The sequence below is a fragment of the Arthrobacter sp. lap29 genome, from assembly GCF_032458965.1.
GTDB lineage: Bacteria > Actinomycetota > Actinomycetes > Actinomycetales > Micrococcaceae > Specibacter > Specibacter psychrochitiniphilus.
This window is the reverse complement of the sequence record NZ_JAUCEK010000009.1, coordinates 1-55,702: the sequence shown is the minus strand read 5'-3', so window position 1 is coordinate 55,702 and position 55,702 is coordinate 1. Positions and strand designations below refer to the sequence as shown.

Below are 55,702 nucleotides of genomic sequence, written 5' to 3'. Positions count from 1 at the left end.
GGCATTGTCGGTGGGGTTAATGGTGACATCACCCCCACCGCTGGGCGTGGTGGCCATGCCTTGGCCGGCCAGCCACGAGCGCAGCGCAACGTCCTGAGTGCCGCCTAGTTGCGGGGTGGCTAGGACCTTCCCGCGCAACTGCGCCGCCGAGGTGATGGCGGGTTTGACCACAAGTTGGGCACCACCGCTCGTGGCGCCGGCGATGATGCGGATGGACTCGCCGCCGCTTGTGACGAAGGAGTTGATGGCCGGGTTGGGGCCCAGGTAGGCGGCGTCGATGGCCCCGGCGTTCAGGGCTTCGATCGCTGAAGGGCCAGCATTGAAGACCTGGGTTTCCAACGTTGTGGCCCCGAGGTGTCTTGCGAGAATGCCGTTGTTGACCCCGATCAGGGCTGGAGCGTGGGTGACGTTTGCGAAGTACCCGAGCCGGAGGCTGGCGGCGGGACCAGCTACGGCGTGCCCATCGTTGGCGTAGTTGGTGGCGGTGTTGGTGCCCGCGCTCCCTGCCGCGATGGCCGCACCAGCGCTGATCAAGGCAATCAGTGCGGCAAGGACCACGATTTCCACCTTGCGCAACTTGTGGCGAGTTTTTTGACCGGCCACGATGCGGATGGTTTTCAGCTCTGGAGCGGCTGTGGACTCCGGTGGAGTGGCGGGGATTCTCGTCATGGATCAAGGCTAGGGAAGGCGCCAGTCACCCACAATGATGCTGACGTGCTGCGTCACGCACAGTCATTCCACGTCACAAATTGGTGCACCCTCGGCTACGCGATTCCCCAGCATGACGAAACGTTCAGTCACTCCCGGGGCGAAGCTTACGCAGCCGCGAGCGCAGTTTCCTTTCCCTGTTGATATCACTACCAACCTCTTTAGTGGCATCAACGTAGGATTCTCCCAACGTTTCCAGAAGGAGGTCATCAGCCACACGGACTTGTCCCGGTGAGAACCTGTATTCCATGATTCTGGCAACCCGGTCCGGATCCATTGAGCTGAACCATTCCTCCGCAGCGTTGACGGTGTCGATCCCGTTGACGCCAAGAACACGGACCATCCAGTCGTACTGATTTTCTTTGCTGGTGCGGTATTGGGGGAATGCGCGGGCCAACACGCTTTGGAGGGATCCGGCGTCAAGCAGCTTGGTTTCTTGGGCAGCATCAGTGGCACTTTCGACCTGCAACCGTTTCAGGATGTCGCTAATGTTCACAAATTGTTGGTCCGCCAGCTCAATGAGTGTGGAGGCCATGGTGAAGGCTCGGCTGATTTCGGCGTTGTCACCGCTTGATCCCTTGAAACGGATATCGTGTTCAAACTCCGCCCAGGCATGTTGGAGTACCGTGCGGATCTGCACCTCAAAACGCTGACCGGTGTACTCTTGGCAACCGTTGGGTGGGTTGTGGGCCGGCACTTCAAGTGTCAGGTGGCGTCCTGCGTAGCCAATGCCGCCGTTCTTGCGCATCATGGCGGTTTTGTCTTCATCGTCATGGCAGATGAACTGGCTAGAGAGTGCGATCGCCACAGCGTCAATGTCCGATTCCACGAAGAGGATGACACGGACACCGATCAAGTCATCGAGCTTTGCCAGGCCGCCAGGGTATTTCAACAAGCCGTCATGGTCGCGACGGGTCATCTTCTCGGCTGCAGACTCGGCTGACTTCACTCTGAACTGCACGTCGTGGTGGTTGAGCCCATCGTCATGGAGCCTGCCCACAATCGTGTTGCGAATGGCCTGCGCGGCGTCTTCCAACGCGGTTTTTTGTGCAGATCTTTCTACAAATACCTGGTCCAAGTGAACGATTGCCTGCCCCATAATTGCAACTCATTTCTTCCAGCGCCCTGTAGCTACAACTCTACGCACGGCCCGGGCCAATGTCTCCCCTGCGACCATCACAATACGGCTGGCGGTGCGGTTTATGTCACGGCTCGCCTTGGTGGCGCATCGAGTCTAGAGCCGGTTCACGGGATCCAGAACCCGACTGTGCACAGTAGCCGGGTCTCATCATCGGCACCGTCCGGTGGATCAATCGCTGGCGGAAATACCCCGAAGCTACGCCATTGTTCCGCGTTGGGCACAACGTGTTCATTCATCCCCGCAATCAGCTCGGGGGACAAATGGAACGGGATTGAAAGGTGTTTGGCAATAAGCCACGCTTGAAAACCCCGATACATTGCCAGGTGTGCGAAGCCCTCCTTTGCAGGGTAGTCGCCGTACTGAAAACGGAAGATTGCTTCCCCATCGACGCCCGCTTGAACAGCGGCCGTTGCGGCGTCGTTCAGCGTGTCATAAGCAGCGATCGGGTCATCCCCAAGGAGATCGCGGTCGCGCAGCTCATCCCCGTCCGCAACCGAAGCACCGGCAATCACTGCGGGAACCCAGGCCTCGTCGTAGGCGTGAGCCCTGAGGATGTCCAGGATGGTGGGATTGGCACTTTGCGTCCATCCGGCGGGAACCGGCTTATCAAAATCCTCTGGGGCGATGCGGTCAATGACGCTTCGAAGTGCGGCGTCAGTGGCGAGGAATAGCTGATCGGTTTCCATGTGGGGAGCCTACTCTGCGGCAGCAACATTTGCCACGAAAATGCCACTGCTCCTCCGGCTGAACGCAACCCGACGAGGACGCCATCCGCCTCGAGACCGGCACCTTTAGCTCGGGAGTTCTCTACCTCACCAGCAGTTGCCCCAGCTCTTGGGTGCAACGAGTCAGCGCCACATAGAGTCCGTTCCACCCGCGCGGCGCAGCGGCAATGCTTGGCGCGTCAATGAGCAACGTGGCATCCCATTCCAGCCCCTTGGCATCAGTCGCGGAGAGCACTGGGGTGCCGGGCAGGGCCTCCCGCAAAGCTGGCAAGCGTTCCAGGGGCGCAATCACACCGACCATCCCGCCCTCCCAGCGTGCTGAAAGTTGCTCGACGGCGCGTACTGCTTCAGCGGCCAGCTCATCTTCGCTGACGGAGCGTTCCCACGGCTCAATGCCAGCAGCGCGAACGGCGCGAGGAGGCTCATTTTGGCTGCCGGCGTTGCGAAGTACTGCGCCGGTGAGAGCCATGACCTCCAGAGGCGTGCGGTAACAGATGGTCAACTGCGCCTCGGTCCACCTTTCACCGAAGGCAGCACTGACCGCTTCTTGCCAGGTGGCGTGTCGGTGGGGCGCCTCGGCTTGGTCGATGTCGCCAACAGCGGTGATCGATCGGGAAGGGCAGCGGCGCATGACCATTTGCCACTGCATCTCCGAAAGCTCTTGGGCCTCGTCAATGACAATGTGGCCGTAGACCCAGTCCCTTTGTGCGCCAGCACGATCGCTCATAAATTCGCCCTGCCCATTGTTGGGGATGACATCGCCCAACAAATCAGCCAACGCATCATACAAGGGCAGATCACTGCTGGCCCACGTCTGTGGCTCGCCGACGATCAATCCCCGTTCGGCATCGGTAAGCTCCGGCACCCACTGCTCCAGCAGTGCCTCATCGCCTAAGAGCCGGCGCAGTTCGGCCGTCGTATCGAGTGTTGGCCACCACCGCTGAAGCGTTGCGTTCACGCCGTCATCATCCGCGATCCTCTCACGGAGGAGGTCAATGTCTTCCTCGGTGAGCATCCCGTCGACGTCAGTGCCTGTTGCCCCGGAGCGCACAGCGCGATTATCGGTGTGGGTGAAGACGGCATCGAAGTCGCTGAGCAGGTCCTCAAGCCCGTCTTCAACCTGTGCCATCGTCGCTTCGCTGCGTGCCACGACGGCATCGGTGAGTTGGTCCTGGACCTGCTGGATGAACACTGCGCGCGCACCATGGTAAGAGCGTCCCGAGGTTGCCGAGGCAACGGTCCGGACGATCTGCGCTTCATCAATCGTGTACCGTTCCCCTTCCCACAGCAGTTCGACGCCGGCTGGTTGCGGCAGGCGCGATGCGCAATACCGGGCGAGCCCCTGCTGCCATAGCGCCCTGCCCTTGATCTCTGCAACCTCACGCTGTTCCGAACGCTCCACACTGATGCCAGGAACCAGGGTGTCGCAGGTCGCCGAGACTATTGCAGTCTCCCCCAGCGCCGGCAGTACCTGGGCAATGTAGTCCAGAAAACGAGGTGACGGTCCCATCACCAAGACGCCCTGCGCGGCGAGCTTGGGATACGTGAAAAGTAGGTACGCCACCCGGTGCAAGGCCACCACGGTTTTTCCGGTGCCCGGTCCGCCCTGGACAACCAGCGGGCCGCGGGAATCCGCGCGAACCACATCGTCTTGCTCACGCTGCAACGTTGCCGCTGCTGTACTCATCTGGCCCGTGCGCCGCTCACCGAGGGCGGCGAGCAGGGCCCCCTCACCCACCAGTTCACTGGCCCTGGAACCATCCAGCGGCTCGTCATCAAAGCTGATGACCTTGCGCCCTTGGGTGCGTATATGGCGACGGCGGGCCTGGCCTTGCGGGTCCACCGGCGTGGCCGTGTAGAAGGCTCGTGCGGCCGGTGCACGCCAGTCGATGACGAGAGGATCGCCGTCGTCGCTGGGGCTGGGAATACCCACGCGCCCCAGATGGCGCACTGTCTCATCGAGTGCATCGATCCGGCCGAAGATCAAACCTTGCTCCGCGTGCTGGAGTTCCGCACGGCGGCGGATCAGCATGCGCATCCGGGCCTGCTCAACGGCGTCCTGCGCCGGGGTGGCGAGCTCCGCCTCAAGGCGCTCAAGTATCCCGTCGCGGCGGGCGAAGGCCTCGTCGAGGATGAGCTGTTCCTCCGCTGCGGTTCCTATGTGCGCTGCGGCGTCATCTGTAACAAGTGTGGTCACGTTATTAAAGGGCACTTACACTCTTTCACTACGTAGAACTGTTCTCGCTTACGAGGCAACACCAATACCTACGAAAATATTCCAACTAGCTCAACTCGCCGGCGTGTACCTTCGGCGGTGCGTCATCTGAGCTGCCCGGACGCGACCTTTTGAGTCCGGGCACAAAGTGGACCACTGTTAGCAGCAGCCACGTGACCACCACAAAAGGCCAAGTATAAAGGGCGGGCACACCCTGAGTGAGCATCGAAAGCCCAGCAGCCAGCAGCGCCCCCACCGCGGCCAATGCCCATGGCTGCCAGGAACCTGCCACGAACAACGCAGCCATGGCAATGGCCACCAGAACACTGGAGTAGCCCAACATGCCGTGCCCTAACAGCAGGGGGTCCGCTCCGGTGGCCACAGCTATCACGCTTGAGAGGACACTGCCCACCAAAGCTGCCAACCCCACTTTCCACTGTGCAAGAAATAGGGCGGCAAGGATCAGCCCGCCGGCAATCACGGAGTCAATCAGCACCACCTGGGACACATTGGCCAAAATGGAGCGCAGGAAAAGGGCAACAGGCGATCCGTCCATCGTGATGTAGGCCGGTGCCACGCGACGGTCTGCCGTGGCGAAGAACAAAATACCGGCAACAAGGCAGAACGGTGCCGTGATGGAGGGTAACTTGAGGGGCCCGAGCAGTGCGGTTCGGAAGAATCTTTGAAAACCCCACGTCACGGGTGCGCACGCCGCACCGCCCAGAAGCGCAGCGATGGCTCCCGGCAGACCGCCACCAATAGCCGCGAACGCCGCGGCTCCCACGAGTGCTCCGCAAAATCCGTGGTCGCCGGCGCGCACCATCGCCGCCGGTGCCCGCATCAGCAATCCGGTCACCGTGGAGGCTGCGCAGCCCAGTAGTGCCAGAAGCGCCATCTGCCAACTGGCCACCGCAAAAGCGGCCAAGATCAGCAGCCCGGGGAGCATTTGATCCTGAAAGAATATCTGCGAGAAGCCAAGCAGCAGCGTACGGCCAGCTCTGCGCAGCAGCGGTTCCCTCGATGGCCGGGCGGCCGGTTGAATATGGTTCACATCGAGACTTTACTCTCGGTTCGGGGCCGCTAATGACACGGCGCGCAGGTGGGTGGATCCGCTGCCGAATTTGTGCTGGTCGCGGCTCCTTGCAGGCGGGTGGCCGGATCAACGATGGGTTTGTCCGTGAACGTGGGAAAAGCCGTGGGCCTGAGCATCATGAGGTAGATGTTCTCCTCCACCACACAACCCGGGCGGCCAGCAAGCTTAGATGTTATAGCGCTCATCCTCGTGATCGCCGGGATGATCACGCACCAGACCGGCAGCCAGCGTGTTGCCGTCCTGCGGATCGATGACAAGGAACGCGCCCGTACGGCGATGTAGCGCATACGTCTCAACGGGCAGCGGCGAGGCGAGGCGGATCTGCGCCGTGCCGATGTCATTCAATTCCAGTCCCGACGCGGCCGCATAGCCGAACGATTCCAAATCCAGCTTCCCCGTCACGGCACGGATCAGGCCCTGGACGGTCTTGCTGCCATGTTTGATCAATACCTTTGAACCCTCGCGCAGCGGCTTCGTTGAAAGCCAGCACAGTTCTGCGTAAACATCCTGGCTCACCTCCCCAAAAGTACCTGTGGCGGCAATGACATCACCGCGGGCAATGTCGATCTCCTCGCTCAGCCGCAATGACACCGACTGCGGCGCCACCGCAGTTTCCAGAGAGCGGCCAGCAAAGTCGATGCCCACCACGGAGGCCTTCCGCCCCGAGGGCAGAACCGTGATCTCATCTCCCACCGTCACGCCGCCCGAGGCGACCTGACCGGCATAGGCGCGGTAATCACGGAAGGAGGCTCCGGCGTCGTCCGCGTTTGCAAGGTCAGGGGCCAGCGCACCCTGGGGCCGGATCACCAGTTGAACAGGGAAGCGGAACGGCTCCAGCCCGCGCTCCAGCTCATCAGTGGTGGGCAGCGTTTCCAGGATGTCCAGCAACGTGGCGCCCGTGTACCAGGGGGTGTGGGCGGAGCGGTCCACCACGTTATCGCCCTCCAGCGCGGAGACGGGAACCACCAGTACACCGGACAGGCCAATATCCGCAGCAACGTCCTGCACGTCGGCCTCAATGGTGCGGAAAATCTCCTCGCTGAAGTCCACCAGGTCAATCTTGTTCACCGCCACCAGCACGTTGGGCACACGCAGCAGCCGCAGCACGGACAGGTGCCGGCGGGTCTGCTCCAGCACCCCCTTGCGGGCGTCAATAAGGACGACGACGGCATCCGCAGTGGACGCGCCCGTCACCGTGTTCTTGGTGTACTGGATGTGCCCGGGGCAGTCGGCCAGGATGAAACTGCGGCGGTCGGTGGCGAAGTAGCGGTAGGCCACATCGATGGTGATGCCCTGCTCGCGCTCGGCGCGCAGTCCGTCGGTGAGCAGAGCTAGGTCGATCTTCTGCGTGCTGCCATTCTCCCCGCCAAAGCCGCGGTCCGCGGAGGTGCGGGTGACGGCGGCCAGTGTGTCAGCCAGAATCGCCTTGGAATCGTGGAGCAGCCGGCCCACCAGGGTGGACTTGCCGTCATCAACGGAGCCGGCCGTGGCGAAACGAAACAGGGTTCCGACCTGGACCTCTGCTGGCTCGATCAGTGAAGTTGTTGTGCTCATTAGAAGTAGCCGTCCTTTTTGCGGTCTTCCATGGCGGCCTCGGAGATGCGGTCATCGGCCCGAGTAGCGCCACGTTCGGTCAGGGTTGAGGCGGCCACTTCGCGCACCACATCGTGGACGGTGGTGGCATCTGAAGCTACGGCGCCGGTGCAGGACATGTCCCCCACCGTGCGGTAGCGGACCTGCTTGATGATCACGTCCTCATCGGGGCGCGGCGCCGAGACCTCGCCCACCGCACGCCACATGCCGTCGCGTTCAAAGACTTCGCGTTCATGGGCGTAGTACAGGTGCGGCAGTTCAATGTTTTCGCGGGCAATGTAGCGCCACACATCCAGCTCGGTCCAGTTGCTGATGGGGAAGGCACGCACATGCTGGCCCACGGTGTGGCGGCCGTTGTACAGATTCCACAGTTCGGGGCGCTGGTTGCGCGGATCCCACTGGCCAAACTCGTCACGCAGGGACAGTATCCGCTCCTTGGCGCGGGCCTTGTCCTCGTCACGGCGGCCTCCGCCAAAAACGGCGTCGAACTTGTTCTTGGCTATGGCGTCCAGCAACGGCACTGTCTGCAGCGGGTTGCGGGTGCCGTCGGCCCGCTCAGCCAGCTCGCCACTGTCTATGAACTCCTGCACGGAACCCACCTCCAAGCGCAGACCCAGACGCTCCACGGTGCGGTCGCGGAACTCGATGACCTCCGGGAAGTTGTGCCCGGTGTCCACGTGCAGCACGGGGAAAGGAACCTTCCCCGGCCAGAACGCCTTCGTGGCCAAATGCAGCATCAGCACCGAGTCCTTGCCGCCGGAGAACAGCAGCGCAGGGCGCTCAAACTCGGCCACCACTTCACGAATGATGTGGATAGCCTCGGATTCCAGCAGGTCCAGGGAATCCAGTTCGGCGGGCTCAAAGGCCTCGAGAGTCTCAACCGCCGAAGGGGTTTCAGTAATTTGGGTGCTCATGTGTGTAGTCCGCATTCTGTCTTGGAGGTTCCGGCCCAGCGCCCGCTCCTTGGGTCGGCGCCGGGGGCCACTTTCTTGGTGCAGGGGGCGCAGCCGATGGACGGGTAGCCCTGGCTGAGCAGGGGGTTCACGGGTAGCAGGTTCTCATCGGAGTAACTGATCAACTCTTCATAGCTCCATGTGGCGACGGGGTTGACCTTGACCAACCCATTCTTTTCGTCCCACACCACCAGGGGCGTGTTGGTGCGGGTGGGCCCCTCATCGCGACGCACCCCGGTGAACCACAGCTCGTAGCCTTGCAGGGAACGGTGCAGTGGTTCCACCTTCCGCAGCGCACAGCATCCGGCAGGATCCCGGGCAAACAGGTCCATGCCGTGGCGCGCATCCTGCTCGGCCACGGTGTTGACCGGGAGCACGTCAACCACGTTGACCCGCAGATTTTCTGCCACCTCATTACGTGTGGCGTAGGTTTCGGGGAAGTGGTAGCCGGTGTCCAGGAACAACACGTCCACCCCGGGCAGCTGCTCGGCTACCAGTGCCGGCAACACGGCGTCTGCCATGGAACAGGCGACGGCGGATGCTTGCGTTGCGAAGTTCCGCGCCACCCAGGCGATGACTTCCTGTGCGGACGCGTCCCAGGCCAATTCCGCTGCGCCGGATTCGGCAATCGTTTGGAGCTCGGCATGCGAGCGGAGCGTTGTCACAGTCATTTCAGCAGCTCCTCATCAACCCGGTGGGCGAACTCGGCAAAAGTTTCATTACTGAGGCGAACGTCCGCATATTTACGCACCACACGCTCCACATAATCGGGCAACTGCGCTGCCGTGACTTTCAGGCCGCGAATGGTGCGGCCCAAGCCTGCCTCAACCCGGTTGTCGGTAGCCAGCCCACCACCTAGGTGAACCTGAAAACCGGGGGCGGTGCCGCCGTCGTCCGTGGGAAGCATCATGCCCTTGAGCCCAATGTCTGCCGTCTGAATCCGGGCACAGGAGTTGGGGCAGCCGTTGATGTTCAGGGCAATGGGCTGGGTCAGGACTCCGGTGTCCACCAAATCCGCGAGTCTAGTTTCGAGCTCGCTAATGGCGGTGGCGGCGGTGTCTTTGGTGTTGACAATGGCCAGCTTGCAGTACTCGATACCGGTGCAGGCGATTGTGGAGCGGCGGAACAGCGAGGGCCGTGCGGACAAACCCAGACCATCAAGGACGGTGATGAGTGGCTCCACCTGCTCCTTGGACACATCGAGAATGACGAGCTTTTGGTGCGGCGTGGTGCGCAAACGGAAGGAGCCATGTGCCTCAAGGGCGTCAGCGAGAGCCGTTAGTTTGGTACCGGAGACGCGGCCCACGGTGGGGGTGACCCCAATGAAGAACTTGCCATCTTTTTGCTCGTGCACGCCAATGTGATCGCCGGGGGATGTTGGCTTCGGGGCCGGTTCCCCGTCAGGCAACTTGTGGCCCAGGTAGTCATCCTGAAGAATTTGGCGGAACTTGGCGGTGCCCCAATCGGCCAGCAGGAACTTCAGCCGAGCCTTGGTGCGCATGCGCCGGTAGCCGTAGTCGCGGAAGATACTGGTGACGCCAAGCCAGACCTCTGCGGCAACCTCGGGCGAAACAAACACGCCGAGACGTTCAGCCAGACGCGGCGCTGTGGACAGGCCTCCACCCACCCAGAGATCGTAACCCGGGCCAAGCTCTGGATGAATCACACCAACCAAGGCGAAATCGTTGATCTCATGAACCACATCCTGTGATGGGTGGCCTGTGATGGCTGTTTTGAACTTGCGGGGCAAGTTGGCAAGTTCAGGGTCCCCAATGAAACGTGCGCTGACTTCCTTGATCAGTGAAGTGGGGTCAATGATCTCGTCCTTGGCGATGCCGGCTACGGGGGAACCCAGAATGACGCGCGGCACGTCACCGCAGGCCTCAGTGGTGGACAATCCCGCCGCCTCAAGACGGTTCCAGATCTCCGGAACGTCCTCTACACGAACCCAATGCAGCTGAACGTTCTGCCGGTCGGTTAAATCTGCGGTGTCGCGGCCAAACTCAGTGGAAATCTGGCCGATCACGCGCAACTGATCCGTGGTGAGGGATCCGCCATCAATGCGGACTCGGAGCATGAAGTACTTATCTTCTAGTTCGTGCGGCTCCAGACTTGCTGTTTTACCGCCATCGATCCCCTGTTTGCGCTGTGTATACAGGCCCCACCAGCGGAAACGCCCGTGCAGGTCTGTTTTATCAATGCTGTCAAAGCCACCCTTGGCGTAGATGGTTTCGATGCGATCGCGGACGCTGAGCCCGCCATCTTCCTGCTTCCAGACCTCATTCGCGTTCAGCGGTTCCTTGCCGTCCACCTTCCACTGCCCATGCGGCTTGGCCGCTGGGCGGGGGCGGGAGGTACGAACCGGCTTCGCGGGAGCCTCGGCGGTCAGTGCGGCCGGAGCATTGTCACTGCCAGAGGTCTCTGCTCCGGCTAGAGCTGTCTGTGTCATAAAACGAGCGTAAGGTGCCCCCGGGCCGGCACCAATCACGATTGCAACGCACGTTCACCTTGGGCAATATTTCGTCACACCCGCCATTCGCCGCCAGGGTGTGCTTCTAGTCAGTACGGGACTAGCGCCCGGGCTGTTACTTTTTGGCTGCCAGTGCCTTGGCGGTGAAATCTGACAGGGGGCCTTGGCTCCACTGCTGCCCCTCCACAAAGACGGTAGGCGTTCCAGCGACACCATAATTCTGGGCGAGAATCGAAGAATCTCCCACAAAACCTGCGAAATCCCTGTTGGCCAGGCAGCTGGAAATGTCACCGGCACCAGCTTCTTGTGCCAGCCCAACCAGCACCGCGTTGTCTAGGCCCGCCGACATCTCCGCCGGTTGGTTCTTGAACAGGGAGTCAAAGAAACGCTCGTAACTGGTGGGGGCATTGTTGGCCACGCACGCTGCAGCCTCCGCGGACCTGGTGGAGTACTTAGTGCCATTTGATAGCTGGTCCAGGAATCCAAGAGGGCGGTATTCGAGCGTGATCTTCCCCTGATCGCGGAGCGTTTTCAGTGCGGGACCATTTGTCGTTTCAAACTCGGCACAGAAGGGGCACAGGAAATCCGGGTAAACCACCACCTGCACTGCCTCACCGCTGGCGGAGGGTGCAATGCCAATTTCATCTAACGCAGCAGGGTCCATGGACAGCTGTGACAGGTCCACCTCTCCGGGGAGCTCCGCTGCCGGAAACACGCCGCCTCCGGGACCAAAAGTGATGCCACCAAAAGCATTCAACGTTCCGCTCATCTCCTGCGCGCCGTAACTCGGCTGGGGAGCCAGAGGTTCATGGCTGGAGGTGCTTGGCGTGCTGGCGAGGATGCCAATGATCAGCAAGGTGCCCAGGATGATCGTGGAAGCCAAAGAAACATAGCCCACAACGAGGCCCCCGATCGCCAGGCCACGCCCCTTTTCCCCAGTCCGCTTGATTTGGGCCAAGGCAATGTGACCCGTGATGATCCCCACCACGTTCACCACGAAGGCGGACACGAGTGAGACAACTGCCAAAACGTTAGTTGTTTCCACCTTTGAACCCAGAGGCATCATTCCGGGATACAAAGGCGGTTGACCGTACGGTGGCTGCTGGCCGTAAGGTTGTTGGCCGTACGGTGGCTGATCTGTTGGATCATTGCGTGGACTGTCTGGGCCTTGGACCGGGTTCTCCCCCACAGCATGCATTTCTTCGTGGAACATGTTTCCCACCATCATCCCAGCAATTGGTGTCCCCATGGCCTTGGCGCGGGCCTGTTCAACTATTTCTGTGACTGCAAAACCTGGGGCAACCCTCGGCGCTGCCCTCCATCACAGCGAGATATGGAGGTGTTCAGCTCTCACCGCCCGGACAGTGCCGAATCGAAGTGTTCCAACGCCAATTCCGCCAGTAAAGAAGATGGCAGCAGGGGCGCTGTCACTAGATCGGCACCTGCCAGCGAAAGCTGGTCATGAAAATATCCCGGCGCCAGCAAGTAGGAGGCAATAGCAACCCCGCGTGCGCCCGAAGCCCGCAATGCCGCAACTCCATCTGGTACGGACGGGAGCGCACTGGCACCATAGGCGGCCATCACCTGCTCGGGCCGCCGCACGGCAAGATCCGCAGCAAGCACTTCAATATGCTCAGCCGATTCCGGCCTGGAAGATCCTGCCGCGGCCAGAACAATGCCCCACCCATGAGGCAGCTCCCCCAGACGCTCATCCAGCAGCTTCGCCAGCCTCGGATCGGGCCCCAACGGCAGAGCCCCCAGGGTGTTCGGCCGGGACGCTACAGCCTCTGCAATATCCACCTGAACGTGGAATCCCACCGTCAGCAACAACGGAACCACCACGGCACGCACTCCCGGCGCCAGCCCGGCCACCACATCCGGCAGCGCAGGTTCCTGCACATCAACATAAGCCTCCAGCACGGAAAGCCCAGGCCGCAGTGCAGCAATCTCGGCCCGGAGCGCGTTGATGCGTTTTTGGCCTTCTGCATTGTTGGTGCCGTGCGCGCACGCAATCAGCACCGTCTCCGAGCCCGGCTCGGTCACTTCAGTTCTTCTCATACTCATGGGCAGGCTCCTTCTCGCCGGCGTGCAAAGGCACTGGCTGATCTTGGTGCCAATGTACGTTATTTAGGAACCTGCCTGCAGCCAGTTGAGAACACACTGCACTGACCGCTATGGTGCTGCCGTTGTCCTTGCTGTAGTGGTTTCACCGGACTCGTGTCTGGCGTCCGGTGCATGTTTAGAGCACAATCCGCATCGGATCCTCCAGGATCTGCTTCAGATCCTGCAGGAACGCGGCTGCCGTGGCGCCATCGAGCACCCGGTGGTCCACCGTCAGCGTGAGTTTGAGGACCTTCCGTGTGGTGAGTTCACCGTTGCGCACCACCGGCTCCTCCGACGTTGCACCCACGGCGAGGATCGCGGCCTCGGGCGGGTTGATGATGGCCGTGAAGTTGTCGATCCCGAACATGCCCAAGTTGCTGAGAGTAAATGTGCCACCGCTAAACTGCTGCAGCGTCAAGGTCCCTTCCCTGGCCTTGCTCGCCAAATCCCGCGTTTCCGTGGCGATCTCCGCCAGGCCCTTCCTGTCCGCATCCCGCACCACAGGCACAATTAGGCCGTCCGGCACCGCAACGGCTAGGCCCACGTTGATGTGCCGATGCTGATAGATCTTCTCACCCGCCCACGACGAGTTGACCTCAGGGTGGACCCGCAGCGCCACCGCACAGGCACGCACCAGCAGGTCGGTGACGCTCGCCTTGAGACCCACATCCGCAAACCTCACATTGATTCCGCTGCGGAACTCCAGCAGCGCATCCATCTGGACCACGGCGGTCAGGAAGAAGTGCGGCACCGCAGCGCTCTCTGTCAGCCGTTTGACCACGACCTTGCGCATCTGCGTCAAGGGGATCTCTACCGAGTCCTCCTGTACAGCAGGTGCAGTTGCAGTTGCAGGAGTGGATACAGATGTGGACGAGGGAGCCTTCCCATCCCGGCTGGCAGCAGCGCCGTGGTCAGCAGAGCCGTGGTCACCGGCGGCACGGCCGGAAGAGGCATGGTCACCGGCGGCCAGAACATCCGCCCTCACCACTCGGCCTCCGGGACCGGTGCCCTTGATGTCCGCAGGATCAAGGCCCCGTTCCACCGCCATCTTGCGCGCCAATGGAGATGCGAACACCCTGCCATCGGCATGTCCGTGGGTGTCAGTACCCGAGTGGGTATCCCTCTTCGGGGCTTCGTTTGCGCTTCCGGGCGTGGCAGCCTCTGCCGAACCGCCGCCGGAGCTAGAGCTAGAGCCAGCACCGGATCCTATGCCGCTGCCGTCGCCAATGAACGCCACAGGATCTCCGATAGCCACGGTGGCACCCTCGGCCACCAGCAGGCGTTCCAGCACACCGTCGTCGAAGGCCTCCAAGTCCATCGTGGCCTTGTCGGTTTCAATCTCACCGATGACGTCCCCGGCCTTGACCTGATCGCCAACGTGTTTGAGCCAACGGCCCAGGATCCCTTCCTCCATGGTGTCGGATAGGCGGGGCATGATTACCTCGGGCATGGGGACCTCCTAGCTTCTGAAACTTGTGTCATCGAGTAGTTCAAGGATCACGCGGCGCAGGTCCACGGCATCGGGTAGTGCGCGGCGCTCCAGTGGTTTCGCATACGGCAGCGGAACCTCGGCTGCCGCCACCCTGCGCACCGGTGCATCCAAGTAGTCAAAGGCGCCCTCCATCAATGTGGCCGAGATTTCTGCACCGATACCGTAGCTGAGCCAATCGTCCTCGAGGACCACGGCGCGTCCGGTCTTGCGCACAGAGGCGCAGATGGTGGGCCGGTCAAGGGGTCGCAGGCTGCGCAGGTCCACCACCTCCACGGAGATGCCCTCCTGCGCCATTTGGCGGGCCACCTCCACGGCGATGGTTGTGGCACGCGAGTATGTGATCACGCTCAGGTCTGTGCCTTCCTTGACGACGGCGGCCCTACCGATTTCGCCCGGCGTATCCCCTGGCCGGACTTCGCCCTTTGTGTTGTACAGGGCCAGGTTCTCCAGAAAGATGACGGGATCATCGTCCCGGATGGCTGCCAATAGCAGCGCCTTGGCGTCAGCCGGTGTGGAGGGTGCCACCACCTTGAGACCGGGTACGTGCGCATACCAGACTTCCAGGTTCTGTGAGTGTGTGGCTGCCAACTGCTGCCCTCCGCCGCCGGGCATCCTGATCACTAGGGGTACGCTTTGCTGGCCGCCAAACATGCCGTAGATCTTGGCCGCGTGATTCACAATCTGGTCGATGGCGATCAGGCTGAAGTTCAGTGTCATGATCTCCACCACCGGGCGCATACCCAGCATGGCGGCTCCGATGGCCGCCCCCACAAAGCCTTCCTCGGCGATGGGCGTGTCCCTGACCCGTTCCGGGCCGAACTCACTCAACAGCCCTGCCGTGATCTTGTAGGAACCCTCAAAAATGCCAATTTCCTCACCCAGCAGGATCACCTTTTCGTCCCGGCTCATTTCGCTGCGGAGGGTGTCATTCAACGCCTGCCGGTAGGTCACCAGTTTTGTCTTGTCGGCTTCTGCGCTCATGGCAGCACCACCATCCTTTCCCCGGGAAGTGCCGTGGGCGCATTGGGCACCGGCGTTGCATACGCATAGTCAAAGAGCTGATCGGGGGTGGGGTCCGGCCCCGCATCCGCAAACGCGACCGCAGCCGCCACCTGCTCCTCCATCTCTGTTTCAATGGCGTCCGCCTGTTTTTCGGTGAGAGTGCCATCGGCAATTAGTTGGGCACGCAGTGCCGGCACGGGGTCAGCCTCTTGGGCGGTTTCAACGTCCGCTGCGGAACGGTAACGGGCCGGGTCAACCACCGAGTGGCCGCGCAGCCGGTAACTCATCAGCTCCAGCAGGGCTGGCCGGCGTTGCGTCCGCGCCTGATCCAACGCGTCGGTGACTGCCTGGCGCACTGCCAGAACGTCGTCGCCGTCGGCCCTGACCCCGGGTATCCGGTAGGACGCGCCGCGCTTGTACAGCTCAGGCTCCCCCGCTGCTTTTTCCACAGTGGTGCCCATGCCCAGCCTGTTGTTGATGACAACGTAGACAATGGGCAGCGACCACACCGCGGCTAAGTTCAACGACTCGTGAAACGCACCGATGTTGGTGGTTCCATCCCCCATCTGGCACATGACCGCTTCGGCGTCCGGGCCGGGTGCGCCGCGGTACGTCAGCGCCAGAGCCGCACCCGTCGCCGGTGGGATCTGCCCGCCCACAATTCCGTAGCCGCCCAGCATCCGCGTGCTCGTGTCAAACATGTGCATGGAGCCTCCCCGCCCCTTGGAGACGCCGGTGGTCTTGCCAAACAGTTCTGCCATGACCTTGCCGGTATCCATGCCACGCATCAGGGCGTAGCCGTGGTCCCGGTAGTTGGTGAACAGGTAATCGGTGGGCCGCAAGGCATCCATCAGCCCCACCACTGACGCCTCTTCGCCCAAGTTCAAGTGGCAGTACCCGCCAATCTTGGCCCGCTTGTACATTTGGTCCGCGGTTAATTCGAACTTGCGGATGAGCACCATCCGCCGGTAAAACTCCACCAGGGCCCCGGCGTCCGCTGTCCTCGACTCGTTCATTGTCCATCTCCTTCAAGTCTGTGTGTGCGTTGAAGTGGCCGGTGCCGCCTAGCTGGCCGGCTCTCTGGGGTGGCGGCTCAGGTTCCGGGCGGTTGTTCATGGAGCTCAAACCAGCTGCCATCACCTTGGCATCGGGGGCATTTGTCCGGCGGCGTGGGTCCGCGGACAGGTTCCCCGCACACCCCGCACACCCATTCGGTGGCAAGCAAGGAGACGATGTCACCCCGGCTGACTATCCCTACCACTCGGCCCTCCTGAAGTACCGGGAGCCGGCGGACTCGTTTTTCAATCAGCAGATGCCTCAGGTCTGCAATGCGAGTGTCTTCGCTGACGGAGATCACCGCGGTGGTCATCAGGGATGCGGCTGTTTTGCCTTCCTTGGCGAGCAGGTCAAATTCGCTAACCAGCCCCAAGACGTGGCCGGAATGGTCTACCACTGGCACACCGCTGATCCGGTGGGAACGCAACAGTTCCGCGATCTGAGCCACCGCCGTATCCGCAGGGATGGTTATTACGGGGCTGCTCATGATGTCTGCCGCCGTGGCCGGGATTTTTGCGTTCATGGTTTCTCCTAAGATGCGTGTAACAGTTTGTGCCAGCCGGACCTGGACCTGCTCGATCCACGTTTGGCGGCGTATCATCCGGTGCGCGCCTGCCCGAAGCCACTCTGACCGGAGCCGGCCGCAACAGCTCCGGGGGCCGCCTTGTCCTGGCAGCAAGCAGCTGCCTCGTCCGGCACAAACCCGCCGGTGTCCTTGTTGCTGATGCCTACGGCGGAGATGACCCCTCCCACCAGCAGCAAGATTGCAACCACCACCATGATCCGCCGGAACGAGTCAACATCTAGAGCTGTTCCTAGGATGATCCCGGCCAAAGCGATGGCAACGAGGCCAGCCACTCGGGAGACCGCGTTGTTTACCGCCGATCCGATGCCGCTTTGCAATGGAGGGACGGCACCGAGAATGGCAGACGTCAGTGGCGCCACGGTCACGGATAGGCCAATTCCGTACAAGATAAGGCCCGGCAGCATCTGGAACCAGAAGTTAAATGGTTCGGTTGCCGTCATCATCCATAAAAAGCCGCACCCGGCCACCGCTGGACCCACTGCCATGAACAAGCGCGGGCCATAGCGCCCTGCCATCCCTCCGAAGACACCGGCCAAGAAGATGGTAAGCACCGCTACCGGCAGCGTTGCCAGGCCTGCCTGCGCAGCCGTGAACCCTGCCACTTCCTGTAAGAAGATCACCACCATCAGCGGCCCCAACGAAACCCCTGCGTAGACGAAGGCTGTGGCTAGATTGCCCACGGCAAAATTGCGGGCTTTGAACAACCCCAGAGGCATCATGGGGTGCCGGCTCCGGGCCTCCCAGAGAAGGAAAGCAGCCAGCAGCACCATCCCGGCCACGAACGGGACCGAGACCGCAGGGTTCTTCCAGCCCAAGCGCTGCTGCTCAATCAATGCAAACACCGTGCCAGCCAAGCCCACCGCCGCCAAGACTGCACCGGCGACGTCAACGCTCGGGCGAACTCTTGCTGCGCCCGGATCGTTGCCAGAGCTCGCCCCGGCCAGCTGGGGTGTTGCGCTGTTGTTCCGTCCCAACCCGGCCAGGAGCACCAATGTCCCCGCGATGGGAAGAACGTTGATAGCGAAGATGAGCCTCCAGCTGACGTATTCCACCAGCACCCCTCCCAGCAGCGGACCTGCGACGAAGGCTGTCCCGGTCCAGGCAGTCCATGAGCCAATGGCTTTTGCCCTCCCCGGGCCGGTGAAGGCCGAGGTGATCAGTGCCAGCGAGCTGGGCACCAGCAGTGCGGCCCCGGCACCTTGGACGGCACGGGCGGCGATCAGCAAGGCACCTGTGGGTGCCACCGCACAGGCCATAGAAGCGATGCCGAAGATGCCAAGCCCCACGCCAAGAATACGAATCCGGCCAAAGGTATCCGAAAGTGAACCGGCCAGCAGGATCAAAGCACCCAGCGTCAGCAGATAGGCATCAACTACCCATTGCTGAGTGGCTAAGCCGCCTCCCAAATCGTCTTTGATGGCTGGGAGCGCCACATTGACGATGGCACCGTCAAGAAACGCCACGAAGGAGGCAAGAATAGCCACCCACAGGACCCCTCGCTGCAAGGACGTCATGGGCTCTTGGGCCGTGGAGCCAGAAACCGGCAAGCCGGAACCTGCGCGGGGCAAGCCGGAACCTGCGCGGGGCAATCTGCCCTTGCGCCGCCAAGGCAACTCTCTGACACCCTTATTCCGTGTCCCCATGTGGCCATTAGAGGCCCTCAGAGGCCAACCAGTCAAGGCTTGCTTGCACCACGGCCAAGTCACCTCGAGTTATTGACGTCCGGGCCCAATGGGACGATCGTGGAAGGGACGGCAACAGAATTGTTCCTTTAAAGATTCCACCCTCTAGGAGGGGCCATGACCCCCACACAAGTCCCTCATATCCTTATTCTTGGCGGTGGGTACGTAGGCCTCTACACCGCATGGGGGTTGCGCCGGGCGCTACCGCGAGGCAGGGCACACATCACGGTGGTTGAGCCTAATCCGTACATGACCTACCAGCCACTGCTACCGGAGGTGGCCGGGGGCGAGCTCGATGCCCGGAGCGTTGCTGTTGACCTTTCCCGTGCATTGAAGGGCTTGGATTTGTTTCGCGGCCGGCTCCTCTCCTTGGACCTGGCCGGACGCACCGCGGCCCTTAAAACGCTCACCGGTACACCCTCCACTATGTCCTTTGATCACGTAGTCCTTGCCATGGGCGCCGTCAGCCGGACCTTTCCCACGCCAGGGCTGGCCGAGCACGGGATCGGCTTCAAGACCTTGGCAGAGGCCGTCCATGTGCGGAACCAAGTACTGGGAAACATTGCCATCGCGGCGGCAGCCACTGATCCACAGGAGCGCGCCAAAGCCTTGACCTTCGTCTTCGTCGGGGGCGGCTATACAGGGGTGGAGGCGCTGTGCGAGCTGAGCGACCTGTCCAAACTTGCAGTGGATGAATACCCTTCACTGAGCCGCAGCGACCTCAGGTGGGTCCTTGTGGAAGCGTTGGACCGGGTGGCTCCGGAAGTGGGCCCCACACTCTCCAAATTCACCTTGATGCAGTTGCGTGAGCGCGGCATCGACGTTCGTCTGGAGACCACCATGACATCGTGTGTTGATTCTCAGGTGGTGCTCAGCGACGGCAGCACCTTCGCCGCCAATACTCTTGTCTGGACAGCAGGGGTCAAACCCAATCCCGTGTTGGATGACACCGATGTTCCCCGCGGGCCCAAGGGACACGTCAATGCCAATGCCAAGTTGCAGGTCATCACTGACGACGGCGTACCGGTCCCCGGCGCGTGGGCTGCTGGCGACAACGCCCAGGTCCCCGATGCTAACGCAGAAAAGCAGCCTGCTTTTTACGCCCCGAACGCCCAAAACGCCATGCGTCAAGCGAAGGTACTGGCCCGGAACATCGCCGCCGATCTGGACGGCAAGCCCCTTGTGGAATTCAGGCACAAGTCCCTGGGCACCCTGGCGAGCTACGGGGTGGGCCGGGGTGCCGCCGTCGTACTGGGTATTGAACTAAAGAACCGGCCCGCCTGGTTTGCGGACCGGCTCTACCACGGCCTGGCAGTGCCCACCTTTAACCGCAAGTGGCATGTGTTTACGGCGTGGATTGCCGGCTCCTTCGCCAAGCGCGACCTCACCGCGCTGCCAGGGATCGAACACCCACGCCAGGCCTTCCTAGAGACGTTCAAGAAGAAGTAGTTGCGGCATTCACCAGGGCCGGGCCTCAGCCTTTCCGCGCAAACGCTGTACGCAGGGAAAGCTTGCGGGAATATTCAATGGAGCCGTAGCGGAACAAGTGCACGGCAATGCGCAGGGCCAGGGCACCGAAGATGAACAATTCGGCAATGACGATGCCCGCCTGCCAGCCCGGGAGGGAGCCGAAGGCGTTGCGCAGCATGGCCGTGATGGGTGCTGTGAATGGGAAGAACGTGAATATTTCCACGATCAGTGAGCCCGGGTCACTAACCACCAAAGTGACAATGTAGAACGGGATGAACATCATGATCATGACCGGGGCGAACACGGTGCTGGCATCCTTTGCTGTGGGCATGACAGCCCCGATCCCCACCAGCACGCCGGTGAACAGGATGAACCCTCCAATGAACATCAGCGCCCCAGTCAGCATGGGCAGGAATTGGAACTGCAGCGTGGATAAATCAAAGTTGGGCATGTTCAGTTGCTCGCGGAAGAATAGGTAGCCCAGCACCATGGGCGTGGCAAACACCAACGCCTGCACGGCCCCCACCAGAAATAGCGAAATCACCTTGCCCACTACCAGCGTGGTGGGGTTCAGCGTGGTCAGGATCATCTCCGTGACACGGTTTTCCTTCTCCTCCAACGTGGACGCCAGCATCTGGTTCGCCAGCAGGATGATCACCACATAAAACAGCACCAGAAACAGCAGCGGCGGCACCACTGTTGCGAGCCCGCCCGAAGGTTCGCCGTCCTTGAACGTCTGAGATTCTGTCCTGAAATTCCCTTGCACCGCCGCCGTCAGCTCCGCCGAGCCCACCTTTTCCTGCGCAGAGCGAACCACCAGTTCCTTGGCTACAGCCTCATACGTGCCGTTTTTGAAGATTCCCTGATCCGCCCCATAGACCAGCACCGGCTCCTTGGTGATGTCCGCAGGGAAGCTGAACCAGGCATTTAGTTCACCCCCGTTAACACGTTGCGCTGCGGTGCCCGGGTTCTGCTCCGGGACCCCGCCCATGGCGGTGGCCACCTTGGGGTCGATGATCCCGGAGGTGTCCGTATAGGTGAACGCAAGTGTCTGGTTCTTTTGCTCGTCGGAGCGAGTTGCCGTGGCGGAATTGCTGATAAAAACCAGAGCAAAAACTATTCCCAGCAGCACGGGGATGGCCAAGGTGGCAATCCAAAAACGCCGCTTCTTGATGGTGCGGGTGAACTCAAACTTCACCACTGTGCCCAAGTTACGCCGCGCCATCGTAGCGCCCCTTCCTTCGAAGTCCCCGGGCTGCTGGTGTGGCTGTGCCGTCCTGCGCACCGCCCGCCTCCCCGTACACCTGTATGAAAATGTCTTCCAGGCTGCGCTTGGCTGCCACAAACCCGCGCACCACCACCCCGGCCAGCACCAGTTCCTTCAACACCTCGGCTTCATCTGCGGAATCCTCCAGCGAAAGCTCTGCGTAGTTGGTTTCTTGCAAGACCACTGCGTAGTGCGGTGAGCGGGGCAACACACCCGAATATTTCAGCCGAATGGTCCGCCCGCCAAACTGGTTTTGGACTTCCGCAATGGTGCCGTACGCCTCCGCCCGCCCATTCTTGAGCAGAATGATCCGGTCGCAGAGCCGCTCCACTTCCTCCATTTGGTGGGTGACCATCATGACCGTGGCCCCAGCTTCTTTGCGTTCCTCGATGATGTCCATGAGCAGACGCCGGTTCACGGGGTCGAACCCCTTGGTGGGCTCATCCAAGATCAACAGCTCCGGCTCATTCATAATGGTCACACCCAGCTGCACTTTTTGTTGTTCACCACCAGAGAGCTTGTCCACGCGTACATCTGCCTTGTCGGAAAGATCCACGCGCTCCAAAAACTGCCGGGAGTACTCCACCGCGTCCTGTTTGGATAACCCCTTGAGCCGGCCAAAGTAACTCATCACATCCAGTACCGACTCTTTTTTATACAGCCCACGCTCCTCGGGCAGGTAGCCGAGCCGGGCACCGTAATCATCACTGAACACCTTGCCATTGATCTCAAGAGTTCCCGCCGTGGGCCGGTAGATGCCCAGTAAAGCCCTGATGGTGGTTGTTTTACCGCTGCCGTTGCTGCCCAGAAATCCAAACGTCTCCCCGCGCGCCACGTCAAAGGAAAGTCCCTCAATGACTTTTTTGGCCCCGAATTGCATGTGGAAGTCATGAACGTAAATCAGCGGCTGAGCGGCATCCATTTTTCCAGCGTAGTCACAAATGGCTCCCGTGTGATAGGAAATTGGGCATTGTCTGCCAGCACCCATTAAGCTTGGCGCTGCCTGCCCCTTGCAGCTGATACCGGCTGCCGATCCACGAATGCTCCCATGAACTTTGATCTGCTCCTCATCCTTGACCTACTCGGCGTCTTTTTCTTCGCAGTTTCGGGCTGCCTGCTCGCGACCCGCAAGGGTTTTGATCTTGTCGGTTCGCTCCTGCTGGGCTCCATGGTGGGCCTGGGCGGCGGTGTCATCCGCGACATCGTCTTGAATGCCGGACCTCCTGCCGCCTTCACAAATCAGATCTATTTGTTGCCCCCTGCAGCAGCTGCCGCCTTGGTCTATTTCACGGTGAAAAACGTCCAGCGCAGTGGCCGCCTGCTGTTCATGTTCGACGCCGGAGGGTTGGCATTGTTTTGCGTCACAGGTACGCTCAAGGCCCTCGAAGCGGGAATGAACCCCGTGGCATCCATCCTCCTGGGAGTCACCACCGCCGTGGGCGGAGGGATCCTGCGCGATGTCACCGCCAATGACGTCCCCAAGGTTTTTGACCCCAAGGACCTTTACGCGATTCCGGCCTTTATTGGTGCCGGTTTAGCCACTGGATTATGGCATCTGGGCTGGCTGACCTTTACCACGGGGGCTATGGCCACTGTAGTGGTTTTCGCCTTGCGCATGCTGAGTCTGCGCTACGGCTGGCATGCTCCCCTGGCTGCCCGTAGCTGGACACCGCGACGGGGCCAGCGCGGCTAAGATTGCTCTAGAGCGCATTGCTACCTGTTGCTAGTTTCTGGAGATTTTAATGTCTGACATGTTCGTAGAGAAGTTCCGCGGTCTGGTCCCCTTGTACTTGGAGGAGCCCTGGCAGGAGGCCGACGGCATCACCGTGGCGGACCTGGACGCAGTCTTCTCCGAATTGCAGATCACAGTACCCCTGGCCTTGCGCGAATTCCTGCACGCCTTGGGCAACTGCGAGGAACTCATGGAGGCCTACTACTACTTCTGGGATCCCGAAGAACTGGAACTCGAAGACGGCTACCTACTCTTCCTCGAGGACAAAGACGAGAACTACACGTGGGGAATGCTGGCAGATCAGGCGGACGTTCCCGATCCCATTGTCTGGCGCCGCAACAACGCCACGGGTGAATGGATCAACGAAGAAGGCACCTTTAGCGAGTTTGTGTTCGACATGCTTGATTGGGTCTTCAAGGAAGTACTCACCGACCAGGACTAACCCACAGCAAGTACGCAGCGAATGGCTGTGGGAATATTCATCCGGGAGCGGTAGCGTGGCGTTATGAACGCACAGGAAGCTTCGAACACATTGGATCCGGAACCGGCTGCAATTGTTGGCCTGGTTGAAAAGTTGGTTGAGGGGATGTGGCCCCGCTCAGACTTCGACCGCAAGGCGTGGTTTGAACGCCATGGATTGGTCTCTGGGGCCGCTTGGGATGAGGCCAGCGCCGCCCCCGCTGTAGCGCATTACTCGCTGCGTACTCCCATGGCTGGCGGGGAGATCGCCTCCTCATGGACTTCCTACAACGGGAGATTTCTGGGCATCAGCATGCAGGTTTATTCCTCCATGCAAACAGATAATCCGTCCACACGGCAAGGCTACGATGACATCCATAACCGGCTCATAACCCTCTATGGTGAGGGCACAAATCCTTGGCACGATCCCATTGTTCAGGCGTGCGTTTGGAACGTCAACGGCCGCCGCATTGTGATTCGATTCTTCAATCTCCAACACAGCGGAGTCATGGTCAGCGTCGACGATGCTGGCTTGGCTTCGGCTTCAGAAGCAGAAGCTCGGCGTCGGAATGCGCCGGCGCACTGGAATAACAGCGCTGAGGCCCTGAGCCCCTACGTCATGCCGAAGCTGGGTGCACAAAAGTAAATCCCGAGCACCCAGCCCCCATTGCGCCCAAGCTAAACGTCGCGTGAGACCACGGCTTCGGCGAAGCTGGCCAGCGCTGTTTTGACCATACCTTCCGGTAGCGGAGCCAGTGCAGCAATGGCGGCGTCCGACCATTGCCGCGCCACGGCCCAAGACTCAAGCGTGACAGGATGTTCGCGCAGCGCCGTCACGGCCGCGGCCAGTGACTCATCGCTGCTCAGATCGCCATCTACCAGAGCAAGCGCTGCGGCGGCATCGGCGTCTCCGGCGGCAGCAGCATTGCGCAGCAGCAACACGGGCAGGGTAGGGACGCCTTCGCGCAGATCCGTTCCCGGGGACTTTCCAGAAACCTGCTTCAAACCGGTGACGTCAATGACGTCATCGGCCAGTTGGAAAGCAACGCCCACTTTTTCACCGTATTCGAGCATGACATCTTGAAGGCTCTCATCAACACCGGCAAAGATTGCCCCGAGCTGGCCAGAGGCGGCAACTAGCGAACCGGTCTTATCGGCAATAACCGAGAGGTAATGCTCAATGGGGTCTTCGTCTTCACGCGGGCCAACTGTCTCATGCAGTTGTCCCAGGCACAGCCGCTCAAAGGTGCGTGCCTGAATTCCCAGGGCCCGCCCGCCCAGTTCCGAGACCAGAATTGAAGCGCGTGCAAAGATGAGGTCACCCGTAAGAATGGCAACAGTGTTGCCCCATACTTCGTGTGCCGTGGGGGCGCCGCGGCGGAAGGGCGCCGAGTCCATGACGTCGTCGTGGTAAAGCGTGGCCAGGTGCGTCAGTTCAACCACCACGGCGGCCTGCACCACTTCCTTCCGGTTCGGGTCCCCAAGGTGGGCGGCCAGAAGGACCAGCAGCGGACGGATGCGCTTGCCGCCGGCTTCTACCAGGTGCCGGCTCGTGGCGTCGGCCAGAGGATCAGAGTGGGCAATTGCTTCACGCAGCACCTTCTCCACCTTGGCCATGCTCATGGCAATCGAGGGGCCCAGATCCGGGTCTTCTGCCACTGCCGAAAAACCGGACGGCAGTGCCAGCCCCGTGGCAATGGCCATGGTGCTGGGGTTGGAGTCGTGAGATTCAGGGCGTCCTTGCCCGGCATGGGTCCAGCTGTGGTTCGCGGAAGTAGTCACTGCTTAACACTAACTTTTGGTAGGGATTGTTGCTCGGATGTGCGGGTAGTGTCCTGGTTGCTGGTAGCAGGGACGAGCTTCTCCAGTAGATGAATCACTCTATCCTCAAAACCACGTTTGTCTGTGTCCGTCAGATTCGTCATCAACCGAACCACAAACCGCATCAGCACCGGAACACTCATGCCCGTGCGCAGCGCCAACTTCATGATGGTGGGATTTCCAATCATGGAAGCAAAAACCCGCCCCATGGTGAAGTGGCTGCCCCACGCATCACGCACCAGGGTGCTGTAGTTGGACAGTGCGTGATCTGCTGCGAGACGCGAGTTGGTGCCTGCTGCCTGGATGATCTGTTCTGCCGCGAACCGGGCAGATTCCATGGCGTAGGAAATTCCCTCACCGTTAAAGGGGCTCACCATGCCGCCGGAATCACCGAGCAGGAGCAGGCCGCCCGAATAGTGCGGAGTCCGGTTGAAGGCCATGGGCAGGGCGGCACCCCTGATGGGTCCCACCTGGTTTTCAGGGGTGAAACCCCATTCCCCGGGCATGGCCGCAGTCCAGTCACGCAGCACGCCGCGGTAATCGAGCTTGCCGAATTCCTTAGAGGTGTTCAGTATGCCCAAACCAACGTTGGAGGTTCCGTCACCTACCCCAAACACCCATCCGTACCCTGGCAGAACCCGTCCGTTGGGAGAAGGAAGCTCCAGCCAGCCCTCCATCCAATCGTCCTCGTGCCGAGGTGAGGTGAAATACGTACGGTAAGCAACGCCCATGGGCCGGTCGTCACGTTTGGCGTGCCCCAACGAGACGGCAGTGCGGGTGGAGTTCCCGTCCGCGGCAAGCACCACGTCGGCCTGGAAGTCCACAGTTTCGCCCGTCTTGCGCCCAGCCCCGTCCACCAGTGATGCCCGTGCACCCACCACAGTGCCGGCGTCGTCCGTCAATGCCTGTGTCACCGAATGGCCCTCGAGGATGGTGGCACCGGCGGCGCGGGCATGATTGGCCAGTGCTTCATCGAAGCCCAGCCGGGTACGGATGAGCCCGTAATTGGGGAAGTCGCTGAGTTCGGGCCACGGCACCTCAATTTGGCGCCCGGCGGCAATCAGCCGTAGGCCCTTGTTGCGGCGCCATCCTTCGGAGGGCTCGTGCGGCAGGCCCATGAGCGCCATTTCGCGCACGGCCCGTGGGGTGAGCCCGTCGCCGCAAACCTTTTCACGTGGAAAGCGGGTCTTTTCCAGCACGGTGACTTCAATCCCGGCGGATGCCAGATGCCAGGCCGCAGTGGATCCGGCGGGACCGGCACCTACTATGAGTACCTTCACTGTGGGTGGAGTTCCTTTGTTTAGCGATCGGTTGCGGCTGATTCGCCATCAACCGTCAGGGGTTTCACGGCTCGGTGCACGGCCACAATGCCACCGCTCAAATTCCTGTAGGCCACGGCATCCCAACCTGCTTCGGTGAGCCAGGCGGAGAGCTTGTCCTGATTGGGCCACACCCTGATGGACTCCGCCAAGTACACGTACGCCGCAGGGTTGGAGGCAACTTTTTTGGCGATGGGAGGCAAGGCTCGCATCAAATATTCGGTGTAAACAGTGCGGAAAGGGGCAAAGGTGGGGTGTGAGAAATCGGCCACCACCAGCGTGCCGCCGGGCTTGGTGACGCGCAGCATCTCCCGCAACGCCTTTTTCGGATCCATCACATTACGCAAGCCAAAGGAGATGGTGGAAGCGTCAAAGGAGTTATCGGCAAACGGCAGGTTGGTTGCATCCCCGGCAATAAAGTCAATGTCCGGGCGGCGGCGTTTACCAACTTTGAGCATGCCCACGGAGAAATCGCAGGCCACCACGTTCACGCCAGCGTCGGCAAACGGTTCGCTCGAGGTGCCGGTGCCGGCGGCGAGATCCAACACCCGCTGGCCGGGCTTTGCATCCACGGCTTCGAGGACAATGCGCCGCCAGCGGCGCGTCTGTCCCATCGACAAAATATCGTTGACGACGTCGTATTTGGGGGCCACGTCGTCAAACATGGCGGCCATTTCTTCCGGACGCTTCTCCAAGGATGCACGGTTCACTCCCTTAGTCTCTCAAACTTTGTGCAGCTTCGCGCATCGTTCGCCGATGTTTGGGCAAGGTTGTGGGCCATCACACCGTGCAAGCACCTGTTTTTGGCGCCCCAGAGAGTAATCTGGACTCATCATGACTGTTTCCTTTTCGCTGCGTACCCTCACCTTGGCCCTCACCCCGGCCACGCTGACGGAGCTTGGCATCACCGGCCCTGCGGACTTGCTGGGGGCTGATCCAGGCGTTGGACCGCTGTGCTGGTTGCGCCTAGGCGAGGGCTTGCTAGGTTTTGGCGAAATCGCCTCCTTTGCCGCCACAGGCCCCACGCGCTTTGCCGACGCCGAACAGTGGTGGAAATCACTGGTGGCCACGGCTGCCGTGAACGATCCCGTGCGCATGCCCGGCACCGGCGCCATGGCCTTTGGCTCTTTTGCCTTCTCAAAAAGCAGCGCCTTCGAATCCGTACTCATAGTCCCTGCCTTGGTGGTGGGCTTCTCCTCCGGCACGGCCTGGCTCACCCAGCTGTCCCTGGACGGCGCAGTCCCTACCGCTAAATCCGCCCTGAACCTGCTGCGGGCCCTGGCCACCGCTAGAAGTTCGACGCCGGCCACCCCCTCTGTTGGAACGCTAAGACCAGGGGCACTCTCCGAAGAGCAATGGAAGGATTCCGTCCGCGCGGGGGTCAATGCCATTACCGCAGGTGGCTTAGAAAAGGTGGTTTTGGCACGGGATGTGGTGGCGTCCTTCCCGGAACCAGTGCGGCGGGTTTCAATTCTGCAACGATTAGTGGAGCTTTACGGTCAATGTTGGACCTACGGCGTCCGTGGTCTGGTGGGCGCCACACCGGAGATACTCATCAAGGTTGATGGCTCCACAGCTCAAGCACGTGTCCTGGCAGGAACGCTTGACCGCGAGGATGAACCGGCCGGCTCAACAGGCTTTGCGGATACGGTTCTTGGAGGTTCACTCAAACAACGCCAAGAACACGATTTTGCCGTCCGCTCACTTACCCGGCAGCTGGCACCCTTCTCCACGGACCTCTCTTTCCCGGCAGAGCCATTCATTTTGGAGCTACCCAACGTGTGGCATCTGGCCTCCGATGTGACTGCCCAATTAGCTAGCTCAAATGGCCATCTACCCACGTCTTTGGCGCTGGTTGAGGCCCTGCACCCCACTGCGGCCGTGTGTGGAACCCCTCGGGAAGAAGCCGGGAAGCTGATCTTGGATCTGGAGAAAATGGACCGCGGTCCTTATGCGGGACCGGTGGGTTGGCTGGATGGGGCGGGCAACGGCGAATGGGGCATTGCTTTGCGCGGAGCCGTCCTGGAGGACGAACACACCGTTCGTTTGTACGCCGGCGCGGGCATTGTTGAGGCCTCCGATCCGGCTGCCGAACTGGCCGAGACATGGGCCAAATTTCGGCCCATGCTGCAGGCTCTGAACCTCCCCAACCACCCGTAGGGCACCGATCTGCCCTGGTTTTCAGACACCCTCAGTGTGCGAGCTCTTGCGCGAGCCAACATTTAGTTGTTCACTAGTAAAAACTTGTTTACCGTGACGCAAGTCACTGGCAGGCTACACTAGATTTCAAATACTGGCTCCTCAGGGACTTCACAAAGGGTAAATCATGCACATCTCATCCAAACTGGGCCTGCGATTTGCGGCTGTTCTGGCCGTTTCAGCGTTGGCATTGACCGGTTGCAACAACGCTGAGGAAGGCACCACAACGGGCAGCGGCGGCGCCACCTTCGATCCCTCCACGGTCAAGGCGGACGATGCACTGATCGCACTCCTACCTGCTGCGCTTAAGGATAAGTCGACCCTCAACGTGGGATCTGACACCTCCTACGAACCAGCAGAATTCCTCGCCACCGACGGCCAGACTCCCATCGGTTACGACGTTGACATTGCCAAGGCCATTGGAGCCGTACTGGGCAAGGACGTCAAGGTACAAACCTCCGAGTTCTCCACCATCTTGCCCTCGCTCGGATCCAAATATGATCTAGGAATCTCCTCGTTCACCATCACCCCGGAACGTTCAAAAGCCGTGAACTTTGTCAGCTACTTCAACGCTGGCGTTTGGTGGGCTGTCCAGAAGGGCAACCCTAAGAACATCAACCTTGATGACATTTGCGGGAAGAAGATTGGCGTGCAGACCGGCACTGTCGAGGAAGATCCCGATGTGAAGGACCGTTCCGCAAAGTGCGTTGCTGACGGCAAACCGGCCATTGAGATCATCTCGCTGAAGAACCAGACGGATGTCACCACGCGTCTGGTCAGCGGTAGCATCGACGCCATGAGCGCAGACTCCCCCATCATTAAGAACGCCTTGCAGAAGACCGGAGATTCTTTGGAAACGCTCGGCGACGTTTACGACTCCGCTGAGCAGGGAATCGCCATCGCCAAGGATGACACAGCATTCGCGGAGGTCATCGAGAAGGTCATGAACAAGCTCATGGAAGACGGCACCTACAACCAAATCCTGAAGGACTGGAACAATAATGAAGGTGCTATCTCCAAGGCTGTCCTGAACCCGGTGACAGGCAATTGAGCACACCCTCCCGTGGGGTGCAGTCATCGGGCGGGGCCGGCGGAGTTGAACTGATCAAGGCAGTTCCTGTTCGTCACCCCGGCCGGTGGGTTGGCGCCGCCTTTATTCTTCTGTTTGTTGCACTGGCGATCCAAAGCCTGGTCACGAACAAGAACTTCCGCTGGGACACCGTTGGCAAATATCTATTCGATGTTCTTGTACTTCAAAGTATCGGCTGGACACTGTTACTGACTGTCTCCTCCATGGTGCTGGCCATTGCATTGGCAATTTGCTTGGCTTTCATGCGCCAGTCAGACAACCCACTTTTCAGGTACGTAGCCTGGTTCTGGGTCTGGTTCTTCCGTGGCACCCCGGTCTACACCCAGCTGGTTTTCTGGGGCCTGGTAGCCGTGCTGTTTCCCAAGATCATCATTGGCGTGCCATTTGGCCCTGAATGGTTCTCCGTCAATACCGAAACCGTAATCACTGCCTTGGTGGGCGCGATTGTTGGTCTCGGTTTGAACGAGTCCGCCTACTTGGCTGAGATTTTCCGTGCCGGACTGAAATCGGTAGACAACGGCCAGATGGAAGCCGCCGAAGCGTTGGGCATGCGTCGTTCAAAGATCATGTGGAGGATCATCCTCCCGCAGGCCATGCGTGTCATAGTCCCACCCACGGGAAATGAGACTATTGGCATGCTGAAAACCACTTCATTGGTGTTGGCTATCCCATTCACCTTGGACCTAACATTTGTCACCAACACCATTGCTAACCGGACTTACCTACCCATCCCGCTGCTCATTGTGGCAGCGATTTGGTACTTGGTCATCACATCAGTGTTGATGGTGGGTCAGTATTACATTGAACGGCACTTCGGTAAGGGCGTTGACAACGTTATGAAGGCACCCGTCAAAGAGAAACCACCGGCCACCACTGACCCCATCTTGAAGCCCAGGGGGAACAACCTTGCCTGACTCAACCTACAAAGCCGCCACACCTAAGCCCTTGGTGGAGATTCAGGGCGTGCACAAGTTCTTTGGTGACCACCACGTCCTCAAAGGCATTGACATGACTGTCAACCCGGGCGAGGTCTCCGTCATCATTGGCCCGTCGGGTTCGGGAAAATCGACCCTGTTGCGCTGCATCAACCTTTTGGAAACCCTCAGTGCAGGCCGCATCTACGTGCACAATGACTTGATCGGTTACCGGGAAGTCAACGGCAAACTGCACGATCTGAACACCAAGGCGATCGCGGCCCAGCGCCGCGAAATTGGCATGGTGTTCCAGCGCTTCAACTTGTTCCCCCACAAGACTGCCCTGCAAAACGTGATTGAAGCACCTACCCAGGTCAAGCGTCAGTCCAAGGCAGCCGCGAAGCTGAAAGCACGTGAATTATTGGAGATGGTGGGTCTAAGTGACCGCGCCAATTTCTACCCTGCCCAGCTCTCCGGCGGTCAACAACAACGTGTTGCCATAGCCCGGGCCTTGGCCATGGAACCGGAGTTGATGCTCTTTGATGAGCCCACCTCCGCCCTTGACCCGGAATTGGTGGGGGACGTCCTGGAAGTCATGAAAAACCTGGCCAAATCCGGCATGACCATGATCGTGGTAACCCACGAGATTGGCTTCGCCCGCGAAGTGGGAGACACCCTGACGTTCATGGATGCCGGTGTGGTAGTGGAATCCGGGAACCCCCGCGAGATCATCGCCAACCCGCAGCACGCTCGCACCAAGGAGTTCCTTAGCCGCGTCCTGTAAGAACTGCACGCTCAATGTGGGCGTGCAGTTCCCGCAGGCCTGACCGCTCCGCCGCGGCCACCTCAATAATTTCCGGTGCCAGCACCGTCGAGGTGAGCGCGGCGTTGAGTTCCTCCCTGGTGCGCACCAGCGTGTGGGACCAGCCATAAGCGGTGGCCAGTGCCGCGAGGTTCACGGTGTGGGGTGTACCAAAGAAGCGTTCCACGGCACCCGCATAGCCTGGTGACTGGCCCAGCGAACCGTGCTCCAACAGCGTGAAGATCCCCCCGCCGCCATCGTTGAGGACAATGATTTGCAGTTGAGGTAACGCTTCTGTGGGGCCGATCATAAGGGCCCCGGAATCGTGCAGAAATGTGAGGTCACCGAGGAGTAGTCGCGTGGGCCGCCCCGTGGCCAGCGCCAGCCCGGTGGCTGTGGCAACAGTGCCATCAATTCCGGCCAAGCCTCGGTTGGCAAAGACCATGGCACTGTTCGCCGGTGTTGGCCGGCCCGCAAGGTCTGCATCACGGACAGGGTTTGAGGAGCCGAGCATGAGATTACTGCCAGCGTCACGGTGGGCGGCTGCCCAGACGGCGCGAGCCGTTGCGGGCCCAGTCAGCTGTGCGGGCCCAGTCAGCTGCACCGGCTGAGCAGGTTGCGTATCCGGGTCAGCATCCAGGGCGGCATCTAGCGCTTCTTCAGCCCTCGCAGCGGCTTCCTGCCAGGCTTCCAGCCATCCGTGCGGGCCCGCTCCGGCGAATCCAACAAGCTGGTCCCACTGGGTCAGAACTAATTCAGTGCGGCGTCCCGCGTCAAACCACGGCACGGGTTGGGGCACAAACAAGGCCCGTTCCAGATCGGTGCGTGCCAATAAGGTGCTGATGTGGCGGGACAGGGTGGGGCGCCCAAAGACCACCACGCGCTGGATGGGCTGGGCGCTGCCTGGCCCAAAAAGCTCCAGCAGCAGCCGGTACGGACCAATCGCGTTCGGACCAAAGCGGGCGTTCGATGACGGTTCAGCCAGCAGTGGCAGATCCAACATTCGGGCAAAGTACTCCGCTTCCGGACCGGCCCCGTGCCCGGCAACCACTACTGTTCGGTGGCTGGACGTGGGATTTGAGGAGGGCTGGACTATCTCCGGCGGGACATCTTCCGCGGTGGCTCGGTCCTCTTCCGCGGGAGCTACCTCGGTGCCGCTGATCGCGGAGGAGTTGACGGCGTCGTCCATCAGGAGCTCAGCGGAAGCGTCAGGAGTCTCGATGACAGGTAAAAGCCGCTCCCATTCGGAACCGTCCAGGGCGGGCGTGAGCGGGTCGCGGAAGGCCAGATTGACCTGCACGGGGCCGGCGGGAATGCCCTCGAGACGGCCGCGTGCCGCGCTGATAGCGGTGGATATGGCCCCCGTGGGGTCAGTTCCGGCCGGGACGTCGGTGGCGAATCGCACATGCTCGCCGAACAAATCCAGCTGCACAGTCGTCTGATTGGCTCCCGTTCCGCGCAACTCCTCGGGCCGGTCTGCGGAGAGCACCATGAGGGAAACCCCTGCATGGTTGGCTTCCATGACGGCCGGAAGAAGATTGCCTACAGCCGTGCCAGAGGTGGTCACCACGGCAACGGCCTCGCCGCTGCCAAGCGCCAAGCCCAAGGCTGTGAACCCGGCAACGCGCTCGTCGATGCGCACAGACACCTTGATCCGGCGGTCGGCTTCGGCCTCCGCCAAGGCATAGGCGAGTGGGGCGCTGCGGGAACCAGGGGCCACCACCACGTGGTGCACGCCGGCACGCTCCAGCGCATCTATAACGTAGCGGGCACAATCCATTGAGCTAAGTGAAGTCACGCCACCAACTCTAGCCAACCTCAGCCTGGCGCGGATCAGCACTGCGATGGCGCACCGCATCGATCCGTGAGAAATGGTCGCTAATCAGCCACTTTCCGGGATGGAAGCGACCATTTCTCACGGATCGAAGTTGGGGTTAGGCCTCAGCGCCTGCCAGCACGGCGTAAACGCGCCGAAGCCGGCCCAGCCACCAGTCACGGCGGTCTGCGGGGGCGGCAAACTGCGCCAAAAGTCCCGGATCTGCCACCACCTCACGCACGTTCATGCCACCAGCTTCTGCCACCAAGCTCGGGGAGGCAATGTCTGCGGCCATCAGCGATACCGTGCCCAAGCCACACGCGTAGGGTAATTCGGGCAGCGCGGCGGCCAACGCCAATCCGGCGCTGATCCCCACCGAGGAGTCCAGGGCGGAACTCACCACGGCAGGCAGCCCGGCCTCGGCCACAATTTCCAAGGCCCTGCGCACACCACCCAACGGCGCGGCCTTGACCACCAACAGATCGGCAGCACCGGCACGAGCCACCGCCAGTGGGTCTGTGGCCTTACGGACGCTTTCATCGGCTGCAATCAGAACCGAACCATCCAGTGCGCTGCGGACAGCGGCCATCTCGGCAATGGTGGCTACTGGCTGTTCGGCATATTCCAGTCCAAACACGGACAGCATGCGTAACGCTTTAACTGCCTGCCCCACATCCCATCCGCCGTTCGCATCAATACGAATTTTGGCTTCGGGCAGCAGATGCCTGACCGCTCCCACCCTGGCGGCATCCTCGCCCAGTGACTGGCCAGCCTCAGCTACTTTGATCTTCACGCTCTGGGCTGCACCAGCTGAGCCCATGTTGAAAGCTGCCAACACGCCGGGGACCTCTGCGGGTGAAACCGCAGGAAGTGTTGCATTCACGGGGACCCAGTCCCGCACCGATTCCGGATACCCAACCCAGCCCGCCTCCAGAGCCGAGGCCAGCCACCTGGCCGATTCGACGTCGCTGTACTCCAGGAACGGGGAAAATTCCGCCCACCCGGCAGGCCCGGAAAAAACCATGAGCTCACGCAGCTCCACCCCCCGGAACTTTACTTTCATGGGCAGGGCCACAACATGGGCGGTGGCAAGGATTTCATCAAGTGGCGGGAGGGTGAGCATGGTGCCACTGTACCGCGGTGGTCAGCAAGCTCCCATGAAAATGTGGGAACCTAGGAACAATGAATACCCATGCTGCCCTGTCCCGCACAGGCCCCAGAGGTTCCGCACCAGCGCGGACTGCTGCGTGGCCATTTGTCATAGCAGCCTTGATCAGTCTGGCCGGGCTCATCCTGAGTTACCGTATCTTCGTCAACACCACCACGGGCCAGTACATTGACGAGTCAGCGCTGGTTGAGGCTGCCGTGGCGCAGGCACGCATCGGTGCGCAGAGCGCCCAAATTCTGGATCTCTTGCCCGCCACGTCCGTGGTGTTGGCAACCGTGGTGGTGGTTTTTGTCACGCTGGCCCGGCGGCGATGGAAGGCGGCCGGCATCGCCTTGGCTGCCATGGCCGCTGCCAACCTCTCCACACAACTGATCAAAGCGGGCCTGCCAGACCGCCCCGATATGGGCGTGGCCACGTTGGCGTTGAACTCTCTCCCGTCCGGACACAGCACGCTGGCTGCCAGCGCTGCGGCGGCGGTCTTTCTAGTGGTCTCCCCCCGATGGCGGCCCGCGGCGGCCTTTGTGGGCGGAACTTACGCCATCCTCGCTGGGATCGCCACCCTCATCAACCAGTGGCACCGCCCCTCAGACGTCTTGGCTGCGTTCTTCGTGGTGGCGTTCTGGACGGCTCTGGCCGCCCTGTGGGTCATGCGTACCGGCTCCACCTGGAATGTTTGGTTGGGGTCCAAAGCCCACTGGGCTTCGGCGCGCGGGTGGACGCTCATTCCTGGCGTGATTGCCGTGCTGTCCGCACTGGCCGTGACCTTGGTCCTGCGCCGGATCTGGGGCTTCGATGCCGACAGCAGCACCAGTTATCTCCTGATCGGCGTGGGTCAAATTGTGGTTGCCGGCTATGGGCTCACCCTTGCCGGAACGCTGCTGCTGACCTTGCCCGTACGACGCCGGCGCGTACGTTAACCCCTCTCCCTCACCTCTGCCTCACCGTGGAAAAGTGGCTGGGCTGCGGCTACAGTGACTGGATGACTACCAAGGGGGCGCGCTCACGGCATTTAGACTCACTGCGGGGAATTCTGGCAGCCAGAATTTTACGCTCCGGATTTCTCGTCTCCGGTTTTTTGGTCACCGGTCTGTTGGCACCCGCTCTGAGCGGGTGCTCCCCTGCGGGTACCTCACCGGATCCGCAAGGCACACGGGGCGTCTCTGAGGCTGCTGTCCACGCTGCTGATAAATCTTGGGCTGCGGAACTATCCGTAGCAAAGAAACTGCTCTACGTGACCACCTACGGCAGCTCCTCCTGTCCTGCATGGGTCAATTCCCTGACGCTCACCGATGGAAACCACCTTGAAATCACCACGCAAATGAAAAACGGTGGCGGGGTCTGCACCGCCGATATGGCGCCCTGGACATCCAGCATTGCCGTGCCGGAAAGTGTCTTCTCAAACTCAATTATCAGGGTCAGCCTGGCGGGTCATACTGAAGATATTTCACTCACTCTGGCGAAATAGCGTCCTTGTTGCGCGGTATCCAAAACCAAAGAACAGCAGCCGCTCCCAGGCCCAGAAGCCCCGAGGCTGCAATGCCGAAGGAAAGGGAGACGGCGGCTGTCAGTCCTGCCAAGATGGCGGGCCCGGAGGAGCCGCCACTGTCCGCCAAGAAGCGCCAGATTCCCAAGAACCGTGCCCTGCCACGGCGTGGGGAATAGTCTGCCCCCAGCGTCATCACCAGCCCTGATCCAATGCCATTACCAAAACCGATGAGCAACCCGGCCAGCATGAGCGTGGCCGCACCAGTTGTCAGGGGCATCAGCAACAGGGCCAGGCCCATGAGGACCATGGATGGCACTGCCACAGCTGCACGGCCCTTTTTATCCATGATCTTGCCAGCAGGGTAGAAAACGAGCATGTCGATAGCGCCGGAGAGCCCATAAATGAGCGAGGTTGTAGCCGGGTTTAGTCCCAGGCTATCCGCCCAGAGTGGCAATACCACTTGGCGTGAAGAGCGGACGGCACTGACCAACAGCACCCCCATTCCTACGGTCAGGAATACTCGCCTGTGAGCCACCAACAGCGATGCCACAGTGGGTTGCGGGCCCCTGCGAGCCGGGCTGCCGGGCGCAGTACCACCGGGAGCAGTACTGGCGGGGCTGACCAGATCGGGCAGTCCCCACGCCACACCACCTGCCGCCGCAACAGCCACGGCCGCCACCCAATACGCCCCCGAAAGACCGACCAGATGAATCACCAAAGCACCAATAAAGGGGCCCGCAAACAGCCCAATCCTGCCTATCCCGCCCAGTGTGGACATAGCCCGGGCGCGCAGCATTGGCGGCACCGCCTCGGTGAGGTAGCTTTGGCGGGCTAGGTTGAACACGGCCGCGGCGGCACCGATTAAGAACACCCCGGCGGCAAAAAGCCAAAGTTCCCGGGCAAAGACACAAATTAACATGGCGGACAGGCTCAACAGCGCAGCCCCGAGCATGCCCACACGCTCGCCAAACCTCGCCGTCAGGATCGAGGCTGGAATGTTGCTGATCAGTGAGCCAATACCAATCAGTGACACCACCAGTGCGGCACCAGCCAGGGAGGATCCCATCCCAATGGAGCTCAGCGGGATGACCGGCAGTATGGCACCCTCACCAATGCCGAACAACAAGGATGGCCCAAACGCCGGAATGGCAATGGACCGCAGGCTGAAGCCTTCGGGATTGGTTCGCTTACTCACTGTCTCAACTCTAAACCCGGCTACGCCGGCACTAGCTATTGCGCTGCCAGCGGGCCCAGAAGTGGACTGCCATCGTCGCTGCGAATTCTGCGCCAACGGGGTTACCGTGTCCGGGCACCATGATGGAGTACTTTCCGCCCATCTTCGCCAGCCTGTCCAGCACAGCAGCCCAGCCCGGCACGGAGGATTCCAGCTCTACCGATGCCGGCGCGCCCTCCTCCAGAACATCCCCGGCAAAGAGCACGCCCGCCGCACCAAGTTCACCGAGGACACCTACCATCAAGTCACCGGCACCGGCAGCCATGACCGGTTCGAGGCTGGCAACTTCCAGCCGCTGCCATTTACCCGTCTCAGCCATAACCCGCGCAGTGGTGGCGTGCGCCCAAAAGTCGGTGACGCCGTCGTTCTTAAAAATGGCGTTGCCAAAGAAATGGTCCCAGTGGGCGTGCGTGTTGACCAGCGCCCGGACCGTTGAGCTACGCAGCATGAAGGAGTGTGCGCCCAGCGCCTGCCAGGTCACGCCGTTGTGCACCATAAATTCTCCCATCCAGTGCTTCCAGCCTAGAAGGATGAGGAGTGAGCCTTAGAGCTCGGCCAGCATCTTCGCAGGATGCTCCATGGCGTCGGCTATGAAGCGTAGGAACCCGGCGGCAACTTCTCCATCGCAGACGCGGTGATCGAACGCCAAGGTCAGCTGGGTCACTTTCCGCACGCACAGCTGCCCGTCCACCACCCAGGGTCTATCCATGATGCGTCCCAACCCCAGCATGGCCGCCTCCGGATAATTGATGATGGCGGCTGAGCCGTCCACACCCAGCACACCGTAATTGTTGATCGTAAATGTTCCGCCCCCCAGTTCCTCCGGCCCAGCATGGCCACCGAGCGTCCTCTCGGTGAGCGCACGAATGGCGAGTTCCAGCTCCCGAGCGCTGCGCCCCTGGGCATTGCGGAGCACCGGCACCATGAGCCCCCGCTCGGTCTGGGTGGCAAAACCCACATTAATGCCACCGAATTCAACCAGCTCATCCTGACCAGCACTGGAGTCCAGTTGCATGTTCAATGCAGGGAACTTAATCAATCCGGCCACCGCAAAGCGAGTCAAAAACGCCAACACTCCCGGCGCCTCTCCTTGTTCCTTGAGCCCGCTGCGCAATTCCATCAGCGCTGTTGCATCCACTTCCACCCACACAGTGGCGTCGGGAATCTCACGGCGGCTGCGTACCAGTGCCGCAGCCGCCGCCTTCTTGAAACCTGTCAGCGGCGTGCGTGCAAGAACTGGCAGTCCAGTGCGCTGATCAATCGCTCCGAAGGCCCCCTGTTCGTTGCCCTGACCTTCTCGCTGTGGGAGCAAAGGTGCCGTTTCGGTGAGTACATGTGTTGCGGCCGGCTCGTTTGCGGCCAGCTCGTTTCCGGCCGTCAGCATGGCTGCCTCAACATCTGATTTCAAGATCAGCCCGTCAGCACCTGAACCGTGGAGGCCGGCGAGCGCGATCCCGTGATCTTGCGCCATTTTCCGCACTATTGGCGAAATTACCAGGGGGTTCTGGCGTACAGGGGGCCTGCTGCGGCCTGCGCCATCCAATCCCGTGGTTCCGTAGCCGATGAGAACATTCCCCGAGCCAGCCGCTGCTGGACTTTGCTGTGCTGGCTTTTGTGGTGCTGGCTCAGTTTCAAGCGCAGAATTGCCCGGCATGGAAAAATCAGCCCCGGCAAGGATCGTGATCAGCGGTGTGCCAACCGCTACTGTATCGCCCTCGGCTCCGTGCAGCTTTGCCACAGTCCCCTCATATGGCGAGGGGACCTCCACCACAGATTTGGCGGTTTCCACCTCAACGATGGGCTGGTCAACATGGACCAGCTCACCCACGGCCACCAGCCAGGACACCAGCTCCGCTTCAACAAGCCCCTCACCCAGATCCGGCAGCAGGAACACCTGTTCAGTCATGATTGCCCCCATTGCAGCCGGTCCACGGCATCCAAGATCCTATCGACCCCCGGAAGGTAGTATTTTTCCAATTTTGGTGCCGGGTATGGCACATCGAAACCTGTTACACGCAGTACGGGCGCCGCGAGCGAATGGAAACAGCGTTCCTGAACGCGGGCGGCAATTTCAGAAGCCATCGAGGCAAAACCGGAAGCCTCTGCAATGACCACCACGCGCCCGGTGGATCTGACGGCGGCACTGATGGTTTCGTCGTCGAACGGGACAAGGGAGCGCACATCCACCACCTGCAGCGATCTGCCTTCTTCAGCCGCAGTGGCGGCGGCGGCGAGCGCCGGAGCCACGGACGGACCGTAGGCAATAAGTGTTGCATCGGTACCCTCCCGGACAATCGCCGCCTGCCCGATGCTGGACGGCACGGTACCCGCCCCTCCACGCTCTCCGGAGGAAGCATAGCGGGCGCGCAGGGCGTCCAGGTCAACCGTGGCCTTGGAAAAGTACAGCTTCTTCGGTTCCATGAACACCACGGGGTTCGGGCTGGCGATGGCATCGCTCAACAGGACGTAGGCGTCTTGCACGTTCGACGGCGTCAGCACTGTCAGCCCCGGAGTGTGAGCGTAGTAGCCTTCGGAGGAATCGCAGTGGTGCTCCACCCCGCCAATGCCACCACCGTAGGGGATACGGATGACCAACGGCAGGCGGACGTGTCCGCGCGTGCGGTTTCCCATCTTGGCGACGTGGCTGACGATTTGCTCGAACGCGGGGTAGGCGAAGGCATCGAATTGCATCTCTACAACGGGGCACATGCCGTTGATCGCCATCCCCGTGGCCATACCGACAATCCCTGATTCGGCCAATGGAGTGTCAAAGCAGCGCTCCGAACCAAATGTGGCGGTTAGCCCGTCTGTCACACGGAACACTCCGCCAAGCGTGCCCACATCTTCGCCGAAAACGACGACGGCGGGATCCGCCGCCATGGCATCGTGCAGGGCCAGGGTGAGCGCCTTGGCAAACGTGAGTTCCTGGATCCCCGTCAGTTCCAGCGGATTCAGAACTGGTGCGGCAGTCATGGCAAGTCTCCTTCTGCTGAGGTCGGAGCCACACCGGCGGCGGCCAGTTCCGTTGCGAGCATCCTGCTTTGCTCGCGAAGCTGCGGGGTCGGCTCGCTGTAGACGAAGCGGAACATGTCCTGCGGGTCCGCCTCGGTGCGTTCATTGAGTCCGTCACGGAGCGTCTTCGCGAGAGCTTCAGCGGCCGCGGCAAAATGATCCGTATCAGCCTGACTCAGCACCCCGGCGTGGACCAGGTACTTTTTCAGCCGCACCAGCGGATCCTTGGGCACCCACTGAGCCACCTCCTGGGCACTGCGGTAACGGGTGGAGTCATCGGCATTTGTGTGCGATTCCATCCGGTAGGTGTGCGCCTCCACGAGCGCCGGCCCGCCGCCATTGCGGGCCCGTTCAACGGCGCTGCCCAAGACAGCGAGCAGGGCGGGCAGATCATTGCCATCCACACGCTCCCCCGGCATGCCGTAGCCAATCGCCTTGTGGGCCAGCGAGGGCGCCACCGATTGGTGAATGAGCGGAACGGAAATGGCGTACTGGTTGTTTTGCACGAGAAACACGACGGGTATGTGGAAGACAGCCGCGAAGTTCAGGGCCTCATGAAAATCGCCCTCACTCGTGGCACCGTCTCCGCACAGGGCCAGCACCACGGTGTCCTCACCACGCAGTTTGGCCGCGTGCGCAACCCCGACGGCATGCAATAACTGCGTTGCCAGCGGGGTGGTGGGCAGTGCAGTGTTGTATTGGTGCGGGTCGAATCCGCTATGCCAGTCCCCGCGCAGCGATTCGAAGGCCTCCATGGGTTTTACGCCGCGTCCCATCACGGCCACCGTGTCCCTATACGTTGCGAACAGCCAGTCACTGCGGTGCAGTGTCATAAATGCCGCCACCTGGCACGCTTCTTGCCCGTACGACGACGGATACACTGCCATCCGCCCCTGCCGAACCAACGCGCTGGCTTGCTCATTGATCCGCCGGCCCAGCACCAATTCCCCGTACCCTTCCAGCAGGATTTCAGGAGCCGGAAATACGTAGCATTCCTTGTATTTATCAGTGGTGATTGCGGTGCCTTCAGCGGAGATGAACTGCACTGCGGTGGCGGATGGCAGCAGATATTCGCCCTGGTGTCCGGCGAGCAGTGCCGCGTTTCCCGGGTGCTCTAGAAATTCCGGATGGTTCGTCATTGAACGCCCACTTTCTTCCAAGCAATGGCGGGCGTGCCACGTTGGGCACTGCCTCACAGCCTCACAGCCTCATCCAGCGGTATGTAGCTCTAAAGATGTTCCGTTCACCTAAGTATGGATTTTTCACCGCTTTGTATCCAGGAATCGGGAAAACTCTGGAATTTTTCTCACCATCTCCATAGTCTGGAAGACACAACTAGTGGTGAAGGCGCGGCGCCCATCCAAGTTGTCTCGTCGCAGAACGTCACCAGCACCCTTGGGAGAGTCATGGCAGAGCACACCCCCGTCCCGCTGGATGAGGTGGACCGGCGGATCATGGCCGAGCTAACCCTTGATGGAAGGATGTCTGTGAGCGCAGTGGCTCAGAACGTGCACATCTCCCGCGCCCATGCCTACGCCCGAATTTCCCGACTAACTTCTACAGGGGTACTCAGAAAATTCACGGCCGTGGTGGACCCGGTGAAGGCGGGGTTGAAATCCTCTGCGTATGTAACATTGAAGGTCAGCCAGCACTCCTGGCGTGAATTGCGTGAGGAACTGCGAGCCATTCCAGAGGTGGAACACATTGCGCTGGTGGGTGGCGATTTTGACGTGATCTTGTTGGTCCGGGCCGAGGACAATCAGGGACTACGGCGGGTAATTTTTGACCGGTTGCAATCGATGGCAAGCGTGCTGGACACTCAGACCTTCCTGATTTTTGAGGACTTGGACACACGGTGAGCTAACTTTCCGCTCCGCTGGAGGGTCAGGCCTGTTGGAACCGGCGCGCCGAAGCTACGCTGATGACATGGAAACCACCGAGTTTCTCCGTCTCCGCCATGTCTCGAGCATCCTGCAATTGGCCAATGTGTGGGATGCGGTCAACGCCACGGTCATTGCCGAACTCGCCAGCACCATGGTGCTGGCAATGCCAGCCACTCGATTGCAGCAGTCTACGGTTACGAGGACGGCGAGCACATCCGCAATGCTATCTGCGTCGGGGCACCATCGGGAACCACATGCTGCCGCTAAACCAGTCGGTTGCGCGCATGAAAGCAGCGGATGACGCCGGCGACACGGAGGGCATCGACTTTGCCTTCAACGCCAGCACCGACGCTTACCTTCGCGGCGCGGACCGGGAACCGCGTGAATTGCTGGAGGCCGCCGTCGAACGTGGCCGCGCCTGGCTTGAGGTGGGGGCCAAGCGCATCTTGGTCTGGACAAAACCATGGCGAAGGCACTCGCGGCCGGGATTGGGCGGGGACTGGGTGTGGCCCGTATTTCTTGCGACCCGTGGATGCAATGGGTTGTCCTAACCGCCATGGCTGATGCCGCCACTGTACTCATGAACAGCGGCACGGTGCGCGGGCATTCCCACCCAGCCGTGGGGGTGGGTTTTCGCAGTCAAGACGCCGTCCGGACCTTCAGGACCCCCTCGGAGCACTGTCCCTATGGGGAACGTCTAAGGCACACCGGAGGTTACCAAAAGCGGATTCGTCGGCGGGCCGTCAGCGTTCGTAGACGTTGCAGCGATGCCCGAGTGTGATGACTGCGACAACGAGGAGGTTGTCGTTAACCAAGTAGACGATCCGGTAGTCCCCAATGCGAACTCCCAGACCGGGACGTCCTTGGAGGGCTTTGGCGCTTGGTGGCCGTGGATCCTCACCGAGGAGCGCGATCGCTCCGCGAATGCGGTCGCGATCCTGATGATCAATTTGCTTCAACGCGCGAACTTCGGCCGGACGCAACTCGACTTGGTAGGTCATACCCAGCCCAGATCGGCTTTCACCTGAGCCCAAGGGATATTGGGGCCTCCTCGGCCATCGCCTCGTCGAACGCGGCGATATCTTCGGCTTCTTCCAGAGCTTCAAGCATCTGCTCGTAGCGCTCAGGACTGACAACCACTGCGGCGCGGTGACCGCGACGCTCGATAAACACCGCTTCGGTCTTCGAGCGATCAATGACGTCTGAAAAGTGGTTGCGTGCGTCTGCGACGCTGACTGTGGATATAGTCAAAATGTACATCAAATGAGTTCCTTGAAAGAAAAATCACGCTGATCGGGATACCCACTGAAGGAACCCGGAGCGAGACGATATCGAGCACAGTGATGCATCTACCCATAGAGGCTCAGCCTCGGCTGCGAAGCGCAATCGAGCAGAGGAAACGCCCCGGAGTCAAAGGGAAATAAGCATCAGACCACAGACAGGTCCATCTGGCTCATTTCGCTGCACTCTTGCAGGCTCCAAACAAGGAATACTGGGGCATGGACTCAGATGTGACCGCACGTGGCTCCTAGGCGGCATTCGAACGGTTCTGAGAAGGAATGCAAATGTCAAAAGGTACCAAGAAGGCTCTAGGAATTCTCAGTGGTCTGACGCTGCTGGGCCTTAATATCGCGGTCTCGCTGTTTTTCGCTCTCTGGCAGATCGCGGATGGTGCGGCTATTAATCGGATGGAGACGACTAATGGTTTCGATCCATCCCAGATGCTTCCTAATGCGGATCTTATGTGGATGGCGTCGCATGCTTCCTTGCTCATGGTGCTGGTCGCTGATGTCTTGGCCGCAGTGTTCGTGGTCATCTTGGTGAAGTCTCGTCAGCGTTCTCGTCAGGCACTGGTTGAGCCCTTATGCGAGCCATCATTAAGGCACTGAGCTATACATACAGGGTGCAGGAATCTTGTGGAATGTGCACCGTCTGAATTCTTCGCTGGACTAGGTGCTGAGGAGAATCGATGTGGGATCCGAGCACTGTCTGGGCAGTCTGGAATAGACGATGCTCACCCGCAAGGGAACCTTGTACGGATGACAGATATCGATCTGGGTTCAAGCGCCACCGAAGCCGGCATGGCGATACTGAGACTATTCGCTTCGGCTTGCAGACCCCGTGGTGCCCCTAATCTCCGCAATCCGGAGTCGCAGAAAAGTAACGGCCAGGATCAAGACCCAGATAACAAGTACTGCGATAACGACGAGAACCAATGAGTAGAGGCCGATAAAAAGGCCGCCCATGACACCAAAACCATACATTTGAACCCCCAGCTTTCCAGTACCACCTGCTCGGTGGCGTTAATGAACGAATCGCTCTTCGAGCATATAACACCACCAGTTGAGGAATCCGGAACATGGCTTCCTTACCGTCACAACAGCTTGGGTCCCCGCAAGGACTGTCTGTCAAAGGATGTCGGCCAACCGTCCCACAAGCCGGTCGGATACCGGCCTACGGATTCAGGCGCACGCGGGAGCTGAAAAGTCCTGCCATGGCAGTTCCAGAGGGGAACCTTCTGCGGGGCAACCTCGTGGTGTTCCAGGCATCCAGCTGCTGGGTGGGTATCTCATGCCACGGGGAGCCGCTTCTATGGCGGTTTGCCAGTGGTTGCCCGGCGATACGGGCAAAGACGGAACTACCTGACATACTCTGATCATGGCCGTTTCGTTCGAATGCACGACACCATCCAGCATGCCAAAAGCGCAGCTTTTTGATTTAGCGCGCAGCATTGACGCGCATAAGGACTCGATGGCGCACTCCCGTGAAAAAGCTGTCGCTGGTGTCACCTCGGGACTCATTTCGTTTGAAGAAGAGGTGACGTGGCGTGCGTGGCATTTCGGTCTTCCGCTGCGGATGACAAGCCGGATCACACAAATGGAGGCGCCAGACTCCTTCGTTGATGAACAGGTTAAGGGCCCGTTTAAGTCGTTCCGTCATATCCATGAGTTCAGCCAGGATGCGAAGGGCACCATCATGATTGACCGCATAGAGTTCGCGGCACCCTTCGGCCCCGTCGGGCTACTCGTTGAGAAGCTGGCCCTGGCCCGCTATATGCGAAAACTGATTGAAACACGGAATCGCCACCTCACCGAGGAACTGACGCACAGATAAGTCATCCAGTAACCCAACCTTGGACGGAACACGTTGGTGGCCTGGACTGAAGGCCTGATCCAAGGGGAGCCGAACGAGGCATGTAAGTCCGAAACCGCATGCTGGCGCTAGCGCATAAATCTCTCGTCGTTGATTGTCACGACCCTATTTCCATTGCGCCCGCGGCACGTCCGTCGAGCAGATGCTGCACAGTCGCACTAGCATTCTCGGCCAATCCTGGCGCCGCCTGAGTAACGGGTTCCTCCCTAGCGGCAATGACTTGCACCTGTTCAAGCGTGTCGTTGACGATGTCTTTAGTGCCGCGCAGACCCCACGAACTGAACTCGAGGACGAGATCGTCCTTGGTGACGGTCGCGTGCAAGTACTTCTTGTTCACAGCGAGGGCCAGCTGCCCAACCAACCCTTCGCGAAGACCATGAGGTACAAAGTCATACGCTGGCGCCAATGCAATGTGCCCATCGGCATAGTGAAGAAGACCCAGGTTCTTCGCGTGCATGTCGAGGTTTGAGATGGCGACGCCGAGGGTTGTGATGACGGCAAGCTTCCGCATATCGTGTGCCTGACCGTGAGTTCTCAGTACTTCAGCGATGCGCTTCAGATTCACGATGCCGCCGTACGCCTGGTATTTCTGGTTCCTGGCGGCTCCGAGGACCTGGTTGAAGTCTTCTTGGTGAACCCTCCCGCCGGGAACTGCAAGATCACGGTCGAACCGTTGGATAACGAGCGCATCGGTTCCGCCAAAGTTTGCAAGATGCGTGTCAAAGTTGGCAATGCCAAGCGCACGGGTGAAGCGCGCTCCGTACTCTTCATCGAATATTTCCGTGGGCCGACTTGAAACTATCGGCTTCACGATGTGCGTCGACGGGAACCCGCCGAAGACTTGGTGCCACCCGCCGTTCAGGTGGGCAAGAACAATCTTCGGCTGCACGCCAGCGAGTGACGTCTTGCCCAGAACGCCGGAGTTAGCGAGCGGGTTCGCGGCGCGCTCAGTCAGCAGGACGTGCACGTCCTCCTCCGACACCGGCCGGGCTTCGGGTGTCTGTGGCTCCGTAGGATTGTCAGCGTCCCATATCTGAAGCGCGCCCGCGATGTCGCGCCCGAACCGGGCCAAGAACGCCAAAGTATCGCGCCTGCGCAGCCCGGCCATCGCCAGCATGAACTCAAGCTGATCTCCTTCCGGGAGGAGTTCCTCGAAGAAGTTCCGCCTCCGCGATGAGTGCGCCCTGTTTGGCCGCGCGACGAATGGCACAGCGACGGATAAGGCCCGGCTACCCACCCCGAAATGATCGATAGCCGTGCGTGCCGGTGTGAAGTCGAATGTGCGCTCGTCACCGCTCAGCTCCCCAATGAACTGCCCGCTCAACTCAACATGGAGTCTCATTGAGGTTCTCCACTTTCAGTACTGTCGTCCCACTCCGCGGTGACGGTCACACCGCATTCGCGAAAGAGCTTAAAAAGCCTTTCCGCGTAGAGGGTATAGGTCTCGGACTCCAGATTGCTGATAGCGCTCTGCGTGACGCCCGTCCGCGCGGAAAGCTCCCTCTGGGACATCCCTGCGGCCAGCCTCGCCTGCTGCAAAGCCATCCCTAGATCAGACGGTGAATGGATCTTCGCTATTTGTTTCGACACTTTGAGCCTTCCCCATTGACACAGACGATGCTGTGATACGAATATTCACATCATAACCAATGATATGAATATTCGCATCAATTCCGGTGTCTGGCGAATGCCGTTGACCTCAGCACCTTTGCAATTCAGGATCGCAGCTGGTCATATTGACCGTTGACTATGCAGCTGTCGCTTTCAGAAAGCGACGGCACGACTATCAGAAGTCGTTAGCTTGGTAGCTCTGAGCCCGTAGGGGAACCCGCTGCGGTCATCACGATTGATGGAATCATCCCTTGGTTGGACGATCTAACTTTCACATACTGAAAGAATTGTCTGATGGAATCCAGCCAGCAACCCACCTCGGCCGTCATGCGTGCACGCGCCGTGACTAACGAGGGAATGGGTCTGAATTGCAACGAATGACACAGAGAGGTTGGCTTGGACTTTCCTTCCTCTCCTTCCTTGCCTTCCTTGTAACGTACTTCATCGGGGCTATTGCCTCAGGTAAGGACATTGACAAGACCTGCGCGAAGGCAGGTCAGTTGCTTGACGAAGACTATCGAGCGCAGAACTAGAAAGAGCCGTCCCGATTCTTTCCTCTACATGACAAATGCAACGCTGGCTATGACATGATCCCGGTTTGGGTTAACCCCGCCCTGGTGATCTTTTTTGGTTCTCACAGGCGCATTTATCTGTGCGTTAGTCGTCTCGGAAGTTAAATATGAGAAAAGACGCCGACAAGAGCCGACAAGAAAGGCAAGCTCATGACAAGCCCTGAAATCGCACGCCGCGGTTTCCTCGGAGCTACCGTGGCTGTCTCGGGCGCGATGACGTTCCCCACGATTGCGGCTCTAGCCGTGCCGTAAGGGGTATTCCGTATAGACGCAGTCAAAGTGTCCCGCAAGCCGGTCGGCAAATGGTTCACTGAAACCAGGACAGCGACTTTGAGCGGTCCAAGTTGCTCTTGTTTCACTGGGGAACCTCCGGCGGGACTGCCTAAGACTCAAGGATCAAGAATCCAATGGACTTCTGAATACGTTCTGAACTAGACTCGAAGCATGAACACACGCACCCGTTCCCGAACCACGTTTCAGTCTTCTGAATTGAGCCGCTCTTCCGCTGAGGTCTTCGCGGCTGCGGCAGATCATCCTGTTGAGGTCACTCGTCGTGACGGTGAATCTCTGGTGCTCATGTCCGGCAGTGCAGATCGAGCACGCACTAATCTGCTGGAGCTGGCAGCCCAGCTTGTTGCGGTTTCAACGAGCACGGATGGAACTCTAGTAACTCGCATGATCGACAGGTTCCCTTGGATGCTGGCGCTGAGCCCGGCCGATCAGCAGGCCTGTGCCAATGATATTTTGTCCGCCGCACGCGCTTCGTTCGCCACCAACCAGCCGCACCTGGCCATTGCTGAACTCACAGCTTGGCGCGAAACGGCGACGGCTATCGCCGCTGGCCTCGGCCAGGAGCCCGTGGAGTGGCTCGATGATTCCGTAGTGGTTGAGCGCCCCTAAGGGATGGCCAAGAACCTGAAAGTCGAGCGGCCAACAAAGAAGTCTGAATACGAGATTCGCTTCGCCTCTACCCAAGCCCAGCGTGGCTGGATGAATCTAAAGGCCACGATCAGGGGCCCCTTGGCCGATGCTTGGGGTTTTCTGACGAGGACACCTCTGGCTGTTACACCGACCAATTATCACTTACGTGGTGAACACGGCGCCGTCACCCGTAATGGCTCCACCCATGAGCGATGGCAGCACAAGCCAACGCTCAAGGGCGATGCTCGTATATGGTTCTACGTCGAGGGCCCGGTCGTCTATCTGGAGCAGGTCCATACCAAGCATCCCAACGAGACCAAGTAGGGATCTTGGGAAAAGAAAACTTCCAACGGTAGCGCCTCTCTCAGATGCCTAACCACTGGACCACAGCCTGGCTGGAGCAAGCCTCCAAGAGTCCACCCGCAGGGGAACGTCCTGCGGGACACCGGGGTGACCAAAGCTGATTCGTCGGCGGGCAGTCAGCGTTCGTAGACGTTGCTGCGATGACCAAGCGTGATCACTGCTACAACGAGGATGTTGTCGTCAACCGTGTAGACGATGCGGTAGTCCCCTATGCGAACTCTGAGGCCGGGACGCCCCTGGAGGGCCTTGGCACCTGGCGGCCTTGGATCCTCACCGAGGAGCGCGATCGCTCCACGAATGCGGTCGCGATCCTGATGGTCAATGCGTTTCAACGCGCGAACTGCGGCAGGACGCAACTCGACTTGGTAGATCATACCCAGCCCAGATCGGCTTTCACTTGAGCCCAAGGGATGTTGGGGCCCTCCTCTGCCATCGCCCCATCGAATGCGGCGACATCTTCGGCTTCTTCCAGAGCTTCAAGCATCTGCTCGTAGCGCTCAGGGCTGACAACCACGGCAGCGCGATGACCGCGGCGCTCGATGAACACCGCTTCGGTCTTCGAGCGATCGATGACGTCTGAAAAGTGGTTGCGTGCGTCTGCGACGCTGACAATAGCCATAGTCAAATTGTACATCCAGCATTTTGAAATGTACATGAAATAAGTTCTTTGAAAGGAAAGTCACGCTGATCGCGATACCCCCTGAAGGAACGGCCTACGGGACGCCAGTAACAGTACCCGGCCGACGGGTGGCGCCGTTTGGAGAGAACAGAACAGCAAGATCACATACCAATGGTTAATTAATTAAGCATTGGTATGCTGAAGTCATGTCAATGTTTGAGCAGAACGTGGCCTGGCCATCACTCGGCTATGAAGAGCGGCCGTGGCACAACGTTCAAGACGAGTATGGCTCACGTACGCAAAGACGCCGGGCTACCGGGCCTTATCTGGCCGCGGTGCCCCCATTCATTTCCGTTCTGGAAATCCATATCGATGGCGAACTGCAAGCACTAACTGAAGAAGCAGCCAGTGAACTCGCCCGCTTCGACGCCGAAGTGGGGCACATTGCAGCACCATTCGCAGCCATTCTCTTGCGCACGGAAAGTGCCTCCAGCTCAGAGATTGAGAACCTAACCAGCGGCGCGCGACAGATCGCCTTGGCGGAACTCGGTGAGCACGCCTCGAAGAACGCGCAACTGATCGTGGGCAACGTCAGAGCCATGCAAGCAGCGCTCACACTATCCGAATCCATTGATGGCCACGCCATCCTGGAAATGCACAGGGCGCTACTGGAGCAAAGCAACCCCGACATCGTCGGCCATTGGCGCGATCAGCAGGTGTGGATCGGAGGAGGGAGCCTCGGGCCCCACACCGCACAGTTCGTCCCGCCCCATCACGAGCGAGTCACCGCACTCATGGACGATCTTGTCGCCTTCGCCAATCGCGACGATCTTCCTGTTCTTGTTCAGACCGCGATTGCCCATGCCCAATTCGAAACGATCCATCCATTCCCCGATGGCAATGGCAGAGTCGGCCGGGCACTTATCCAGGCGATGCTGCGTGGAGGGCAGCTAACGCGCAATGTCGCCGTTCCGGTCTCCGCAGGTTTGCTCCACAACACGGATAGTTATTTCGATGCCCTCGGTGCCTACCGGACAGGGGACATCGCATCGATAGTTCGCTCTATAGCTGAGGCATCGTTCGCGGCAGTTCACAATGGTCGCATCCTCGTCGACGACTTAGAAACTGTCCAGCTTGAGTGGCGCGACCGTGTTAAGGCTAGGCGCGACTCCGCGGCCCACCGGCTCGTGAGTGTCCTCCTTCGCCAGCCAGTTATTGACGCCGCCACCGCTGCAAATCAACTTGGTATTTCAGCCGTCAATGCCCAGGTCGCTATCAACCGCCTTGTCGATGCCGGCGTCTTGATCCAAATCTCGAGCGGACGACGCAACCGCATTTGGTTGGCGAAGGATGTTGTGCGGGTTCTTGACGAGTTCGGTGCTCGGGCCAAGAGACGCCGATAGGGGAAGGCTAGGTGGGCAGTTTTTTGCTGACCGGTGCTGATTCTTGCCGTGTTGCAGGAGTAGTCGGGACGGGCCCTCGGCTAGCGGCGAGTGAATCCCTCGTCGTGCCAGTAGGCGGCCTGTGCCGCCGTGCGCCGCAGAATCGCGTCGGCGGAGTGCGGCGCAGGCCACAGCATCAGCTCGTAGGAGTCGGGCGCGGGATGCTCGACATCGGCATTGGAATGCGCATGGCCGGCGTCCATGCCCCGTGCGTTCCACCGAACACGATAGCTGGGGGCGGGAAGATCGAAGCGCACAACCGGGTCTTCCGCCCAGCCGGCGAACGCGGCCTCGCCCGAAGGGACAAGGCTCGCCTCGACCACTTCCTCCCACTCGCCGAGGTCGGGCGCGTCGTCCCACAGACTCACTCGCACCGGAACCCAGCCGGTGTGCGTCCCCGTGATGAGGAACAGCGCGCCGGCGACAGTCGCCCCGCACAGCCCGTTCACCTGACCGACAAACGCTCCATCGGGGATCGGCGGCTCGACTATCCCTGTCGTCAGCGTCATCTGCGCATACGACGTGAACACTAGGCCGTCAAAGAGCACGCGCATGGTCTCGTCCTTCCTCGGCGCCCTGAGTGACCGGTCACAAGCCGAACGTCTATCGTACTTAGGCGGAACAGATATGGATCATTTGGTCGCTATGAGTTCGACTTCGAAGCCGTCGGAATTCACTAGGTAGGCAGCGTAGTTTTCAGGGCCGCCAGCGTGGGGGTACTTCTCTGCAAATAGCGGTCGCCAACCGTGGAGCTGACTGTCCGCCATTAGGGCATCGACCTTTTCTTCGCTTCCAGCATGAAATGCCAAGTGATTCAATCCCGGCGCTGTTCGTTGATGCTCTCTGCTGGTCAGCGCTGGGGATTCCTCGGCGACTATATAGGTGCTGCCTCGCCGCCAACTAATTCCTTGATCCCAATTCTGATCCGGCGTATACCCCAAACGAGTCAGCATCCAACCCCATTCAACCTTCGCGCGTTTAAGGCTTGGCACCCACAGCTCGACATGGTGCAGGGAACCCTCTAGATCTTCGTCCAACTCCCAAGTCTCACACAGCCGTCCGCTAGCGGAACCTCCTGCGGGACGGTCTAGGCTTCGCTTTTCATCGCTGGTTATATACCAACAGGGTTTCTAGCCGGGTGTTTTGTTTCCGGGCTCAGGATTGCTCATTCCGGGAGGGTATCGAGGGCTGCGGTGAGCTGTTCCTCTGGTGGGAGTATCGCACGATCCTCGGTGGTGAGCTGATCATAGGTGTAGGCGGCCACAGCCATGGGCGAGGTGGAACGTCCAAGGGCGTATCGAACGGTGTGATCGTTCTTGCTGCCGCAGATGAGAATTCCGACTGTCGGCGCGTGAGCTTGGCGTCGTAGTTTGTCATCGACCAACGCGACATAAAAATTCAGCTTCCCAGCGAATTCGGGTTGGAACTTCCCCGTTTTTAGTTCGATGACGAAGTAGCGCAGCTGCTCGACATGGAAGAACAAGAGATCAATGTAAAAGTCGTCTCCGTCTACTTCCATATGAACTTGGCGGCCAACAAAGGCGAAGCCTGGGCCCAATTCCCGCAGTGTCTCCACGATACGGTCCATGAGCGCCTGTTCCAGGTCTCTTTCTGCCACCTCGCCCGAGAGCCCCAGAAACTCAAAGGCATAAGGGTCCTTGGCCACTTGTTGTGCCAGTTCCGAGTCCATGGCAGCCAAATGCTGCGTGAAGTTAGACGGCGCGGTCCCCGTGCGTTCCATGGAACGATTCATCATCATGTTCAGCAGGACATTGCGGGACCATCCGAATTCCACGGCGGCGGCGGCATACCAATCACGTGCTTGAGGGGTTTCTGCCTTGTCAAGAATGGTGCGGATGTGTCCCCACGGCAATTGCGCCACAAGCTGTGGCACATTTGACTCAGGTCCCCAAGCGCTGGTCATGGTCCGCATGTACTGCAGGTTGCGTTGGGAAAAACCCTTCATCAGCGGAAACTCGGTGCGTAGGTCTTCAGCCAAACGGCGGATGACGCCGGCACCCCATCCTTGGTTGTCTTGATGCGCAAGTATTTGCTGCCCAATGCCCCAGTACAGGCTAATGAGTTCCGTATTGACTCTGCGCTGGGCAGTAATCCTTGCTTCACGGACCCGATCCTTCAACGAAGCCAGCACCTGGGCATAGTCGTCGGGAAGAGGGGAAAGGTCGCCGGATGTCATCAATCAAGACTACCCAACGCCTCTTGACCAAACATTCACTTATTCCCAACCCACCTCCAGTATGTTCTGGCAGTCAAACTTCTAGGCGTGGAGGCCAGCCGCGTCATGCCCACTGGGGAACCCTTACCGGACATTTCTGCAATCCTTGGTCTTGGATCATGTCGGGCTGTAGAGCGAATCTGAAGGGGACCGCACCCGGTCTATCCGAAGATATGGCCCCGAAAGCCAACACTGCGAGCTCGGATTTCGAGTGGTACGTAGATCGGACTGTCCCACAGGAGTCTTGGTCCGCGAGCCAATCCGCCTCGGCATCAGTGGCAGTTGACCGGTTTCCGATCAAATGGTTCCGGATCGTACAAATTGTCAATGCTGAGTTCTCCACTATCGATGAGCGGCTGCAACGCCTTGTGCCTTGCGATGCTTTGCGTGCGTGTCCTGAAAACATAAGCGTCGGCGATGGTAAGTTCCCCGCCGGATGCAGTCCACACCAGTGTGTAGTCGCCTGAATTGATTGGCCGGTATACATCATTGGTATGCCATTTTCCTGCCGACCTGCCGACTCCTATGATGCCGACGGCGTAGGCCTCCCCTTGACTACCACCAAACATTGCGGTCTCCCGTACGACCGCTCGACAGCCATCCGGTCCATGAGGATCCAGGATGTAGTTACTCGTACCCAAATCGAAAAACGCCACCATCGCGCTGCCCGCCCCAACCACGCTAACCAGCATAAAGAAGACAACGGAACGCATCAGTCCCCAGCGCCCATCATCCGTTCTCAGGCCCGGCCTCCTGCTGCCACGGACGATCCAAAGGACCCAGATCACCAGCGAAGCCAGCAAAAGGCCACTGCTTAGTATCCAGGCGCGGATGACATGCGAGCCAACTACCAGGATCCACCCGTTGAAGAACCCAATGACCACTCCGAAGCCGAGCAACAGAGAAGCGATGCTGGCCAAATACACTCGTGACCTGACTGGCAGGTAGTACTTCTTGTCTGTCCCCATCGAAGGATTCTATCTGGAGTGGAAACTGACGATGCTTGGAATGGTTGTGGACGGCCAGAATCAAAAAGAGAAAACATGCACGCCGTTTGCAAAGTGAGACTACATCGGACTGTCACAAATGGAACCCTGAAGGGGCATCAAGTCTGAAGAATCCTTCCTAGGTATGATGCTTCGTTTTGGACCAACTGAAACACTGGAGGAATGACCTCTCGCCTGACACTCGGCCTTTCCGAAGAGCATTTACTCGCCCTCGTAGCGGCGCCAGCCTCGATCGGATCGCCATGCGAATCAGGCGTTTCTACGCGCTCGGGTCATCACGCCCGAATCTATGGCACTCAATGAGAGCCGTTGAAGAGGGGCCTTCGTGGTATCTGAAATAACTGTCATCCCCGATTCCTCGAGGGTTGCTTTGAGCCGCAGGCGCATCCTTTGGGGTAGCACCTTTCTGCTCATTGCCGCTATTGCTGGTTCGGCTGTGGGCGTTCTATGGTCTTGGGCTTCGCCGCACAGACTAAGCCAAATTTTGTATTACGTGATGCCCGATGTGCAGCTGATTTTTTGCGCGTTTATCGTCAGTGGCCTCACTGCCGCCGCGGGCATAGTTATTATGGTGCCTCCGTTGATCCGATGTATCTCTCGTCTTTGGGTTAGACGGCTTAGCGGAATCGCTGTATCTTTGACTATTTTCGCCTTGGCGGCCTTGTGGCTGCTGTTCCTGCCGTTCTTCTTTGTCAACGCCTTTGGTCACAGCTATACCAAAGTTTCGGCTGAAGACGGTCAAAGTGTGGTGGTCAAGCGGAATGGCTTCAAACCGAAGAGTTACGAAGTGTATACCCGGCGATCCTCCTATATCTACGAATATTACGATGGCTTTGTGTCTGCCTCGCGGCACATGACAGGGTCCAGCGGAACTTTTGATCCCGATGCTTGCGTTCTAGATTCCAACGATGCAGGGCTTTTGCTGACTTGCGGTGACGAGGTCGTTAGGATTCCCAACTCATCGAGGTGAAGCAGCTGGGTTGCTGTTCTCGCCGAACTACATTTGATACGTTTCCTCACACGATTTGTGACCAAACTGCGCGGCTAGCCCTGAGTTCGCCTACCGAGTCATTGACACCAGCATCCTTCTAAGACATCGATTGCATCAGTCTCCGATGGATTCCCGGGGCAAGCTCCAAAGCTACTGACCAAAATCCTAGTTGTCAGCTTTGGCCCATATTCGTACATCAAAGAGATTCGGCTATCTAACCTGTCAAAACCAGGACGCTGTCCCACAAGACGGTCCTCTAGAGGACCGCCCGGAAGCGGAACCCTCTGCGGGATGGT

General features: G+C 60.0%; 57 protein-coding genes (1 of these 57 cut by a window edge). 19 read left to right on the top strand and 38 right to left on the bottom strand.

What is annotated here, in order from left to right; genetic code table 11:
• From RY113_RS14915 to RY113_RS14840, 16 genes are all read right to left on the bottom strand, one after another.
• Positions 1-669 carry the 5' portion of an ABC transporter substrate-binding protein gene (locus RY113_RS14915; RefSeq protein WP_315915203.1) on the bottom strand. Its footprint begins 510 nt before the window's first position, so the window shows 669 of its 1,179 coding nt (coding positions 1-669); the start codon lies at positions 667-669; the stop codon falls past the left edge of the window.
• Positions 670-793: 124 nt separating this feature from the next.
• Positions 794-1,807: a GTP pyrophosphokinase family protein gene (locus RY113_RS14910; protein WP_110105449.1), complete on the bottom strand. Its 1,014-nt coding sequence runs from the start codon at positions 1,805-1,807 to the stop codon at positions 794-796.
• Between the two features lie 146 nt (positions 1,808-1,953).
• Positions 1,954-2,535 (bottom strand): hypothetical protein, encoded by a 582-nt coding sequence (locus RY113_RS14905; RefSeq protein ID WP_110105448.1) that lies wholly within the window; start codon positions 2,533-2,535, stop codon positions 1,954-1,956.
• A 121-nt stretch (positions 2,536-2,656) separates the two neighbouring features.
• Positions 2,657-4,786 carry a UvrD-helicase domain-containing protein gene (locus RY113_RS14900; RefSeq protein WP_315915202.1) on the bottom strand — a complete coding sequence of 710 codons (2,130 nt, stop codon included), beginning with the start codon at positions 4,784-4,786 and terminating at the stop codon, positions 2,657-2,659.
• Positions 4,787-4,856: 70 nt separating this feature from the next.
• The gene (locus RY113_RS14895; RefSeq protein ID WP_315915201.1) at positions 4,857-5,840 is read right to left on the bottom strand and encodes an urea transporter; all 984 of its coding nucleotides are present in this window, start codon (positions 5,838-5,840) and stop codon (positions 4,857-4,859) included.
• A 207-nt stretch (positions 5,841-6,047) separates the two neighbouring features.
• On the bottom strand, positions 6,048-7,436 hold the full coding sequence (locus RY113_RS14890) for a sulfate adenylyltransferase subunit 1 (protein ID WP_110105445.1): 1,389 nt from the start codon (positions 7,434-7,436) through the stop codon (positions 6,048-6,050).
• Entirely contained in the window at positions 7,436-8,389 is a 954-nt protein-coding gene (cysD, locus tag RY113_RS14885) for a sulfate adenylyltransferase subunit CysD (RefSeq protein ID WP_110105444.1), read from the bottom strand. The genes RY113_RS14890 and cysD overlap by 1 nt, the downstream gene beginning before the upstream one ends.
• Positions 8,386-9,099 (bottom strand): phosphoadenylyl-sulfate reductase, encoded by a 714-nt coding sequence (locus RY113_RS14880; RefSeq protein ID WP_315915200.1) that lies wholly within the window; start codon positions 9,097-9,099, stop codon positions 8,386-8,388. Before RY113_RS14880 ends, cysD begins: the two co-directional genes overlap by 4 nt.
• Positions 9,096-10,877: a nitrite/sulfite reductase gene (locus tag RY113_RS14875; RefSeq protein WP_315915199.1), complete on the bottom strand. Its 1,782-nt coding sequence runs from the start codon at positions 10,875-10,877 to the stop codon at positions 9,096-9,098. Before RY113_RS14875 ends, RY113_RS14880 begins: the two co-directional genes overlap by 4 nt.
• A 136-nt stretch (positions 10,878-11,013) precedes the next feature.
• Positions 11,014-12,111, bottom strand: coding sequence for a thioredoxin domain-containing protein (locus RY113_RS14870; protein ID WP_170120911.1), 1,098 nt, complete (start codon positions 12,109-12,111; stop codon positions 11,014-11,016).
• A gap of 137 nt (positions 12,112-12,248) precedes the next feature.
• Positions 12,249-12,962, bottom strand: a complete 714-nt coding sequence (locus tag RY113_RS14865; protein WP_245932090.1) for a sirohydrochlorin chelatase — start codon at positions 12,960-12,962, stop codon at positions 12,249-12,251.
• Positions 12,963-13,137: 175 nt separating this feature from the next.
• Positions 13,138-14,451: a dihydrolipoamide acetyltransferase family protein gene (locus tag RY113_RS14860; protein WP_315915196.1), complete on the bottom strand. Its 1,314-nt coding sequence runs from the start codon at positions 14,449-14,451 to the stop codon at positions 13,138-13,140.
• Positions 14,452-14,460: 9 nt separating this feature from the next.
• Complete coding sequence (locus RY113_RS14855) at positions 14,461-15,474, bottom strand: alpha-ketoacid dehydrogenase subunit beta (protein WP_315915195.1); 1,014 nt, start codon at positions 15,472-15,474, stop codon at positions 14,461-14,463.
• Positions 15,471-16,511, bottom strand: a complete 1,041-nt coding sequence (gene pdhA / locus RY113_RS14850) for a pyruvate dehydrogenase (acetyl-transferring) E1 component subunit alpha (RefSeq protein WP_110105438.1) — start codon at positions 16,509-16,511, stop codon at positions 15,471-15,473. Before pdhA ends, RY113_RS14855 begins: the two co-directional genes overlap by 4 nt.
• Positions 16,512-16,588: 77 nt before the next feature.
• Positions 16,589-17,074, bottom strand: coding sequence for a CBS domain-containing protein (locus RY113_RS14845; protein WP_110105651.1), 486 nt, complete (start codon positions 17,072-17,074; stop codon positions 16,589-16,591).
• A 74-nt stretch (positions 17,075-17,148) separates the two neighbouring features.
• Complete coding sequence (locus RY113_RS14840; RefSeq protein WP_396334250.1) at positions 17,149-18,780, bottom strand: MFS transporter; 1,632 nt, start codon at positions 18,778-18,780, stop codon at positions 17,149-17,151.
• A 156-nt stretch (positions 18,781-18,936) separates the two neighbouring features.
• Between RY113_RS14840 and RY113_RS14835 the strand changes: the two genes are divergently transcribed.
• The gene (locus RY113_RS14835; protein WP_110105436.1) at positions 18,937-20,268 is read left to right on the top strand and encodes an NAD(P)/FAD-dependent oxidoreductase; all 1,332 of its coding nucleotides are present in this window, start codon (positions 18,937-18,939) and stop codon (positions 20,266-20,268) included.
• A 25-nt stretch (positions 20,269-20,293) separates the two neighbouring features.
• Here RY113_RS14835 and RY113_RS14830 read toward each other — a convergent pair whose 3' ends face one another.
• Positions 20,294-21,514 (bottom strand): ABC transporter permease, encoded by a 1,221-nt coding sequence (locus RY113_RS14830; protein WP_315915194.1) that lies wholly within the window; start codon positions 21,512-21,514, stop codon positions 20,294-20,296.
• Positions 21,501-22,478 carry an ATP-binding cassette domain-containing protein gene (locus tag RY113_RS14825; protein ID WP_315915192.1) on the bottom strand — a complete coding sequence of 326 codons (978 nt, stop codon included), beginning with the start codon at positions 22,476-22,478 and terminating at the stop codon, positions 21,501-21,503. Before RY113_RS14825 ends, RY113_RS14830 begins: the two co-directional genes overlap by 14 nt.
• Positions 22,479-22,604: 126 nt before the next feature.
• On the opposite strand from RY113_RS14825, the gene RY113_RS14820 reads away from it, so the two are divergent.
• The 3 genes from RY113_RS14820 (at position 22,605) to RY113_RS14810 (ending at position 24,393) form a co-directional block, all read left to right on the top strand.
• On the top strand, positions 22,605-23,249 hold the full coding sequence (locus RY113_RS14820; RefSeq protein WP_110105433.1) for a trimeric intracellular cation channel family protein: 645 nt from the start codon (positions 22,605-22,607) through the stop codon (positions 23,247-23,249).
• Between the two features lie 49 nt (positions 23,250-23,298).
• Positions 23,299-23,730, top strand: coding sequence for a hypothetical protein (locus RY113_RS14815; protein WP_110105432.1), 432 nt, complete (start codon positions 23,299-23,301; stop codon positions 23,728-23,730).
• A 63-nt stretch (positions 23,731-23,793) separates the two neighbouring features.
• On the top strand, positions 23,794-24,393 hold the full coding sequence (locus RY113_RS14810) for a hypothetical protein (RefSeq protein ID WP_315915189.1): 600 nt from the start codon (positions 23,794-23,796) through the stop codon (positions 24,391-24,393).
• Between the two features lie 32 nt (positions 24,394-24,425).
• Here the strand turns inward: RY113_RS14810 and RY113_RS14805 are convergent, their stop codons facing one another.
• The 3 genes from RY113_RS14805 to RY113_RS14795 are packed head-to-tail and all read right to left on the bottom strand — an operon-like array spanning position 24,426 to position 27,597.
• The gene (locus RY113_RS14805) at positions 24,426-25,529 is read right to left on the bottom strand and encodes a polyprenyl synthetase family protein (RefSeq protein WP_315915188.1); all 1,104 of its coding nucleotides are present in this window, start codon (positions 25,527-25,529) and stop codon (positions 24,426-24,428) included.
• Positions 25,526-26,848, bottom strand: a complete 1,323-nt coding sequence (locus RY113_RS14800; RefSeq protein WP_315915187.1) for a geranylgeranyl reductase family protein — start codon at positions 26,846-26,848, stop codon at positions 25,526-25,528. Before RY113_RS14800 ends, RY113_RS14805 begins: the two co-directional genes overlap by 4 nt.
• A 20-nt stretch (positions 26,849-26,868) precedes the next feature.
• Positions 26,869-27,597, bottom strand: a complete 729-nt coding sequence (locus RY113_RS14795; protein WP_110105428.1) for a demethylmenaquinone methyltransferase — start codon at positions 27,595-27,597, stop codon at positions 26,869-26,871.
• Between the two features lie 124 nt (positions 27,598-27,721).
• Between RY113_RS14795 and RY113_RS14790 the strand changes: the two genes are divergently transcribed.
• The 4 genes from RY113_RS14790 (at position 27,722) to RY113_RS14775 (ending at position 31,874) form a co-directional block, all read left to right on the top strand.
• Complete coding sequence (locus RY113_RS14790) at positions 27,722-29,047, top strand: isochorismate synthase (RefSeq protein WP_315915186.1); 1,326 nt, start codon at positions 27,722-27,724, stop codon at positions 29,045-29,047.
• A 166-nt stretch (positions 29,048-29,213) separates the two neighbouring features.
• On the top strand, positions 29,214-30,137 hold the full coding sequence (locus RY113_RS14785) for an ABC transporter substrate-binding protein (protein WP_315915185.1): 924 nt from the start codon (positions 29,214-29,216) through the stop codon (positions 30,135-30,137).
• On the top strand, positions 30,134-31,090 hold the full coding sequence (locus RY113_RS14780; RefSeq protein ID WP_315915184.1) for an amino acid ABC transporter permease: 957 nt from the start codon (positions 30,134-30,136) through the stop codon (positions 31,088-31,090). The genes RY113_RS14785 and RY113_RS14780 overlap by 4 nt, the downstream gene beginning before the upstream one ends.
• Positions 31,083-31,874 (top strand): amino acid ABC transporter ATP-binding protein, encoded by a 792-nt coding sequence (locus tag RY113_RS14775; RefSeq protein ID WP_110105424.1) that lies wholly within the window; start codon positions 31,083-31,085, stop codon positions 31,872-31,874. The genes RY113_RS14780 and RY113_RS14775 overlap by 8 nt, the downstream gene beginning before the upstream one ends.
• On the opposite strand, the gene menD is transcribed toward RY113_RS14775, so the two are convergent.
• The gene (gene menD, locus RY113_RS14770; RefSeq protein ID WP_315915310.1) at positions 31,858-33,672 is read right to left on the bottom strand and encodes a 2-succinyl-5-enolpyruvyl-6-hydroxy-3-cyclohexene-1-carboxylic-acid synthase; all 1,815 of its coding nucleotides are present in this window, start codon (positions 33,670-33,672) and stop codon (positions 31,858-31,860) included. The genes RY113_RS14775 and menD overlap by 17 nt on opposite strands.
• A 154-nt stretch (positions 33,673-33,826) precedes the next feature.
• Positions 33,827-34,831: an o-succinylbenzoate synthase gene (locus tag RY113_RS14765; RefSeq protein WP_315915183.1), complete on the bottom strand. Its 1,005-nt coding sequence runs from the start codon at positions 34,829-34,831 to the stop codon at positions 33,827-33,829.
• Between the two features lie 59 nt (positions 34,832-34,890).
• On the opposite strand from RY113_RS14765, the gene RY113_RS14760 reads away from it, so the two are divergent.
• Complete coding sequence (locus RY113_RS14760; RefSeq protein ID WP_110105421.1) at positions 34,891-35,793, top strand: phosphatase PAP2 family protein; 903 nt, start codon at positions 34,891-34,893, stop codon at positions 35,791-35,793.
• Between the two features lie 62 nt (positions 35,794-35,855).
• A complete protein-coding gene (locus tag RY113_RS14755; protein WP_315915181.1) occupies positions 35,856-36,341 on the top strand; it encodes a hypothetical protein in 486 nt (161 codons plus the stop codon).
• On the opposite strand, the gene RY113_RS14750 is transcribed toward RY113_RS14755, so the two are convergent.
• Genes RY113_RS14750 through RY113_RS14730 form a run of 5 tightly spaced genes read right to left on the bottom strand, consistent with a single transcriptional unit; the run spans position 36,325 to position 41,747 of the window.
• Complete coding sequence (locus RY113_RS14750) at positions 36,325-37,557, bottom strand: MFS transporter (RefSeq protein ID WP_315915180.1); 1,233 nt, start codon at positions 37,555-37,557, stop codon at positions 36,325-36,327. The two genes, RY113_RS14755 and RY113_RS14750, sit on opposite strands and share 17 nt — an antisense overlap.
• A 31-nt stretch (positions 37,558-37,588) precedes the next feature.
• Positions 37,589-38,104: an MBL fold metallo-hydrolase gene (locus tag RY113_RS14745; protein WP_315915179.1), complete on the bottom strand. Its 516-nt coding sequence runs from the start codon at positions 38,102-38,104 to the stop codon at positions 37,589-37,591.
• Between the two features lie 36 nt (positions 38,105-38,140).
• Positions 38,141-39,502, bottom strand: a complete 1,362-nt coding sequence (locus RY113_RS14740; RefSeq protein ID WP_315915178.1) for a dihydrolipoamide acetyltransferase family protein — start codon at positions 39,500-39,502, stop codon at positions 38,141-38,143.
• Positions 39,499-40,569, bottom strand: a complete 1,071-nt coding sequence (locus RY113_RS14735) for a transketolase C-terminal domain-containing protein (protein WP_315915177.1) — start codon at positions 40,567-40,569, stop codon at positions 39,499-39,501. Before RY113_RS14735 ends, RY113_RS14740 begins: the two co-directional genes overlap by 4 nt.
• Positions 40,566-41,747: a thiamine pyrophosphate-dependent dehydrogenase E1 component subunit alpha gene (locus RY113_RS14730; protein ID WP_315915176.1), complete on the bottom strand. Its 1,182-nt coding sequence runs from the start codon at positions 41,745-41,747 to the stop codon at positions 40,566-40,568. The genes RY113_RS14735 and RY113_RS14730 overlap by 4 nt, the downstream gene beginning before the upstream one ends.
• Positions 41,748-42,014: 267 nt before the next feature.
• Here RY113_RS14730 and RY113_RS14725 point away from each other — a divergent pair, with 267 nt between their 5' ends.
• Both RY113_RS14725 and RY113_RS14720 read left to right on the top strand, forming a co-directional pair.
• Positions 42,015-42,467, top strand: a complete 453-nt coding sequence (locus RY113_RS14725) for an Lrp/AsnC family transcriptional regulator (protein ID WP_315915175.1) — start codon at positions 42,015-42,017, stop codon at positions 42,465-42,467.
• A 308-nt stretch (positions 42,468-42,775) separates the two neighbouring features.
• Positions 42,776-43,042, top strand: a complete 267-nt coding sequence (locus tag RY113_RS14720) for an isocitrate lyase/phosphoenolpyruvate mutase family protein (protein WP_315915174.1) — start codon at positions 42,776-42,778, stop codon at positions 43,040-43,042.
• 192 nt (positions 43,043-43,234) lie between these two features.
• Here RY113_RS14720 and RY113_RS14715 read toward each other — a convergent pair whose 3' ends face one another.
• Both RY113_RS14715 and RY113_RS14710 read right to left on the bottom strand, forming a co-directional pair.
• Positions 43,235-43,450: a type II toxin-antitoxin system RelE/ParE family toxin gene (locus tag RY113_RS14715; RefSeq protein ID WP_315915173.1), complete on the bottom strand. Its 216-nt coding sequence runs from the start codon at positions 43,448-43,450 to the stop codon at positions 43,235-43,237.
• A gap of 61 nt (positions 43,451-43,511) precedes the next feature.
• A complete protein-coding gene (locus RY113_RS14710) occupies positions 43,512-43,751 on the bottom strand; it encodes a type II toxin-antitoxin system Phd/YefM family antitoxin (RefSeq protein WP_245932088.1) in 240 nt (79 codons plus the stop codon).
• Between the two features lie 305 nt (positions 43,752-44,056).
• On the opposite strand from RY113_RS14710, the gene RY113_RS14705 reads away from it, so the two are divergent.
• Both RY113_RS14705 and RY113_RS14700 read left to right on the top strand, forming a co-directional pair.
• On the top strand, positions 44,057-44,380 hold the full coding sequence (locus RY113_RS14705; protein WP_110105411.1) for a hypothetical protein: 324 nt from the start codon (positions 44,057-44,059) through the stop codon (positions 44,378-44,380).
• Positions 44,381-45,149: 769 nt separating this feature from the next.
• Positions 45,150-45,605: an SRPBCC family protein gene (locus tag RY113_RS14700; protein WP_315915172.1), complete on the top strand. Its 456-nt coding sequence runs from the start codon at positions 45,150-45,152 to the stop codon at positions 45,603-45,605.
• A gap of 136 nt (positions 45,606-45,741) precedes the next feature.
• Here RY113_RS14700 and RY113_RS14695 read toward each other — a convergent pair whose 3' ends face one another.
• Both RY113_RS14695 and RY113_RS14690 read right to left on the bottom strand, forming a co-directional pair.
• A complete protein-coding gene (locus RY113_RS14695) occupies positions 45,742-46,986 on the bottom strand; it encodes a HipA domain-containing protein (protein ID WP_315915171.1) in 1,245 nt (414 codons plus the stop codon).
• Entirely contained in the window at positions 46,983-47,189 is a 207-nt protein-coding gene (locus RY113_RS14690; protein WP_110107701.1) for a helix-turn-helix transcriptional regulator, read from the bottom strand. The genes RY113_RS14695 and RY113_RS14690 overlap by 4 nt, the downstream gene beginning before the upstream one ends.
• Before the next feature lie 443 nt (positions 47,190-47,632).
• On the opposite strand from RY113_RS14690, the gene RY113_RS14685 reads away from it, so the two are divergent.
• The 3 genes from RY113_RS14685 (at position 47,633) to RY113_RS14675 (ending at position 49,072) form a co-directional block, all read left to right on the top strand.
• Positions 47,633-47,788: a hypothetical protein gene (locus RY113_RS14685; protein ID WP_170121024.1), complete on the top strand. Its 156-nt coding sequence runs from the start codon at positions 47,633-47,635 to the stop codon at positions 47,786-47,788.
• Between the two features lie 483 nt (positions 47,789-48,271).
• Entirely contained in the window at positions 48,272-48,727 is a 456-nt protein-coding gene (locus RY113_RS14680; protein ID WP_315915170.1) for a prevent-host-death protein, read from the top strand.
• 3 nt (positions 48,728-48,730) lie between these two features.
• On the top strand, positions 48,731-49,072 hold the full coding sequence (locus RY113_RS14675) for a hypothetical protein (RefSeq protein ID WP_315915169.1): 342 nt from the start codon (positions 48,731-48,733) through the stop codon (positions 49,070-49,072).
• A gap of 155 nt (positions 49,073-49,227) precedes the next feature.
• Here the strand turns inward: RY113_RS14675 and RY113_RS14670 are convergent, their stop codons facing one another.
• Together RY113_RS14670 and RY113_RS14665 are read right to left on the bottom strand one after the other, a co-directional pair.
• Positions 49,228-49,485 carry a type II toxin-antitoxin system RelE/ParE family toxin gene (locus tag RY113_RS14670; RefSeq protein ID WP_315915168.1) on the bottom strand — a complete coding sequence of 86 codons (258 nt, stop codon included), beginning with the start codon at positions 49,483-49,485 and terminating at the stop codon, positions 49,228-49,230.
• On the bottom strand, positions 49,482-49,730 hold the full coding sequence (locus RY113_RS14665) for a type II toxin-antitoxin system Phd/YefM family antitoxin (protein WP_315915167.1): 249 nt from the start codon (positions 49,728-49,730) through the stop codon (positions 49,482-49,484). The genes RY113_RS14670 and RY113_RS14665 overlap by 4 nt, the downstream gene beginning before the upstream one ends.
• Positions 49,731-49,936: 206 nt before the next feature.
• Here RY113_RS14665 and RY113_RS14660 point away from each other — a divergent pair, with 206 nt between their 5' ends.
• Entirely contained in the window at positions 49,937-51,133 is a 1,197-nt protein-coding gene (locus tag RY113_RS14660; RefSeq protein WP_315915166.1) for a Fic family protein, read from the top strand.
• A gap of 80 nt (positions 51,134-51,213) precedes the next feature.
• On the opposite strand, the gene RY113_RS14655 is transcribed toward RY113_RS14660, so the two are convergent.
• The 4 genes from RY113_RS14655 to RY113_RS14640 all read right to left on the bottom strand — a co-directional run bounded on the left by RY113_RS14655 (position 51,214) and on the right by RY113_RS14640 (position 54,376).
• Entirely contained in the window at positions 51,214-51,726 is a 513-nt protein-coding gene (locus tag RY113_RS14655; RefSeq protein ID WP_315915165.1) for a hypothetical protein, read from the bottom strand.
• A 78-nt stretch (positions 51,727-51,804) separates the two neighbouring features.
• On the bottom strand, positions 51,805-52,209 hold the full coding sequence (locus RY113_RS14650) for a VOC family protein (protein WP_315915164.1): 405 nt from the start codon (positions 52,207-52,209) through the stop codon (positions 51,805-51,807).
• Between the two features lie 128 nt (positions 52,210-52,337).
• The gene (locus RY113_RS14645) at positions 52,338-53,369 is read right to left on the bottom strand and encodes a PDDEXK nuclease domain-containing protein (RefSeq protein ID WP_315915163.1); all 1,032 of its coding nucleotides are present in this window, start codon (positions 53,367-53,369) and stop codon (positions 52,338-52,340) included.
• A gap of 311 nt (positions 53,370-53,680) precedes the next feature.
• Positions 53,681-54,376, bottom strand: coding sequence for a hypothetical protein (locus RY113_RS14640; protein WP_315915162.1), 696 nt, complete (start codon positions 54,374-54,376; stop codon positions 53,681-53,683).
• A gap of 364 nt (positions 54,377-54,740) precedes the next feature.
• On the opposite strand from RY113_RS14640, the gene RY113_RS14635 reads away from it, so the two are divergent.
• A complete protein-coding gene (locus RY113_RS14635; RefSeq protein WP_315915161.1) occupies positions 54,741-55,385 on the top strand; it encodes a hypothetical protein in 645 nt (214 codons plus the stop codon).
• Positions 55,386-55,702 lie beyond the last annotated feature (317 nt).

Bases quoted from the DNA above. Each gene is read 5' to 3' on its own strand.
- RY113_RS14910 (WP_110105449.1), bottom strand. From the start codon at position 1,807: ATGGGGCAGGCAATCGTTCACTTGGACCAGGTATTTGTAGAAAGATCT.
- RY113_RS14905 (WP_110105448.1), bottom strand. From the start codon at position 2,535: ATGGAAACCGATCAGCTATTCCTCGCCACTGACGCCGCACTTCGAAGC.
- RY113_RS14890 (WP_110105445.1), bottom strand. From the start codon at position 7,436: ATGAGCACAACAACTTCACTGATCGAGCCAGCAGAGGTCCAGGTCGGA.
- cysD (WP_110105444.1), bottom strand. From the start codon at position 8,389: ATGAGCACCCAAATTACTGAAACCCCTTCGGCGGTTGAGACTCTCGAG.
- RY113_RS14880 (WP_315915200.1), bottom strand. From the start codon at position 9,099: ATGACTGTGACAACGCTCCGCTCGCATGCCGAGCTCCAAACGATTGCC.
- RY113_RS14875 (WP_315915199.1), bottom strand. From the start codon at position 10,877: ATGACACAGACAGCTCTAGCCGGAGCAGAGACCTCTGGCAGTGACAAT.
- RY113_RS14870 (WP_170120911.1), bottom strand. From the start codon at position 12,111: ATGTTCCACGAAGAAATGCATGCTGTGGGGGAGAACCCGGTCCAAGGC.
- RY113_RS14865 (WP_245932090.1), bottom strand. From the start codon at position 12,962: ATGAGTATGAGAAGAACTGAAGTGACCGAGCCGGGCTCGGAGACGGTG.
- RY113_RS14860 (WP_315915196.1), bottom strand. From the start codon at position 14,451: ATGCCCGAGGTAATCATGCCCCGCCTATCCGACACCATGGAGGAAGGG.
- RY113_RS14855 (WP_315915195.1), bottom strand. From the start codon at position 15,474: ATGAGCGCAGAAGCCGACAAGACAAAACTGGTGACCTACCGGCAGGCG.
- pdhA (WP_110105438.1), bottom strand. From the start codon at position 16,511: ATGAACGAGTCGAGGACAGCGGACGCCGGGGCCCTGGTGGAGTTTTAC.
- RY113_RS14845 (WP_110105651.1), bottom strand. From the start codon at position 17,074: ATGAACGCAAAAATCCCGGCCACGGCGGCAGACATCATGAGCAGCCCC.
- RY113_RS14840 (WP_396334250.1), bottom strand. From the start codon at position 18,780: ATGGGGACACGGAATAAGGGTGTCAGAGAGTTGCCTTGGCGGCGCAAG.
- RY113_RS14835 (WP_110105436.1), top strand. From the start codon at position 18,937: ATGACCCCCACACAAGTCCCTCATATCCTTATTCTTGGCGGTGGGTAC.
- RY113_RS14830 (WP_315915194.1), bottom strand. From the start codon at position 21,514: ATGGCGCGGCGTAACTTGGGCACAGTGGTGAAGTTTGAGTTCACCCGC.
- RY113_RS14825 (WP_315915192.1), bottom strand. From the start codon at position 22,478: ATGGATGCCGCTCAGCCGCTGATTTACGTTCATGACTTCCACATGCAA.
- RY113_RS14820 (WP_110105433.1), top strand. From the start codon at position 22,605: ATGAACTTTGATCTGCTCCTCATCCTTGACCTACTCGGCGTCTTTTTC.
- RY113_RS14815 (WP_110105432.1), top strand. From the start codon at position 23,299: ATGTCTGACATGTTCGTAGAGAAGTTCCGCGGTCTGGTCCCCTTGTAC.
- RY113_RS14810 (WP_315915189.1), top strand. From the start codon at position 23,794: ATGAACGCACAGGAAGCTTCGAACACATTGGATCCGGAACCGGCTGCA.
- RY113_RS14790 (WP_315915186.1), top strand. From the start codon at position 27,722: ATGACTGTTTCCTTTTCGCTGCGTACCCTCACCTTGGCCCTCACCCCG.
- RY113_RS14785 (WP_315915185.1), top strand. From the start codon at position 29,214: ATGCACATCTCATCCAAACTGGGCCTGCGATTTGCGGCTGTTCTGGCC.
- menD (WP_315915310.1), bottom strand. From the start codon at position 33,672: ATGGATTGTGCCCGCTACGTTATAGATGCGCTGGAGCGTGCCGGCGTG.
- RY113_RS14765 (WP_315915183.1), bottom strand. From the start codon at position 34,831: ATGCTCACCCTCCCGCCACTTGATGAAATCCTTGCCACCGCCCATGTT.
- RY113_RS14760 (WP_110105421.1), top strand. From the start codon at position 34,891: ATGAATACCCATGCTGCCCTGTCCCGCACAGGCCCCAGAGGTTCCGCA.
- RY113_RS14755 (WP_315915181.1), top strand. From the start codon at position 35,856: ATGACTACCAAGGGGGCGCGCTCACGGCATTTAGACTCACTGCGGGGA.
- RY113_RS14745 (WP_315915179.1), bottom strand. From the start codon at position 38,104: ATGGGAGAATTTATGGTGCACAACGGCGTGACCTGGCAGGCGCTGGGC.
- RY113_RS14740 (WP_315915178.1), bottom strand. From the start codon at position 39,502: ATGACTGAACAGGTGTTCCTGCTGCCGGATCTGGGTGAGGGGCTTGTT.
- RY113_RS14735 (WP_315915177.1), bottom strand. From the start codon at position 40,569: ATGACTGCCGCACCAGTTCTGAATCCGCTGGAACTGACGGGGATCCAG.
- RY113_RS14730 (WP_315915176.1), bottom strand. From the start codon at position 41,747: ATGACGAACCATCCGGAATTTCTAGAGCACCCGGGAAACGCGGCACTG.
- RY113_RS14725 (WP_315915175.1), top strand. From the start codon at position 42,015: ATGGCAGAGCACACCCCCGTCCCGCTGGATGAGGTGGACCGGCGGATC.
- RY113_RS14720 (WP_315915174.1), top strand. From the start codon at position 42,776: ATGAAAGCAGCGGATGACGCCGGCGACACGGAGGGCATCGACTTTGCC.
- RY113_RS14710 (WP_245932088.1), bottom strand. From the start codon at position 43,751: ATGTACATTTTGACTATATCCACAGTCAGCGTCGCAGACGCACGCAAC.
- RY113_RS14705 (WP_110105411.1), top strand. From the start codon at position 44,057: ATGTCAAAAGGTACCAAGAAGGCTCTAGGAATTCTCAGTGGTCTGACG.
- RY113_RS14700 (WP_315915172.1), top strand. From the start codon at position 45,150: ATGGCCGTTTCGTTCGAATGCACGACACCATCCAGCATGCCAAAAGCG.
- RY113_RS14695 (WP_315915171.1), bottom strand. From the start codon at position 46,986: ATGAGACTCCATGTTGAGTTGAGCGGGCAGTTCATTGGGGAGCTGAGC.
- RY113_RS14690 (WP_110107701.1), bottom strand. From the start codon at position 47,189: ATGGCTTTGCAGCAGGCGAGGCTGGCCGCAGGGATGTCCCAGAGGGAG.
- RY113_RS14685 (WP_170121024.1), top strand. From the start codon at position 47,633: ATGACACAGAGAGGTTGGCTTGGACTTTCCTTCCTCTCCTTCCTTGCC.
- RY113_RS14680 (WP_315915170.1), top strand. From the start codon at position 48,272: ATGAACACACGCACCCGTTCCCGAACCACGTTTCAGTCTTCTGAATTG.
- RY113_RS14675 (WP_315915169.1), top strand. From the start codon at position 48,731: ATGGCCAAGAACCTGAAAGTCGAGCGGCCAACAAAGAAGTCTGAATAC.
- RY113_RS14670 (WP_315915168.1), bottom strand. From the start codon at position 49,485: ATGATCTACCAAGTCGAGTTGCGTCCTGCCGCAGTTCGCGCGTTGAAA.
- RY113_RS14665 (WP_315915167.1), bottom strand. From the start codon at position 49,730: ATGGCTATTGTCAGCGTCGCAGACGCACGCAACCACTTTTCAGACGTC.
- RY113_RS14660 (WP_315915166.1), top strand. From the start codon at position 49,937: ATGTCAATGTTTGAGCAGAACGTGGCCTGGCCATCACTCGGCTATGAA.
- RY113_RS14655 (WP_315915165.1), bottom strand. From the start codon at position 51,726: ATGCGCGTGCTCTTTGACGGCCTAGTGTTCACGTCGTATGCGCAGATG.
- RY113_RS14645 (WP_315915163.1), bottom strand. From the start codon at position 53,369: ATGACATCCGGCGACCTTTCCCCTCTTCCCGACGACTATGCCCAGGTG.
- RY113_RS14640 (WP_315915162.1), bottom strand. From the start codon at position 54,376: ATGGGGACAGACAAGAAGTACTACCTGCCAGTCAGGTCACGAGTGTAT.